A 57671-nucleotide genomic window follows, 5' to 3' on the forward strand; every position below is an offset into this window, starting at 1 on the left:
AATTTACTGTTTTTCATATCTATCCCAAATTTAAAAACTATATCTTTAAATGTTCCGGTTTTTGGGGAAGATTACACTTAGAGAACTCTAAATAATCATTTTCTTTCAAAACAATATTATGATTTTCAAAGTCGCCATGATACTTTATCAATAAATTTTTAAACTTTGCGTAAGGTAAATCTTCATCTTTTACCACAACAGAAAAATCTAATCCTTCATTTTCTATAATTTGTTCAAAGAAATTGTCATAATTAGTTGTAATAATATGTTGCGGATTTAATTTAAAAATCATTTCATGAAGATTATTATATTTTTCAGTACTGTCTTTATATAGCAGTTCTTTTACAATATCATAATATTCTTTCTCTCCTTTCTCATTGTAGAGTAATTGGGCTATTTTTAGTGCATCATCACCTCTTATTTCCTCATTTAAATTCTTCTTTATTCCTTCAAGCAAACTTCCCCAAAGAGGAAGTCCTGAATCAAGAGATATTCCTGAACCAGCAAATATTACCAATCTGTCAGTAACTATAGCTTCTTTTAAAATTGATATTTTATTTTTTATTTCACCATTCATCATTATAAATTATTCATTGTTTCTTCTATTTTTTAAAAGTACTCAAAATCAGTGATTTTTTTATTAAAAAAAATTTCTTAAAAAAATTATTCAAGAGCAAATCCCCTTATAAAAGCCCACATCTTTAGGAAAGGAAAACCTCTCCCCACCATTTATAAGAATATGAAATTTTGCAGGAACAATTAAATTCAAGTTGAAAGCTGAGTTTGTTTGTGCTGTATGATCTCAATTCTTTTGATATTATTCTAACTCAAAAATTAAAAAAATGAAAAATTATCGATTACAAGAAAAGAGTATCAGAAAAAATGGAATCTTACACATTAGAAATGAACTTTCTTTTTCCTTTTGAAATAATTATTCATTTCAGTCATTGATACAACAGAAAACAAATACGGCTCAACATCATAGTTAAGCCGTATTAATAAAAAAGTAATTATCCCGAATTACTTATATTTTATTTAGTAATAAGCTTTTCAAGCCTACTCATCATTTCATCCTTTTCTTTCAGCATCCTTTCATACAAAGCAATCTTTTCTTCATGAAGTTTGATGATTTCTACCATTGGATTGATGTTGTATGTACCACCGGAATTACCGATAAAAGCCTCATCATGAAATGTGTTCGAAATAATATTGATAGCCTGCTCTTCATCAAAGTTCTTAAAAGCTTCCACAGGAATTTTCAAAGCCTTAGAAATGGCTTCCAACAGATGATCTTCTACAATATCCTTCTGTTCCAACAGAGAAATTTTCTTTTGATTCCAGTCTTCGCCCAGGTCAAAAGCCAAAGCCTCCTGCTTGATGCCCAGCATTTCCCTGAAGCGTTTCACGTTTCTTCCCTGATGTATTTTCTGTTCCATAGCGGTGCGCAAAATTTTATAAGGCTTAAAAGATAAAGCCATTTTGTTAATTCGTCTGAATGAAGGGTAAAGTTAAAAAATTATCCTGTAAATATCCCTTCACCAAGATATTTTATTCCCTGAAAGTATAGCGTATTCAGGCATAAGACCGGAATTTAGTCCTTATATTTTAAATCCTATCCTTATGAAAAAGATAAAAATACTGATGGAAACCGGTTTCTGGGCGACCTATGAAATAGAAGACCCTTTTGAACTGATCCGTGTTTTCTTTACCTACTGTACGGTAGAAGGCTATAAAAACACACTCAATGAGATGATGCTGTATGTCTACAAAGCTGAGGTCTGTAAAAAAGACCGTCCGGGAGAGGTTTTTGATTTCCATACTGCTGTCAGGTCATTTATAAGAGCCGGTTATCTGCTGACCTTCAAGGCAAAAAAATGGAGAGTAAAGAAAGCTCCCGAAGAATGGCAGGTCATGAGCCAGGCTTCCCTGACGAAAGAAGAATATGAAAATCCGTTTCTGGTATTTGCAAAAGCATTTGAATGCAAAACGCCGGAAGCGTATGATTTTTTCCTGAATGAGATTGTTCATGTATCACTTTCTCCTTATAGGGAAGAATTTAATTATGACCTGTTCACTCCATACATTTACTTAGTCAAAATGCTGGATGCTGCGCAGGTGATGAGTGAAAGAGGGGTAAAAAAGATCAGGAAAAAAGTACCGCGTAACTCCGGATAATATATTCCTTTCCGGGATAGAATATCCATTACTCCTTTGTCAGATATAACACGTCGAGTTCTGGCGTGAGCGGGGATTAGCTTTGCTCTTAGAAATATTAAACAAAATACTAAATTCTAAAAACAAAGCTTATGGAAGAATTTGATGACGAATTTGATGATTTATCACAATTTAAAACACTCACTTTTGAAGAGGTAAACCAGGGAGTTCAACGGAACAATGCTTTTGCCGACACCATGATCAGCAAAGATGACTCTCCTGATTACAGAAGCCCGTTTCATGATTACACAAACACACCTTTGGGATATTCTTATCTGACTGACCATCCTGTATCTTCAGTTTTTCCTTCTACAGGATTGGATGAAAAAGGGGAAAAAGGATATGAATATTATGCAGAAGTGCTGCCTTGTGAAACAGGCTCACAGGTATATGGAAGTTATCAGGCTAATGCAAGGAAGAAACAGGCTTTATTCCTGTTTTATGAGAAGCCTGATCCTAACAAATCAAATTTTTCCGGTGACTTCTATATTGCCAAGATGGGAGATTATTTTGTACAGCTCTTCAAGAGGTTTCCTGAACCACTACCCTCATCTGTTGGTGGTAAGTTCTTCAGGAATATTACCTCAATGGAAGATGAAGCGGCTTATCTCGCACAGTTGGCTTATACTTTTGAGAAGGATAACATAGATGCTGCTCTTGTTCATCAGGCTTTAATGAGAGAGTATCAGTTTTATACAGGAGACAGGAAATTTGAAGAGATGATAGGAAATATGTACTCTGTTCCGGCTGATGCCATTGGCTGGTGTGCTGAAAAGTTAGAAGCCTTTAAGCCCACAGAGAAAAATTACAATCCTAAAGCTAAAGATTACTCTCCATTAGTCCCTATTATAGGAGCTGTTAACTTAAACAAGGCTGCACAATTCTTTGAAGACCTGGGAGACAACCCTTTTGTTCAGGGAGCAGAGGCTGCCTTTTCTAAAGTATGGACATTGGTAAAACAGACTGCACGCAAAGTTAAAAATGCTTCTATAGACCATCTGCCTGATGCTTTTAAGAAGCTGATTCATAAAATTACAGGTGTTATCAATGATATTAAATCCTTTCTTACCAATGTAACAGATGATCTTAGTGAAATGGCTAAACAGGGCATAGAAATCCTTAAGCTGGCCAATGCCTTTTATTGCGGCATTAACAGCGGATTGATCAGCCTTATACAGTGTTTACTTTATATTTTAGAATTTCTCTTGCAGCCTATCACTACGTTCTCCTATCAGCAGTATCTTGAAAGAAGAGATTTGATGGAAAAGGCAGAAGATGTGCTGGATTGGGTATCTGAGAATGTCCCAAAATTCTTACAGGGAGTCAAAGACCTTTTTAAAGCCGGCGGAAGTATCTCTCAGTCTGATATGGAAGGGATATTTGATAAGATGAAGGAATATTTTGGTGATATTTCAAGATATACAGTAGCTTTCTATGTGGGTATTGTTGCTTTTGAACTATTGATTAATATTCTGCTTTTAATCTTTACAGAGGGTGCAGGGAATATTGTAAAGGGAGCTACTTATGTACAGAAGGCAGCAAGTTTACTAAAGGTTCTGGCAAGGGAAACAGTTTCTGTAGCAACACTGGGAATTACAGATTTACTGGCTTTTCTTTCAAGATTTATTATTAGATTTGGGAAGGCTTGTGCTAAAGGTTTTGCTGGCTTTGCCAGATTCATTGAAGAATTATTGCAGGGTGCTAAGAATGGAGCTAAAGCAGAAGAATTTGCTGATGAAATTCATGATTTGGAGGAAGTAATAATAAGAGGCAGAAAACTTCAGAAAGGTGGCGGTGATGCAACCAAATCCTTTGCTGAGAATGCAGGAATTAAAATAGAAAAATGGATAAATGAAGCTAAAATCTTTGGACAATCTACAGATTACACCTGTGCTTCAACCTCTTTAAGAATGGTATTGGATGATAAAGGAATTGTTAAAAGCGAAGAATATCTTGCAAAAGCTCTTAATACAGATAAGAATGGTGCTTCTATTTTAGATATTCCAGATGCATTATATAACAGCTACTTAGATGAAGTAGTTTCTATTGCTGAAGGGGACATTAAATTCACTAAGCTATTAGAAAAATTAGAAGACGGAGATAAAGCAATTGTAAGTTTAAGAACAGATGAGTTTAAAGGTCATGCTGTAGTATTGGAAAAAGTGGAAGGTGGAAAGGTATTTTTACGAGACCCTTTGCCTATGAATCAAGGAGCTTCTTATTCTATGAAGATAGAAGACTTTGAGAAGATATTTAATGACAAAGCAGTAATTATAAAAAAATAAAGTGATGACAGAACAAGGAAATATACAATACAATACAAAAGGAGAGAAACCTTTAGAAGGGTATCAGATTGTTAGGGTAAGAAATGTCGCCCACTCAAAAGAAGTACTAAACAATTTTAAGAATGCAGTTTTAACAATCTTAAAAAACAAGAACTTAAGTGATGAAGACCCTAAATGGGAGCAGCTATTACCACAAGGTATAGTAAACAAGATAAGGCAATTGGATGATAATGATAAGAAATATGATGAATTATTAAAAAGCGTAAATATGTCTGTTTATAAATTCCAAAAAATAAGAGAGTGGGAATGGTACAGCTCCCTAGAAACAGAAAAAGGTTTTGATATTATTGTTAAAGGTAAGTTTAATGCTGGGCAATTCATCAACTTTATTCATTGTCAAAATGTTCCTTTAGATGATATCAGGATTATAGATGCGGATAAGCAAGAGTTTTATGAACTGAAAACGATCAGGGATTATACTTCCTATAAGATATTAAAATAGGCTTAAAATAAAAACTTTCTTACGAGAAATAACCATTTCTTTTCTCGGAATGGTTATTTTTTAGCTTACGGCATTTACAATATTCTTATAAGTGCCAGAATTGGATTCAAGAAACTAGGTGTTGAAATTTTAGCCAAAGCAGATGGCTATCTTCTAAAATGGAAAGGAAAACTTATTTTCAAAGGAGATTTTAAAGAAGTAAATGCTTTCTGGAATAAAATTCTGAAACCTAAAATAGGAACTGGAAACTGGAGGGATTTTAAAGTATCTTAAAGTCCTTTCCAGAAATATGGTTGCCCAAGAGCATAGTATGTCTTGTGCAGCAGCATGTATAAGACAGTTGGCTAAAGATAATGGTATTGAATGGACTGAAAAGGCTATTCGAGAGTTTAACAATCAAAACAAAATTTATCAAAATGTAGCTTAACTTATACTGGAATTTTTGTTTGCATATCCACAGAGGATATGGTGGGGATTGTTCGTTTAACGTTTAAAGATAAAGCTCCTGAAATAACCGGGTTTATGGTTCAGAATGATAGAGAAAAATATGATGATTCAAAAAACGACATTATATATTTTACAACCCAAGAAATAATGGATAAAATATTAGAAGAATTGGAGAAAGCAGAAAATTTTTAAAATTAGAAACCTTTCAGAAATGAGCGGTTTTTATGAAAAAAAATATTTTTCCTCTAATTTTGTGTAATTTCTTATAAGGTTATTCCTAATGAATAAGGAATATAGCCATATTCACAAAATAGGTTATAATTTTCTAATAAAACCATTTTTTAAGTAAGAGTAAAAAGGTGGTTTTTATATAATCATAATTTATAATAACAGCTAATAATGAAATATTTTATTTGTTTAATTCTAATCTTTGCAGTACATACTATCTCTTTTTCACAACATAAACAAACTGTAGAAAAAGACATAAAAGAAATCACTAATTTTTTAAAGAACGATAATTTAATTTCATTTTTTAAAAAACATCAAAGTTACAGGCAATTACTGGAGGACTATATGAAAAACGGTGATACATTGCGATATAAGAGAATGTCTGATAGCTCTGATTATAAGTATAATAATGCAATGTATGGCGATAATATTGTAAGAAATTTTCTCAATTGCAAAAAAATATTTACGGTTGATAACAAAAAAATTAAGATTGATTGGAAACATTCTTTTATTAAAGAAATTCTAATAGAAGAAAACAGAATCTCACAAAATGATCTTAATCAAGAAGTTTTTATTCCCGTAAAAGTTTTGGTTTCCAATACTCAAAACAATGACTTATTGATCATTAGTATTAGCTTAATGTATGCTAAATCTGGGCCTCTAATGTCATTTAGAATTCTGGAAGATATACATATTGGGTTTTCTTCCATAAAAGAGTATGTGAAATTTGAAAATGAAAAAATGACAAAACTGTTAACAGATGGAGTGCAGAACGCACATAGAAACGAACTGAAAAGAATAGACAATTCTGAATCCTTTCCGGATAAACAATACCAAAAAACGTATGTCTCGGAAAACAATAATGCCCATAAACTAATCCTGACTTTTGAGACAAAGGAAGATACTACATTTCTACGACTAGTAAATAGGATTATAAATGGTAATCTAAAACATCATAAATCATTTGGACAATGGGGAAACTGGGAAGGAATTATCATCTTTAATCCATATGGCAGTGAAACCACTTGGTATATGTATGAAGAGGAGGAAAAAATAAAATGCTTTTCTATTGATTCCTATATAACAGATATAGACAAACTGGAAATGATTACTTTTAATCAGTCTAATAACCATGAATGATAGAAGTATTGTTTATTAAAAGTGTTTATCACCAATTCAAATTTTATAATCTCCCGGCCCATTATTGCCATTTCCAACCATTTTAGCATCCGTTTCTTCGGGTCTCGTTCGATACTTGTTCGGTAGTTGTTCGGAAAAAACATCTTTTTTCCGAACAACTACCGAAGAGTTCCCGAAGGACTACCGAAGAAAGGTGCAACATGCCCTGTCAAAACCCGTCAAAACCTGCCAAAACCGGTCATAGTTGGCAAGGGTGTTTTAAAGTGAGGAATTCTGCGGTATATTTATCCTGTATTCTTCAAGGTGGTAGAAAATTCCTCTGTAAAAAAGGTTCTTAAGCGGATCTTAAAATGAACAAATAATGAATGTAAATATATCCTTCGTCCTGCATCTTTTATAAGGTACTTCTGATCCAGGCCTAATAGCTATTTATCGGTGCGTTCCAACCCGTTCTCGTATTTCTGCATCTCTATCTATAGAAGGTATGGTCAAACAAAAAAATTACCCTATGAAAACATTATATATACAATTTTTGCTTTTTGTTTCTTCAATATGCATAGCGCAGGTTCCTGTTATAGAAACGGCAGACGGAAAAGGGGGATACGAAAAAAATAATCAGGTGGTTCTTCAGAAACTGAGCATCGAGACAAAGATTATAGGAAATCTTTCCACCCATGTTGTAACGATGGTCTTTAAAAACAATTCAAACCGGCTCAGGGAAGGGCGGATGACCTTTCCGCTTCCTGAAGGGGTGAATGCAAGCGGGTATGCACTGGATATTAACGGGAAACTGCGACAGGCGGTTCCTGTGGAAAAAGAAAAAGCAAAAGAAGTGTATGAGACGATTAAAAAGAGAAATATTGATCCGGGTATTCTGGAAAAGGTTGAAGGAAATAATTTCCGGACCACTATTTACCCGATCGGCGCCAACGGAGGCGAAAGAACCGTTCAGATTACCTATAACAGCGAACTGAAAAAATCAGGGAATGGCTACCTGTATTTTATGCCGTTACATTATCCATCGGAGATTCCTGAATTCACCATCAAAACCACTGTTTTTCAGAATGCTTCGGTACCTCAGCTGGAAGAGAGGCCGAACGGCAGTTTTAATTTTGTACAAAACGGAAAGATCTGGGTAGCGGAAACCCGTAAAGTCAATTATAAGCCCGGAAGTAATTTGAAAATACATTTTCCTCAAAATAATGCCGGACACAGCCTGTTGATACAGAAAGCTTCCGGCGACTCATCTTATTTCCTGGCCAGTCTGGACATCAGTCCATCGGAACGTCCGAAAAAGCTTCCCGGTGAACTGGCCATCGTGTGGGATTGTTCCTTAAGCGGAATAAAACGTGACCATGCCAGAGAATGGGCCTTGCTGGAAGCCTATTTTAAAACCCATAAAAAACTTACGGTAAACACGTATTTCCTCAACAATACGTTTGAAGGCGGAAAAAGTTTTGCTATAAATCATGGAGACTGGAGCGGTTTAAAATCGTATTTAGCACAGGTGACCTATGACGGCGGAACGGACTTCGGATCATTGCAACCCGTAAAAGGAGATGAAATCCTGTTTTTTACTGACGGGCTGGCTTCTTTCGGAGATCTCAGGCTGAACTGGAAACAGCGTGTTTACACCGTGGCCTCTTCGGATCATGTGAATTTTAACCAGTTGAAATTCATAAGCAATAAAACAGGTGGTGAATTTTTGAACCTCATTGAAAATGATCCTAACCAGGAAGTCAGGAAATTGCTGTTCCAGCCACTGAAATTTTTAGGCATTGAAAATAATACTTCCGTTGATGAGGTATATCCTTCACTGAAGCAGACTGTTTCAAACGATTTTGTCCTGACGGGAATTTTAAAAGGAAACAAAACAACGGTTAAGCTGGAATTCGGCTATGGCAATGAAGTCACAGAAACCCGGACGATTAATCCGGATGTAAACGAACAATCTGTGCACGACTGGGAAATCTCTAAATTCTGGGCGCAGAAAAAACTGAACGAGCTGGAAATCTTTGAGCAGCAGAATAAGGATGAAATCAAAAGTTTAAGCCGGCAGTTTGGTTTGGTGAGCAACAGCATGAGCCTGATGGTGCTGGAAAACGTAGAAGATTATGTACGGTATGATATTGCCCCGCCCGCAGACTTAAAGCCACAGTTCGATGCCATGGTGAAGAATAACCGTGCGGCCAAAGATGAAAGAGTAAAAGATCTCCTTGAGGATGCTGAAGACATGACTGAAAAGTTAAAGGCATGGTGGGCAAAAGAGTATCAGCAAAAGCCGAAACGGTATCCTGAACCCAAATCCTATTCTTCAGAAAATGATACGGTAAGGACACTTGATGTCCGGGAAATCGTGGTTACGGGAGTTTCAGGAGTTCAAAGAAGAGATGGAAGTTCGGAAGCCCATGTGGAACGGCAGAATGAGATAGAAGAAGTCGTAATGAATGAGAGGGCTGCAAAAATGGTAAGAATAGAGGCGGTGACTTCTGGTTACGTGGCTGCTACTTCGGAATCCGCAAGGCAAAACCCGCAGATCAGTGTGCGTGGGATGGCTTCCATTGCTTCCTCGAATACAGTTCAGTCATTGCAGGGAAGAGCTGCCGGACTGAAAATCAGCAGCCGTAATACAGCCGAAATGCCTTCTGAAGTTATGAATTCCGGCAGGAGCATGGTGGTGGATGTGGTTTCTCATGAAGAATATATGAAATTCTTTAACGGGATCAGCAATCCGCAAATTCTGTATCAGGCCTATCTCAAAAACAGGAAAGCCTACGAAAATCTTCCGCAGTATTATTTCGATGTTGCCCGGCTGCTGTTTAAAAACAAGGATAAGCAGGCAGGGATGAAGGTACTCAGTTCCATTGCCGATCTTGACCTCGAAAATGAAGAATTGTATAAGTTGTTAGCTTATAATTTGAAGCAGGCCGGAGCTTATGATAAAGAATTGCTGGTTACCGGGAAAGTTCTTGAATGGAGGCCTTTCGATGCTCAGAGCTACCGGGATTATGCCCTGGCTCTGGAAGATAACGGAAAGTATCAGGAAGCTTTGGATCATCTGTATAAGGTATTGACCCAGTCTTATACCAGGGAGCTGGCAGACCGTGATCAGGGGATTGAAGAAATTATTATTATGGAAATCAACCAGCTGATCAGCAGGTACGGAAATCAGCTGGACCTGAAAAAGATCAGTCCGAAAATCATTGCCGATCTTCCGGTTAATATCAGGGTGGTGATCAACTGGAATAAGGATGATACGGATATTGATCTCTGGGTAACGGATCCCAACCATGAACGCTGCTATTATTCTCACAAAGAAACAGAAATCGGAGGAAGGCTGAGTGATGATTTTACCAGAGGCTTCGGGCCGGAGCAGTTCCTGCTGAAAAAAGCCGTCAAAGGAAAATATAAAATCCAGACGAATTTCTTTGGGGAAAGGCAGGCCGGTATTGCAGGGCCGACCGCCATTATGGCCGAGGTGTATATCGGCTATGCTACAGGAAAACAGGAAAGGAAAATTGTAGTATTCCAAAATCAGAAAGAAGATAGAAAAACAGGAGATGACGGCATCCTGATCGGTGAGTTTGAATTTTAATACCGATCGTACAGAACGGTTCCGTTTCAGGTGCTGTGTTTTGATCCATATGTACAGCTGATCATCTCACATCCTGTGATTTTCAATAAATGAAGATGATAATACCATATCTAAGGAGCTTCTTTATATAACGGTTGAGCTATCATAAATAAGACCTTTTGAGCGCTTCCGGCAATCCAAGCGCTCCTTTTTACGTATTTTGCTGTTGATAACAATTTATCAGATGACCATTTAAACTTTAAAACTACTCATACAACTCTGAATCCTCAATACGGCTATTTCTATATATTGGTAAAATGAAAGCAATGAAGACCGAAGATAATTATGAAGCAGCCAATAAGTGTGATGCGGTAAAAATCGAAAACCGCTGTTTCTGTATATTAATATCTATATTTGCTGCTCAGATTATTTTTAATTGATTCACGATAACCATAACTTATTTTTATGAGAAAAATTTTATTCTTTTTGGGTCTTTGTATTTCTCTGTATATTTTTGGACAGGAAAATTTATTGGATACTTCTTACGGAACCAATAACGGATTTACTTCCCATACCTTTTACAGCCCAAGTGGGCAGCCGGCGGGCGGTTTCCAGATTCATGCAACGGTAAAGCTTGCTGATGGAAAAATTTTGGCTATTGGTCCAAGCTTTTTTGTCCGTTTTACAGCCAATGGGGTTTTAGATACAAGTTTTCAGGGAATGGGGTATAAATATTTCTATCCGGACCGTGCCTATGATAAAATAGAACCGGCAAACGATGGAAATTATATCGTCATGAGTGCCGGAGGACTTTTAGAAAAGATTGACGCAGATGGAAATCCTGTCAGCAGTTTCACCACACTCAGCCAGTTAACAACTTTTGTTGATTTTTTTGTAGATCCTTCAGGAAAAACTTATCTTTTAAGAAGAAGCAATTACAATTATACAATTATAAGGTTGCTTCCCAATGGAGCCCAGGATATGACCTTCGGAACCAATGGGCAGATTGCTTTAGGATCAACTTACAGGTATACAAGAATAAAGGTAAATGCTGATAACGAAATTTTTATAGGAGGAAAGCATGAGATTTTTGTTAATAACAGGAAGATTTTAATGACGAAACTGGATTCTAACGGGAATATTGATCCTTCTTTTGGGACCGGCGGGCATTTTATGTATCAGGGTGGGGAATACGTTGGGGATGCAACCTACTTCGAATTTCTTGATGACGGAAAAATTTTAGGATTTACATCCGGAAGCCTTTGTTATGGCAATAACTGTTTTGGACTTATCATGTACCGTCTTTTACCTAACGGGACTTTAGATACCTCCTTTAAAAATACAGGAATTGCCACCATGCCCATACAGTCAAATTCAACTCCTTCAAAATTACAGCGTTTGGAGGATAATACTTTTATGCTTTCAGGGACAGGCATAAGAACCTTTTATGCTCTTAAAATGGATTCTGACGGTAATCTTGATCCTTCTTTTGGTTTAAACGGTAAACTTATCACTCCGGTATTTGGTACAGTTGATGGAACTCCTGTTTATAACCAAGGCTTTGAGATATATGGAAATTCTCTGGTTTTTATCGGAATCTATGGGATCTGGTATAATTGGCAGCAAAGATATATAGGAACGCTCCGCAAATATTTTTTCAATACCGGCAGTTTGGCTGTTAAAGAAACTGAACATCAGAAAATGAGAATATATCCCAACCCCGTTAAGGAAACGTTATATATTCAGTCGGGTGAAATCGTATTGGGCTATGAGATTTATGATATGAGCGGAAAAAAAATAGACCGAAAAAATCAGATTTTTATTCACTCTGTTGATGTAAGTGATTTAAATGCAGGAGTGTATCTTTTAAAATTACAGACAGGAAAAGGAACAGTGACTTCCCGGTTTTTAAAGAAATAGCTTCTTTAAACTGAGTTTCTTTAATGTATTGGAGAGCTCCTGATGCGATATAAATGGGGAACAGTAAGCCAAATTCAAAATATTTCCAGCATGCCATTAGAGAGCATTTTCTTTTTATCTTTGCTCTATTGAAAAAATAACAGTATGAGTATTCACATCAGTGCCGGCAAAGGAGAGATTGCCAAAGTGGTATTGCAGCCGGGAGATCCGCTCCGTGCACAGTTTATTGCCGAAAAATACCTGGACAATGCAGAATTGGTCAGCAAGACAAGAGGGATTTTTTATTATACAGGCTTTTATAAAGGGAAAGAAATTACGGTAGGAGCCAGCGGCATGGGCTTTCCGAGCATCGGGATTTATTCTTTTGAATTATTTACCGAATATGAAGTCGATACCATTATAAGAATCGGAACCTGCGGGGCTTACAGTACCGATCTTAAGCTTTTTGATATTCTGAATGTTGAAAATGCGGCGAGTGAAAGCACATATGCGAAATATGCATGGGAAATTGAGGAAGAAATACTTTCCCACCAGGGAACTATTTTCGATACCCTGAACCGGACGGCTGAAGAGCTTTCGTTAACCGCAAAAGCCATCAATGTCCACAGCAGCGATATATTCTACCGCAAAGACCCTAGTATCCCTGCGATTGCTACTAAGTACAACTGTCCTGCTGTGGAAATGGAAGCTTTCGGATTATTTGCCAATGCACAGCATTTGGGGAAAAATGCGGCTACTCTTCTTACTGTAACGGATATTATCCCCACCCACGAGAAAATTTCCGCAGATGAAAGGGAAAGAGCCCTTAAGCCTATGATGGAGCTGGCGCTGGAATCGGCCATTAAAGGACTGTAAAAATTATTATAATCTGTTTCGATATACAAAAAGAGCTTGGCAGATATGCTGAGCTCTTTTTATATATTGAAAAATTTCCTGGTTGTTTTTGTGGTTTCATCTGCCACTTCAGAAATACTGATTTTTTTTATACGGGCAATAGCCTGTGCCACATAGGGTAGAAACGCAGGTTCATTTCTGCGGTGTTGTACCCGTGGCCTATTTTTCGGCAGCATAAACGGTGCGTCAGTCTCGATCATCATACGGTCGAGCGGAACATACCGGATTACTTCTTCCAGATGGCTGAACCGGTTTTGATCACTTACCGCTCCCGTGAATCCCAGGTAAAAACCTTTATCCAGGTAGATTTTTGCTTCATTCAGCGTTCCGGTAAAGCAGTGGACAACCGCTTTCAGAATTGTAACGATACTCATCAGTAATATCATTAAACCTTTTGAAAGCAGATCTTTCATGCAGGAAAAGCGGCTTGTTGACTTCAATCGACAATTCGAGCTGTGCACGGTAACACGTTTCCTGAACAGGCCTCGGTGAAAAATCGCGGTCAAAATCCAGTCCGCATTCCCCCACAGAAACCACATGGTTCTGTTGCAGCAATGTTCTGAGCTCCTGAATGCTCTGACCCGTAAAAGACTTCGCGTCGTGAGGATGAATGCCTGCTGTGGAATATAAAATTCCAGGATACTCTTCTGCAATCCCTGCAGATTCCCTGCTTCCATGTACGCTTGTACCGGTAAGGATCATCTGATCCACACCTTGATCCAGGGCACGGTTGATAATTTCTTCATGTTCTTTGTGAAACTGTCTATTCGTTAAGTTGATACCGATGTCAATCAGTGTATTCATTTTTTGATGTTTGATGAATTAAAAAATATCTTGTCACATGCGCCCGGCTTATTGAGCTTTTAAACGATTTCTCGGAATAAAAACTCCTGTACTCAGAATCTATTCTTCCGTTAACTTCCCTTGTGATTTTAGCCCGGATTAATTTCCTTCTATTTTTTCTTTGTTTAAAGAATCTGACAGTTTCACTAAGCTGATCTTCGATTTCAGACTTTTCCGTTCTTCTCCATTTTTTATTGCCGTACTTTTTCATATAGGGTGGAATCTTACCCCATTCATAACTTCTGAAAGTCCCTTTATTGTATATGTTTTTCATTGTTTTATTTCAATGGGAATTTAGTCTAAAACCTGGACAATATTTAACAAAAAATTAATCAATCCGTTTGTTTTATGTTATTCAGATCCAAAGTGGCTGCCCGATACAGCAATTATTTATTAATAAAAACTTCTAGAAAGCCGATCAGCTCCGTGCCGCCGTGACTCCACCGGATGCCGTGACCTTCCTTTTCCCGTACCTCAAAAACGAGTCCATGCTTGTAATGAAAGAATACATTCCACCAGGTCTTATGATCGAGGATGTAATGGATTTTTTCCGCCACTTTCTGCAGCTTTTGCTCATTGTTTCCTTGTATATCGCCCCAAAACGGGCTATCTGTTCTACCCGCATGTTTTTCCCAAGCCCGTTGTGCTGTGGTGATTTCTTGGTTAAAAGGCTTTTCGCAGGCTTCGATCAGGACGGACCGAAGCGGAGGAATTGCATTTTCATCCCGGATGCTTGCGGGTGTTAGCCGTTGTCCCAAAATATTCAGCCAGTGTTCGAAGGGAAGTTGCTCCAGCTGCTGTGCTTTATATTGATCAGTATTTTGGCTTTCAAGAATAGGGATGAATGCCGTAAAGTTGCTGTTCCGGTCAACCGGTATTTCCTCATTAAAGAATGGGCGGTCCCAGTTTAAGGTCTGGTTTTTAAACTTCTGAATGTTGTCAGTGAGGGATTGCAGGTGTTCATCATAGAGTAGGGCTTTATATTTTTCCTTCCATTCCTCAGTGCATAACGAAATACAGCGCTTAAATAATTCCATGATTGCCTGTTTTTGATCGGATTATTGATATTCTGTTTGACAAAATTAAAAATCCGGTGCTATTTATAATCAATCCTTACCGAAAAGTTTTGTTCTCAGAGAAATAATTTTATTTTTGTTCTATGCCGGAAAACAAAAGCCCGTTTTTAGATACTTTATTTCTGCTTCGTAAAGAAGGATGTCTTACCATTTTCACCCATATCAAGGAAATTTCAGCGCAGGAAGAGCAAAAAGTTGCGGATTATTTTGAATCTGAATTTGACAGGGAACGGCTGGAATTTTTGTCGGATCAGATTGATTACGACAGGGAAGCAGCCGTCTGGGCTGCAAAAGTTTTGTATCATAGTGCACAGCTCTATCTGGTGAGAAAAAATACGGCAAAGGATTTATCTCAGTTCATTCCTCAATATAAAGGAAAAAGAAATGTTCCTTCCCTATTATCCGCAGACTTATCATTAAGGTTTTTACCGCAGATCATGGCGGTACTGCAGAATGCCGATCCGGAAGATCCTTTAATCAGGCTATTGGAAAATATTTTAATGGAATTCCATTATTCGGCAATTGGTTTTGATATAAACCTGGAAAGAGTCAATTGGGAAGAAGAGCTGAAAGACGCAACCTACCGGAAATTATATCTTGAACGGATAGTAGAAAAAAAAGATGATAAACTGGCTGAGATTCCTTATATCAATCGTTTGCTGATAGCGGAATTCGGTCTGCATAAAGATATGTTCTGGAGGGAATTAAAAGAAGTTAATCATTAATCCTGATGTCCTGATACGATAAATGGACAGTAAAGAAAACAAAAACTATAAATACAGAAGAGAATGACTCATCATATTGATAAATTAAACAAGGTCCTGTCATATGTCAAAGATACTTACGTTGGAAAGAATGACGTGGTAGACCTCCTGGGAATCTGTCTGCTGGCCAGGGAAAATGCTTTTTTATACGGGCCTCCCGGAACAGCAAAATCAGCCATTGTAAGAACGTTATCCCGATCCGTAGCAGACGGAAAAAACTTTGAGTACCTTCTGACACGCTTTACCGAACCCAATGAAATTTTCGGCCCGTTCGATATCAGAAAGCTGAAGGAAGGCGAGCTTCTCACCAATACGGAAGGCATGATGCCGGAAGCCTCAATGGTTTTCCTGGATGAGATTTTCAACGCAAATTCTGCCATTCTGAATTCCCTTCTGATGGCTCTGAACGAGAAAGTCTTTAAAAGAGGAAAAGAAACCAGGCACCTGCCGGCACTGATGTTTGTAGGAGCCAGCAACATCCTTCCGGAAGATGAAGCGCTGAATGCCCTGTTCGACCGTTTCCTGATCCGTATTAATGTAGATTATGTACATCCTGAACTTCTTCAGCAGGTGCTGCTGGCCGGAAGAAAACTGGAAAACAATACCGAATCTGACGTACCTGAAATTCTTTCATCCGAGATCAGGGAACTTCAGAACCTGTGTAAAACCGTCGATTTAAAACCGGTTTATGAAGTCTATCTGAATACCATCATCAATCTGAGAAATACAGGAATTGCCATTTCCGACCGTAGAGCCGTGAAGTTGCAGAACCTGATCGCAGCGAGTGCATTGATCTGCGGAAGGAATGAAGCGATTCTGTCAGATTTATGGATACTGAAACACATCTGGGATACTGAAGAACAGATTGAAATCCTGGAAGGGATCATCAACAGGACCATTGAAAAAGACGATAACCCGGCATCCCATCCCCAGGCATTACGGAACAAGGCTCCAAACCCGGAAGAGGTGATGAAAGATGTGAAAATCCTGGTCGGAAAATGGGAAAGTACAACGCTGAGTTTTGAAGAACAGAATGTGATCAAGGATAAACTGAGATATCTCCAGACCCGCTGTGACTGGATCAGAAATCCTGAACAGAAACAATATATTCAACAGGAAATAGAAAGTTTATGGCAAAAGATCCTTCACAGCGCCTAAAAGAATTTTGGGCAGAGCTTCCGCGTAAAGATGAAGACTTTTTAGGATCCGTGCGCGACTGGAAGAATATCCGGCTGGCAACGGATGATAACGTGATCTGGCTGAAAGGCTTCACGGATGAACAGGCAGCTTCAACTGAAATACAGCAATTGCCGGATTTGTTGCTATACGAATTAAGAGAAGGGCTTTTATTTCGCAGAAATGCTTTGGTTCCAAGTAAAAAAGTAAGAACAGCCTTGCTCTGGAATCCTATTGATAAGGCCTTGCGTTTAACACTTCCTCCGTCAAACCAAAATTTTTTCGGGATTGATGAACATGTTGGAATTAAATTAAAACCCAGTGAAGAAGAGCAGCCTGCCATTGCTTTATTATGCTCCATAGCCGATATTAAAGAGATGATTGTGGCTTTGCCAAAATTTAAACTGGAAAAACTGGACTGGATTGTTATTAATGATAAAGCGCTGTTTCTGGGAAGTCCTGTGCTGAGTTTCCCGGGAAAAACCTATTGGACGAAAGACAACCATCTTTTGCCGGCAGGTTTTGATTTTGAGTTTAAAAATTTAAGTTCTGTACTGCAGAAGAAATATAATGCAAGCCAGGATCAATGGCTTTTATGGAGTGAAAAAGGAAATGTTTTGCCCCTTAATAAAAATGATTTCCGGAAATTATCTGTAAGCTCATTCCGCCTGACTGAAAAATCACAATCATGGAAGTGAAAAACTATTTCCAATCCTATGAACATTATTTCTGGGAATGGGTGACTGATGAAGATGTCCCGGATCCTTCAGGCTATGATGAAAGCAACCTTGTTTCAATCCCAAATGTTGGAGCTATTGCGTACCGGCATTATATCGTGGAAGTGTTGAAAGAACTGAAAGATCAGGGTTTGCCTCCGTTCGGCTCTTTGCTTTTGGTGCTATATGCCCTTCAGGATGGCTACCTGAATATGGATGGTCTTTTCTACCATTTAAACAGGCAGATGAGAAATCCTGTAGGAGAAGAGATCAGAAATGATATAGAATCTGCCATTAATTTTTTAGAGAATTTGAATAGCGTAGGAGATTCTTTTAAAAGGGGACAGAATAAAATCCTTCTTTTAAGATCTGTTTTTAAAGATAGTCACAATCTGATTTCTTTTGAAGCTTCGCATCTCATGATTAAAAGGTTTGAGAAAAGACCCTATTTGATATCAGAAGCTGCCGTTCAAAATCATCTCAACAGATCGGTCGTGAGCAAAGATTTTAAAATTCTTGCTTTACTCCATAAGAAATTTCCAACGACTGATGCAATCATCGATTCCATAAAAGATAATGCTGATCTTCCTGAGCTTGAAGATGGAATGGTGGAAGAACCGAATATTACCGAAACCGGTAAAGATTTTATTCAGGAATTGATAGAAGAGCCCAAAACATTCCAGGTCGGAAGCTTAATTAAAAGAATCTGGAGCGGCCTGAAAATTCCGATGCGGCATCTTTCTCCCGGAGAGCAGCAGATCGGAGGGATTTCTGATATGACCAACAAAGGCGATTTCCATAGGATGCTTTTGTCAGAATTTGCCAATGAAGATGAGGTATTTATGAACCGTGTTGCAAATAACGAAACGTTATACATGCAACGGGAAATTCCGCCTGAAGAAAATATTTTTGAAAGAATTATCTTAATCGATACTTCCCTGAAAAACTGGGGAACCCCGAAAGTATTGGCTTTTGCCTCAGCCATAGCCGTCATCAAGCATCCGAAGGCAAATTCGGAATGCAAAGTGTTTACTTTGGGACAAACCATGGTGCCGGTTTCTTTGGATACAACGGAGCAGGTCATCGAAAACCTGCATCAGGTGAGCCCGGTTCTGGAAGTTTCCGAGACACTTGAAAAGTTCTTTAATGATGAACATATAGGAAAAGACTTGGAGGTTTTTTTCATTACGCATCAGGAAAATGTAGCTCACGGGAATCTTCAGAAAGTGATTCATGAAAACCGTGACCGGCTGAAATTCCTGGTGACAACTTCCTCAGATGGCGAACTGAATTTTTTCAGACATCAAAAGGGAACAAGAAAGCACATTCAGAAAATTCTTCTTCCGCTCAAAGAGCTGTGGGCAAACCCTCCAAAACAGAAATCAGGAAGTTTTGTGTATGGCAACGGCATTAAAGCTTTGGTCCCTGTCAATTACCCAATATTGTTTCCGACACCGAAAGACCGGATCGCCGTATTTTTATACGAAGGGGAGTTTTATATGTTAAGCAATAAAAAGCAACTGCTGAGAACCTATTTATCAGATAACTATTACAACAAAAATATTTACCAGAATTCCAGTATCGAAAGAGGCTGTGAAGTATTGATGGAAGATATTTCAGTGAGAACGAGAGGGTATTTTGCCCTGGCCAGGAATAAATCCGGAAACTATGTTCTGGCTCAGTATCAGCCGGATAGGAAAATACTGTCCAGGCTGAACCTCAATACGAAAGAATATTCCGAACTTAACCTGACCGGACAAAATATTCCCTTAGGATTTACGCTGATGTATTTTGATAAAAATTTCTATCTGCATAATGAAAATGCCCTTCTTATTTTTAAAATCAGTATAGAAGGGAGTATTTCTATGGAGCAGGTCAGTAATAAGCATGAAATTTCTAAAAGCGATCTCAGGAGCAAATCTGAAATGCAAAGATTAAGGTATAGAGGGATAAAAATTTTAAACAATTTTACCGGTATCGGGATTAATGCATCGGATGAACTGGTTATAGCTAAATGGGCTTTAATGAGAAAAGATGAACATGTGTATAAATTTGATAGGAATACGCAGAATATTACGGTCTGGGCGGGTCAGAATAAAAACAGATTCACTTTTGAAGATGGCAGTGAGATCATAACAGATCATCGCGGAATGGTGACTTTTATAAGCAGCAATAAAAATATTCCTACCTTTTATCTGCCGTCTACCTATTACGGCTATCTGGCATTGGCGACTGAAAAAGAATTCGGCGGCTCGGAATATTACCTGCCTAAAGAAACAAAACTGAAAGTCAGGGAGATGGACGATATGTATTCTGATTATATGGAAGCCTATATCAAACATATTTTGGAGTATGGAACTTAGAATTACGCCTTTCCCAAAGAATAAATATCCTAAAAAAGGACTTTTAATCAAAGGGCCTTCGTCTTTGACATGGCTTCATGAAATGGAAATTTTAGGGATCGATTTAAATGAAGTTCAGTCATTTCCGATTCCGTCAAATGAACCCAATGTTTTGTACGGATGCTTTTTGATCTTTAAAAATATTGCCCCTTCTGAAATTGGGAAAAACACTTATTTGCAATGTGTTGATGATCGGCTTTTTATTCCTGAAAACACCACTTTTTATCCGAAGATAAATCCTGAAGACTGGCAGAATATAACTGCAGAATATCTCATTATGCATCCTGATTTCGGATTGGTGAAATTAAATGAAGAAATCGATTGGATTTCATTAATCAAAGATCCGGAACCGTCGGCAGATAAGGTACGTAAACCCTTGAATGGCGTAAGGATTCCTCAGAACATTGAGAGCTACGCTGTAGAAATGGATGATGATAAAGTCCTGGAATCCCTCCAGAAGCCACAGGCTGAAGAAGAATGGATGAAAAATCTTCCTTTTGACCTGAAAAAAGTAATGGCCGGAAATAAGAAGGAAATTGAAAAGTATTTGAAATATATTGAAAAATATCCTGACCGGGCAGTAGAATTAGGAGTTCCGTTAGATATTATGGGAACATCAAGAGGCAACGGTTTTGGGAAGTTTAATTTCTTAGAAAAAATAAGGCTAGGAAAATTATTTGGAGGTAATGGCGGGGGACGTTTTTTTTACCCCGGAAAATACGGATGGGTCCTGTGGTCGATATTCATTATTGTAGCTGTGGTGTGGTTTTCCCTGTATCGTATTATTGAATCTTCTCCGTCTCAGGAGATAAATTCTTCCGGTAAAATTTCAGAGATTGATGAAAGTATGACTTACCCTATAGTGGCCTATCAGTCAGGGGTTACGGATATAGACCTGAAGATTGATTCCATGTATGGACGGAAACGCCGGGAATTGTTGAATGAACATTTAAGGGCGAAAAGCTGGTATCGGAATTCTGATGATGCAGACAGTTACAAAGAATATCTGAAAAACGGAGGCCGGCCTATTGAAAAAATTTCTGAAGAAATAGATTTTACCGCCAGGAAAATCAGGAATTCCGAAGATTCACTTAAAAGAGCCTATGCTAAAAAAATTGTGAAATACGTAGCCCAGACTAAAGAAAAGTATAAGAAAAAAATTACAGATTCACTGAGTAAAATAAGCTCCGGGAAGCCTGCCGATAAAGGGATCGTGGCAAAGAAATGGAAGAAGAAGCAGGTCCTGATTGAAGATTCTCTGGGACGGCTCTATGGCACGAAAGAATATCCGGAACCTCCTGTCATTTCTGATCAGGCTAAAAAGACCCAGACATTTGAAAAGGCAGGTCACGATAAAGAACACCCTATTCTGGAAATCGTTTTTTTAATTATTCTGATGACGGGAATTGTCGGGCTGTACTCATTTATCATAAGAAAAAAACCTTTGAATATCGGAGGTAATAATGTTTCCGGCCGGGTTAAGATCATGCTGGTTGTTATTCTAACAGGCATGCTGGTGTACCTGTTTTATCCGCTTATTGAAATGTTCGGCTATAACTGGTTTGTATGGGTTCTTATTATCGGTGTTGCATTTCTTCTTTATCGTTTGTTCAGTGAAGATAAAACCATTTTAAAATCAGAGAAAGATGAATAAGCAGAAGTTTATAGAGAAATTCATAGCGGCATTTTTCCTGTTGGTGATCCTTAAAATCATTGGAATTATTGCCCAACTGTTTCACGAGGGGTTCTGGAGCGTCATGGGAACTCTCGCCATTTTCCTGATTATCGCCGTAGTCATTTTTATGGTTCTTAAAAATCTTGAGAATAAAGAAAAAGAAAGAAACTCATCTGGTTACAAAGGCGGGTCCGGCAGTGAAAATTTTTATGTAGAATCATCGCTTTTCGACCGGATCCGGAATACATATGAAGAGCTTGCCCAAAAATATATTGCCGAAAAAGACTATAAAAAAGCAGCGAAGGTGTACATAAATCTTCTTCAGGATCATTACCGCGGTGCCAAAACCCTGGAGAAAGGTGGGTTTTATAATGAGGCAGCCGTTATTTACCTGAAAAAATTAAAAAATAAATCTGAAGCAGCGCAATGTTATGAAAAAGCCAGGCAGTACAGAAAAGCAATTGATCTGTATAAAGAACTTGAGCAGAAGGAAAAAGTCGGCGATCTGTACAGGGAAATTAACGATGTAAAAAGTGCAAATACTTATTATCAGATGGTGGTAGATGATTACGTACATAACCATCAGATGGTAAAAGGTTCTTTGATCTACCGTAAGAAAATGGAAATGCCGGATGAAGCACAGAAAATTTTGTTGAAAGGCTGGGAAGAAGATCGTGATGCATTCAATTGTCTGAATAATTATTTTGCCAATGTTACAGATGTTAAGAAGCTCGGACGGGAAATCCGGAATCTATATCAGAAGACTTCTTCAGAACAGAAAATCATCTACCTTGAAGCCATGAAGCATGAATTCAGGAAAAGTTCTGACCTCCGGGAAACCACCAGGAATATCGCTTATGAGATCATAGCTGATAAGATAAATACCCATTCAGAAATCGTCAATGAACTGAAACATTTTAATCCTCAGGATGAAGTGATCTTAAAGGATATTTCGAGATATAAAACCGGAAGGAACAGGATGTTCAGGAATTGATGTCTGACAGATGACACAAAAAGACAGAAACTGATTAACCCCTCGGCTGAAGCTTTCGAAACTACAGGATTTTATGATCCCGGTCAATAAAAATTTTAAAATACTGAACAAAACATTTATCTTTGCCCCAATAAAATTATGACAATACAAAGAGCACATATCAATGTAAATCTATGCGAAAGCCCTTCGGTAAAGGGATTATTCGGATATGACTGGATGATATGGAATGAGGCGAAATGTGCTTGCTTTGAAAATTATTTACAATAAAACCTGTAAAATTTAATCAAAACATAGTAAAAACGCCTCGGTAGACGGGGCGTTTTTGTGTTTTTAAGGCAGAAATTATTTAGAATGAAAAAAAATAAACAGAAAAGTGAAAATTATTTAACCAACAATGAACAATTAATACGGAAATAAAGCGTGATCAATAACCCAATGAGAGACAGTCATTTAGGTAATTAAGACATCTGCAGAATACTGCGGACGGAAATTCCTTATCCTAAATATTGAATTTAATTAATTGATTTTCAAATAGTTAATTGAAAAATAAATTTGTGAATTAAAAAAAATCATCTTTACTTTGCAACCGAAAATTAAAAGCAACACGTTTTTAATCATTCAAAACTTTTTTAAACAACATGAATATAATGAAACAATTGCATAACATATCTAATCAGTTTTCAGGACTACACGGACAGGAGCCGAAAGGATATACATGTATTCTTGATAGTGAATGTGTGGAAAAAAGGTGCTTATATAAATGGGTCAGCTAACGAACTGACACGTCAAAAAATATAAAGCGCCTCCCAAAAAGAGGCGCTTTTTTTATGGTTTCTTTAGCTTATTTGGTAAAGCACCGGTCTGTGGAACCGGAGAACAGGGTTCGATCCCCGGAGAAACCCCAATATAATCTCATAGCTCAATGGGTTAGAGCACCGGTCTTTTAAACCGGGGGTTGAAAGTTCAAATCTTTCTGGGATTACAAAGATTCACGGAAAATTCGGCTCCGGCTGTCTCCCGGAAAAGAATATGGAAGTGAATCTGCAAAACTGGAAAGATAACGGTGGTTGTTTACCCGCCTTGGACGCGGGAGGTCATAGGTTCGAATCCTGTTTTCCAGACAGTTGCTCCATTCGTCTAACGGTTTAGGACGGCTGCCTTTCGAGCAGCAGATAAGAGTTCGATTCTCTTATGGAGTGCAAAATGTGGCTTGAATATAGAGCGCCTGACTCATAATCAGGTGCCCCATATTAAAATTAAAAAAGATTTCGTAGCTCAATGGCAGAGCACTGGTCTGTTAAACCAGAAGTTGAAAGTTTAAGTCTTTCCGGAATCGCAAAAACTAAATGTTAATTGTTTCAGACGAGAAAAAGAAAAGGCCTGCCAAGCGCAGACGATCTTTAAACCAAGAAAACACAGAATATATAGGCAGGTTTTTTCTTATACTCGGGAAACAGCAATAAAAGGAAAGACCTAATATAATTTTAGGTAAAATAAAGTCTGTCCAGCGCAGAAGTTCTTATATCAAATAAAAATTAAGACAGGCTTTTTTTCTTTTAAAAAAATCAGGTTAAAGTCAGTTGGTAAGATTACGCATTACCACTTGCTTATTACCCAAAAACTGATGGTTCGCCGAAGTGGAAGATTCGGGGCGGTCTGCAAAACCGTTGCGTAAGCTGAGTGGGTTTGACTCCCATAACCATCTCAAATAACTGAAATGAGATCAGTTCCGGAGAAAAGTAAAAGTTTGTCGAGCGTAGAAGTTCTTACATTAAACTAAAAATTAAAGACAGGCTTTGTTTTTCTTCACAAATTCAGGTTAAAAGTAAGTGGGTTAAATTACTCATTACCCATTGCTTATCAACCATAAAAAATGAAGTACGCCGAAGTTGGAGCGTCGGGGAGACTGGCATGGGGAACGATTCCTTAAAAATATAAACTACAGAGGTAAAATCTGTTGTTTCATTGCTGAGCAGGTTCGAAATGCAAAGCATTCGTGAATAAATATAAGACAGAAGGATGATGAACAATCCTACTGCTTCCACCAAAACCGCTGATAATGTAACGGCAGCATGCAGGAAATGTACTCTTGTTGTTCAGGTTCGATTCCTGGTCAGTTGGTTAATGGCTCTATTCGTCTAACGGTAAGGACGTCTGCCTTTCGAGCAGAAAGCAAGGGTTGGATTCGCTTATAGAGTACAGGACGTAGGTTATTATAAAAAGTAAAAAGTAAAAAGTAAAAAGTGAAAAGAAATTGAATAGGTTTCAAAATCTGCGGGAATGGCGGAACTGGCAGACGCACCTGATTTAGGCTCAGGACAGTAAGGGTTCGACTCCCTTTTCCCGTACACAATATAATTGATAGGTAATGTGCAATGAGTAATAGTTACGGTGCAGATATTAAACATGATTTTAATAGTACCCATTACCATAAATTCGGAAGAGTGGTGTAGAAGGTCTGCACGTTAGTCTGAAAAACTAAAGGTACAGGTTCAATCCTGTCTGTTCCACAGAACATGAGTAATAACTAACGCTCAAAACTCATAGTTTGTAACTCATAACTCAAAAACTGATTCATAGTGTAATTGGTCAGCACACAAGACTTTGACTCTTGTTGTTCAGGTTCAAGTCCTGATGAATCAACAAAAAAATAGAAATTTAGAAACCGGAGGTTAGACCTTAAAAAAATAACCGCAAGTAAAAATCAGGTATCAATGATTATGTATCAATTATAAAAAATAGACAACTTAAATATGTAGAAAAAATGGAAACGCAACAACAAATATGGCAGAATATGAACGGGAAAATTTTCCGAGACCCTATCACACAGCTGGTAGAAGAAGCCATCATCCGCGAACAGGCCCATGGGCACCGGCTCAAAGTATGTGTGGGATCAGATTCCCATGTCTATGGTGACGCTATTAATTATGCAACGGCGGTCGTGTTTATCCGCGAGGGAAAAGGAGCGTTTACCTTTATCAGAAAAGAAAGAGAATTCCAGCGTATCAGTATCAAAGAGCGAATGTTGAACGAGGTAAACAAATCCGTAGAGATTGCTTACGCCATTTGCTCTATTCTGGAAAATTATGATGTGGAAATGGAGGTGCACGCCGACATTAATACCGACCCGGATTTCAAATCCAACGTCGCATTGAAAGACGCCATGGGCTATATTCTGGGAATGGGTTATGTGTTTAAAGCAAAACCTTACGCATTCGCAAGTTCAAATTGTGCTGATATGATGGTGTGATCTTAAAATTAATAAAAAACCTTAAAAACTAATAAACATGTATTTTTTAATTCAGGCTAACGTATATCTGGATCCCGATCATTATAAAATTTTTGATGCTTTGGAAGAATTAAATATCGATTACAGTGTAATTAATATTCCTCCGACCGCAGAAAAGATCGACTTCAAAACAGACAGAAAAGATGTTTTTGTGTACGGTTCGGTGACGATTGCAAGATTGGCAAAACAAAATACCGATTGGTGTCCCGGTTCTTTTTACGGAGGTAATCATTTGTATGAAGTGTATTCCAGATATTATGGTGAAAACCTTCTCAATCACAACGTTTCCGTTCATAAAATTTCGGAAAAACTGATCTGGGAAAAGGGTGAATTAAAATTCATTAAACCTTACAACGAAGCGAAAATTTTTACAGGAAAGGTTTTCAGCGAAATAGAATGGAACGATTTTGTTTTTGAAGCATTGGAAAATCAATCCAATAGAATTACAGAAGATTCATTGGTGCAGGTTTCTGAAGCAAAACGGACAATCAAAGAAGCAAGACTTTGGATTGTTGGCGGACAAATTATCGATGCAGGATATTATAAATTTAATGATCATGCTCCTTTCGAGGAAAAAGTTTCAGAAGACGGACTGAATTTTGCGAATAAAATGATTCAGCTTTTCAATCTTGAAGAAGCCTTTGTAATGGATATTTGTTTAACCGATGAAGGCTGGAAAATGGTTGAAATAAATTGCATCAACAGTTCGGGATTTTATCCGAATACGAACGTGAAAAGTATTATTAAAGCTTTGAATATTTACTTTTCAAATTAAAAAGATTAAAGCAATGAAAATAACAAAAAGATTATTGTTTCTGGATGATATAAGATATCCGATTGAGGCTTATCAGTATACCAAACAGGAGATTTTCCTCAGAAAAGATTGGAATATCGTTCGGAATTACGATCAGTTTATCAGCAGGATTCTGGAAAAAGGACTTCCGGAAATGATTTCTTTTGACCACGACCTTGCTGATGAACATTATTGGGAACCAGGTTCTCAGGAATTCGTTGAAAAAACAGGCTACGATTGTGCAAAATGGCTGGTAGAATATTGTATGGATAACGACGCATCCTTACCAAAATTTTATTGCCACTCCATGAATCCTGTTGGAAAGGCAAATATTGAAAGCCTTTTAAAGAACTTTAAAAAATTGTAATGAACATTTTCAGATATATTAAGGATATAAAAACGCATTTGAAACTCAGTTTTGATGAAGTTGACAGATGGTTTGGTAAAGATAAAGTAACATTGAATTATCTACCTTCAAACGGAGGTTGGACGGTTCACCAGATTTTAGAACATATTTATCTCACGAACTTTTATTTGTTGATTCTCATTGAAAAAGGTTCAAAAAAAGCCATGCGGAATTATCTTGATCTTGATTTAAATCTGGAAATAGAAAATTACAGTTTCGAACAAGAAAGATTTGAAAATGTAGGCGATTATGGTGCTTTTAAATGGATCAGACCTGAACACATGGAGCCGAAAGGAGAATTGAAATTAAATGAGATCAGAAGTTTAATCTCTCAGCAATATCATCAGTGTTTAAAATATTTAGAACTGATGAAAAACGGTGAAGGTCTTCTGTGTAAAACAACAATGACGGTGAATGAACTGGGAAAAATCAATGTATATGAATATATTTATTTCCTTTCACTTCATGCCCAAAGACATGTTACTCAAATGAAGAATAATGAATTAGAAACTATTAAAAATTAAAAAATGAAACCCAATATATTTTTTACAGCAGACCATCATTTTGGTCATGAAAATATTATAAAATTCTCCGAAAGACCTTTTCAGTCTTTAGAACACATGAATGAAGAACTCATCAAAAGATGGAATGAAAGAATAGGAGATAAAGATATCGTCTACCATCTGGGCGACGTGAGTTTAGGAAAACCGGATATCACGAAAGGAATTTTGAATCGGTTGAATGGTAAAATTCATTTAATAAAAGGTAATCACGAATATTCAGCACTCAGAGTCCCGGACAGATTTGAATGGATTAAGGACTATCACGAACTATCTATTGAAGATGAAGAAGCCACTGCAGGCAAACAGAAAATCATTCTTTTTCATTACGCCATGAGAACATGGAACGCATCGCATCATGGGGTCTGGCAGCTCTACGGGCATTCACACGGCACTTTGTCGGATGACGAAATGGCTCTGAGCATCGATGTCGGAGTAGATTGCCACAATTTTTACCCGGTTTCTTACGAAGAAGTTAAAGAATTGATGAAAAAGAAAAAATGGACACCCCCGTTTGCGCCGAGAAATTAAATTAAGTAATAATCATTAGTAATGGATAATTTTAGAATCTATTGATCAATTATCATGTATTTAAAAAATTATGAAAACAACAAACGAAATATTAATCGTCGATCTGGAAGCCACCTGTTGGGAATATGACAGGATCCCGGCAGGCCAGAAAACCGATATTATAGAAATAGGAATTTGCAAATTAAACAGAATCACTAAAGCCATTTCAGGGAAGCAAAGCATTTACGTCATTCCTGAAAGGTCTAAAATAAGTAAGTTTTGCACGGGGCTTACCGGCATTACTCCGCAACTGATCGAAGAAAAAGGAATCTATTTTGAAGAAGCCTGTGAAAAGATCAGGAGTGAATACCATTCATCGCAGCTTACCTGGGCAGGTTTTGGAGATTTTGATAAAGAGCAGATAATGCAGCAATGCGATTACCTGGGCATTGAAAATCCTTTTTCAGAACAATATCTGAACATTATGCATCAGTTCAAAGCCTATAACGGATTGTATAAATGATGGGCCTGAAACGCGCCCTGAAATCCCTGAACATGGAATTTGAAGGAAACCATCACAGCGGGGCAGACGATGCGTACAATGCTGCGAAAATTCTAAGAGAGATTTTGCGGTAATTATTAACAATAAACAATTAAAAAAAGTGAAAACAACAAACCCTATATTAATCATAGACCTCGAAGCTACTTGCTGGGACAGCCGGCCGCCGCGAGGACAGGAAAGTGAAATCATAGAAATCGGGGTATGTATTATGGATGCAAAAACCGGTACGATTTCACAAAATTAGGGAATTTTGGTAAAACCTCAATACTCAAAAGTGAGTCCGTTCTGTACGGAACTGACTTCCATTACACAACAGATGCTTGATGATGAAGGAATTTTATTGGAGGATGCTTTGGATATCCTGAGAGCGGAATACGATTCCGAGAATCTTACCTGGGCAAGCTACGGAAACTATGACCTGAATATGCTGCAGAACCAGGCCAGAAGGTTCAATGTGGATTATCCTTTGAGCGATGACCATATTAATGTCAAAACTCTATTCGGGCAGATGCATCCGACCGTTCGTAAAAGTGTCGGAATGGCAAGAGCTTTGGACGAGCTGAATCTCAAGCTTGAAGGCACCACAGAGGCGTGGATGATGCCAGGAATATTGCGAAGATTTTGTACTGGTGTTTGCAGCAGCAATAATTTAGCATTCTAAAGATCTAACAGAGTTAGTCTCACAACTTAATGATGTGGGTTGAGAATCGACTGTACGAAAATCATTCTCTGACAGGAGGTCGATAAAAATCATAAAAAAAGTCCGTTTTCACTAGTTGTGAGACGGACTCTTTGTAAGAAATATAGATTTAATTGAAATATTCAATAACAGTATAATTTCCGTCGTAATACTTTTCCAACAGTTCTTTTAGATAATATTTATGTTGTACGCCCGTTAAAACTACAATTTTTTTACCTTTATTTTCAGTTGCTTTTTTGATGATATTAATTGCCATGGAATTGTTTCTGAGATCCCAGAAATTACACCACAATTGATAACCGTCACGATAAGAAATTTTTTCTCCATTTGGCTTAGTAACAAATTTTTTTGAAAATAAATCTTCAGAATTAGAGATTTTGGGTAGCTCGTGATGCTGGATAGATTGTCTGTATCTGTTAACCGTTTCAAAGGCTAGTGAATTTAAGCTTTTAATATCAGTTTTAGCAAAATCAGATAATGTTTTATTGGCATTTATATATTTTTCGTAGATAATTTTATTTGTAGAGCTCAAAGCATTTTTTTGATACAGACTGTCCATCATTTTAATGGTAAGATTATCAGTAGGAACCATTCCGTTATCTTTTCTATATTGATTTCGTCCTTCAAACTCAAATGGAAGATTAAGCGTCTTTGGATATTTTTTCAGATACATTAATGTTGCAGTCTGTTCATTCGATTCAGGACGTATTTCTTTTGTATAATCGGCTATTTGTTTGCTGTCATTTTCCTGAAGTAGAATTTCGGGTTTAATGCTATCCAGTATTTCATAAAGCATTTGAGGGTTCAGGATAGGCGATGAATCGTGAACAACTCCGATGATATAAATTTTAGTCTTTTCAGTCGTTTGAGAATAGGTAATTATGGAAACTAAAAGACAAAATAATAAAGCTAGATATTTCATAAATTTAATTTAAAACAAGTATTAGTTTTTGGAAAGCAAATCTATGAATAAGTTCGGATTAACCAAGGTCGTTTACAGCTAAAAAATGATTTGTATGATTTTTTAATTCTGTTTTCTTTCCAGCCATTCATCATAAGAAAGTACACCCAACTCCGGTTGTCCGTTACCTTCCAGAACCGAGATAAATTCCAGCTGATTCCCGTCAGGATCATTAAAATAAATGGCCAGAGCCGGCATCCAGGCAAAAACCATAGGTTGAACCGTTCCGTTTTTTAAAAAATTGTAAGGTTTTAAATCTTTACTTTTTAAAAACGCTACCGAGTAATTCAAAATATCTTCTTTATCAGCCGTAAAAGCAAAATGCCGGGTCTGTAAATTTTCTTTCTGTTCCCACAAACCGAGCATGGCTTCTTTATGTTTTCCGATCCATAAAAAAGCAATCGGGCGGGTTTCGTCCCGGTGTGCTAATTTCAGTCCTAAAACTTTTGTATAAAACTCTATCGCTTTTTCCAAATCACTTACCTGAACATGGGTTTCATATAATCCTTTAATCATCGTCTAAAATTTAAGTAACAAAGCTAAAAAAGCATGTCGTGAAAATGCCATACTCCCGATTTCTTTATGAAAAATGAATAATAGACAGATTAATTTGCTCCTGATTATAAAAATTTTTAAAAAAAATAAAACTGTGCAAAATGATTGCGTAATTGCTTCATTACTTTGCATTAGAAATCAGAGAGGAAGTGATAATCCTCCAAAATATTTAATTAAAAACAGCGACCATGAAATTTAATTTTTTGAAAAAAGAGAATAAAGTAGTAACGAACTACGAAGGTGCAAAGGCTTACACAATGACGGCTGCAGAAGAACTGTACAGTGCTGTGGTTACAACAGGATTATCAAACACCTCTTATGAAAAAGGAAATGACCGGTTGGCGAGAATTCAATCTCTGATTCAGAAAAATGATCCTGAATTCGTTGCTAAGCTGGCGGTCTACGCAAGAAATGACATGTACCTGCGTTCGATTCCATTGGTTTTAACGACTGAATTGGCTAAACAAACTTCAGGTACCGACCTGGTGAGCAAAACCGTTGACGGCGTTATTCAGAGAGCGGATGAAATCACAGAATTGCTGGCCTATTATCAATTGGCTAATGAAAGAACGGGTATTAAAAAACTGAACAGGCTGTCAAAACAGATCCAGAAAGGTTTGGTGAAATCTTTTAATAAATTTGATGAATACCAGTTCGCAAAATATAACAGGAAAGCTGAGGTTACGTTAAAAGATGCTTTGTTTCTGGTTCATCCGAAAGCAAAAGATGAAAACCAGCAGGCTATTTTCAACAAAATCGTTAACGGTTCGTTGGAAACTCCTTACACCTGGGAAGTTGAGCTTTCCGTGCTCGGTCAGACAAAATTTACCGATGAGACAGAAAGAAAATCAGCATTCAGAAACAAATGGGAAGAATTAATTTTCAGCAATAAACTGGGCTATATGGCCACCTTAAGAAACCTGAGGAATATTCTGGAAGCCCGTGTTTCTTCAGATGCCATAGAGAAGGTGTGCAGCTATCTTTCCAATGAAAAAGCAGTGAGGAACTCAAAACAATTGCCATTCAGGTTTTTATCGGCGTATAGGGAATTGAAAACCATCGATTCGCCTTACATGCCGTCAGTTTTGGAAGCATTGGAAGATGCCGTGGCACTAAGTGCACAAAATATTAAAGGCTTCGGTTTCGGTACTTCGGTAGTAATTGCGGCAGACGTTTCCGGCTCGATGCAGAAACCGGTTTCTCCAAAATCCAAAGTGCTGTTGTACGATATCGGTTTGCTGATGTCAATGATTTTGCAGTCACAATGCAAAAATGTGATTACCGGTATATTTGGAGACCGTTGGAAAAGAGTTCCGATGCCGAAAAACGGTATTTTAAGAAACGTAGATGGATTTTATAAAAGAGAAGGGGAAGCAGGATATGCCACAAATGGTCATCTTGTGCTTGAAGATTTGATTAATAAACAACAAATTGTAGATAAAATCATGCTGTTTACCGATACGCAGATGTGGGACACCGGCGGTTTTACCAATGCTTTTGCAAACTCATGGAACCGATACAAAAAGATCAGCCCGAATGCAAAATTGTATATTTTTGACCTGGCCGGTTACGGAAAGCAACCGCTGGATATCAGGAAAAATGATGTATACCTCATCGCGGGCTGGTCCGATAAAATTTTCGATGTCCTGAATGCTTGGGAAGACAGGAAATCTGCAGTGGAAATGATCAATAAAGTAGTGCTGTAAAAGGCACTGCTCTAATAATGATAAATTATAAGTGATAAATGATGAATGATTTTATGCTGAATTATTACTGTAATTTAGGAGCTTAATCCCGCTTTCCGCTGTATCTTTTTCACCAGTGCTTTTTTCCAAGCCATTCCAGAAAAAGGATGCCGCTGCAATCGGGGCTAAGAAAAGTAAAGTGATTATGATGATAAAACTTTTTAACGTTATTGAAATAAATCCGTTTATATATTCTCAGGAAAATTATGAGATTCCGGAATTATCAGATTTCCTAAATTCTAAGGAACGGGATGATAGATGGCAGAAAGCTGTATCTACTTTAGGTCTTAATGTAAAACTCATCAGGGAAGATTCTTATTTCGTAGATATTGAAACGATTAATGATGAAAACCTGAAGATTATTTTAAAAATAGTTTTCAATAATGATACTAATATTGAGGAAGATAATTATTTAAAGATGTTTAATGGAGGAATTGTTTTAAAGAAAGACCATGAATTCCTTCTTGAACCCCAATGTTGTGCAGATCTTGAAGATATTAAGAACTGGGAATATATTTTTGAAAATAGTGTATTGGATTGGTCACAGTTATGGATTGGGCATCCATATGTTTATTATAGGAAATTTGAAGAAAAAATTGAATTTTCAGATTATACGGATCGCATGTTGAGTGAATTAGATAATATAGAATGTGTTTTTGAAATTGATCAGTCGGATTTAAAAATTGAGATAGATAAAATGAAAGTGCAGCAGGTGAAATTCAAAAATAGAGTCAGAGATCTTTTAAAAGAAATATAATTTTAAGTTTTAGGTTATTTTTAGCTGAAGTTTGATTCTGTAAAATCGCAGATTTCCAAGTCTTTAACTTTTGGTTCTTTTCCTTCAAGGCAGAACGAATAAAAAAATAATTTCAACTGCGTAAAAAGAATGCGCACTGAAGTAATAATTTTACTTCAATAAAAACAATAACAATAAAAACTTTAAAAAAGTAAGTGTCGTAAAATAGGGTTACTTCTGGGGACAGCAATACAGGTTCAAATCCTGTTTCTTATTTGAGAATGGTGTAATGGGATCACTCTGTCGATAAGTCTCTGTTTGTTTTTACTTTACTTTAAGAATTATCCGATGCCGTAACAAAAGAGTTCCTTCGACTTTCATTGAACCAAAACTCTTTTTAAAAATTGCTCGGTTTTAAAATTATTAAAAAAATCAAGTGTCGTTTTAGAATCATACTTCGATTATTAATCATTGGGTCGCAGGTTCGATTCCTGCCTTCTCTGTCGTAAACGGGAAGTAGCTCAGCCGGTAGAGCAAATGCACCGAAGATTCTATAATTTTTACCTTGATTATATTAAAGAGTGTCGTAGAGAAAACTTACTTCGGTACATCTTATGATTTTGGTTCAACTCCAAAGTAAACCTGAAAATGGTTTATATGGGTTTTTTCGTTTTTTACCTCTTTAAAAATAAAACAAGTGCCGTAGAATAGTGTTACTTCGCTCATTACGACGGTGTCGCGGGTTCGAGTCCCGCCTCTTCCACAGACAAAACACAAATGTAAAAGGAAGAGTAGCTCAGCTGGTTAGAGCACGACTACGCTTTTTGACTGTTGCCTTGTTTAAAAATAAAGTGCCGTAAGGAAAAGATACTTCGTCCCTTTGGGGAGGAATCATGAAGCCGGTAATTCCGGCAAGATGATCCGGTTCGACTCCGGCCTGACGTGCCCCGCTTTTCTTTTCCTGGCTGTCGCCTTTTTTAAAATGAGTCCGTCTCACAACTAGTGAAAACGGACTTTTTTTATAATTTTTATCGACCTCCTGTCAGAGAATGATTTTTGTACAGTCGATTCTCAACCCACATCATTGAGTTGCGAGACTAACTCATCCCTTTTGTTGTACAAGTATTATTTGCCGGCCTGTTATATAAAATTTGTGCAAAGAAAATAAGTACCTACCTTTGATGCGTCATGAAAAATACCTTAAGCTTATTCGATTTTTCGAAAAAAATAAATTATAAGAACGAGTTGCTGGCCGGTTTTACCGTAGCCATGACAATGATTCCGGAATCGCTTTCGTTTGCCATACTCGCGGGGCTTTCTCCTCTGACCGGCTTGTATGCAGCTTTTATGATGGGCCTGGTGACTGCGGTTCTGGGCGGGAGGCCCGGGATGGTTTCCGGCGGAGCTGGGGCAACCATTGTGGTGCTGATCGCGCTTATAAAAACCCACGGTTTGGAATATCTTTTCGCAACCGTTGTGCTGGGAGGTGTTTTGCAGCTGATGGTCGGAGTATTCCGCTGGGGAAAATTTGTCCGGCTGATTCCGCAGCCTGTGATGTACGGTTTCCTGAACGGTCTCGCAGTTATTATCTTTATGGCCCAGGTTGAACAGTTTAAAATTACCGGTGCAGACGGTGCAGTGAGCTGGCTGCAGGGAAGTTCTTTATATGTAATGGCCGGATTGACGGCCTTCACTATTGCCATGGTATACTTCTTTCCTAAGATCACCAAAGCCATTCCTGCATCTTTAGTGGCGATTTTAGTGGTTTTTGGTATTGTTTCAGGATTCGGGATCAGTACAAAAACTGTTGCTGATATTGCCAGTATCAGCGGAACACTGCCGAAGTTTCATATCCCGCAAATTCCTTTTTCATTAGATACGCTACAAATTATTTTCCCGTATGCGCTGATCATGGCTGGAGTGGGGCTTATTGAATCGCTTCTGACTTTATCCATGGTTGATGAAATTACCAATTCCAAGGGCAATGCCAATAAAGAATCGGTAGCACAGGGGTTAGCCAACATAACCAACGGCTTCTTCGGTGGAATGGGAGGCTGCGCCATGGTTGCACAAACCCTAGTCAATCTGAATGCAGGCTCAAGAAGCAGGCTTTCCGGAATTATTGCTTCCATTACCATTCTGATTATTATTCTGGTTGGTGCTCCGTTCATTGAAAAAATTCCGATGGCTGCTTTGGTGGGTGTCATGATGATGGTGTCCATCAGTACGTTTCACTGGGTTTCGGTCAGGATTGTCAATAAAATGCCGAAATCCGATATTTTTGTCGGCATTACCGTAGCTTTGATTACGATTGTTCTTCATAATCTTGCCCTGGCCGTTCTGGTAGGTGTGATTATTTCAGCCTTGGTTTTTGCCTGGGACAATGCGAAAAGAATACGGGCCAGAAAACATATCGATGCGGACGGAATCAAATATTACGAAATCTACGGGCCTCTGTTCTTCGGTTCTGTAACAGCTTTCACGGATAAATTTGATCCGGTAAATGATCCGGAGATCGTGGTCATCGATTTCAAGGAAAGCCGGGTTGTTGATATGAGTGCTATCGATGCTTTAGATAAACTGTCAAAAAAGTATTCCCAGCTTGATAAAAAGATGCATTTAAGACATTTAAGCCAGGACTGTATACAAATGCTGAAAAATGCAGAAGCCGTTATTGACGTGAATATCCAAGATGATCCTACGTATAAAGTGATGCCTGAAAAATAAGTCAGACTAAACTGAACTGTAATATTAATTTTTCAATAGTACGAGGAACAAGATCGCGAAAATCATAAAAATATCTTAAAACGGGAAACTGCATTTACACATTGATTTAAAAATTCTATCTTTGAAAGAATGGATCAATTTTTGACTATAGAAAATGTAAAATCTTTTTCAGGAAAAAAGCTAAATAAAAAATTTTAACTAAACCATTTTGAAAACAGATATAGACATCCACAATCACTCACATTTCTCTTTTGATCTGTGGCTCACTTTAATAAAATCCCATCCTGAATTTAAGGCAAAACGAGTTGAGCTGTTCTCTTCTTTTTTTGATATTGATCAACCGATTGCTGAAGTTGCAAAAGCAGTAAAATATTACGATGATCTCTGCAATATCATTAATGAGGTAATCGGAGGCAATGTGGATACTTTTGAAATCTATTTGCTGATTTTGGGTTCGTTGAATGTGGACCTGAAACAGCTGGAGAAAAGTAAATTAAAGGAGTTTTACCAGAAAAGCGAAGATTTGTTTCTGGAATACAAACCGATTGTGATTTTTGAAAATTTACACCAGTTTTTTGAAGAAATCAAAGCCCGCGGAAAAACCATTAATATTCTAAGTAATACGGGATTTATTAAAGGCAGAACGATGAGGAAATTTCTGATTAATGAAAATCTCGACCAGTTTATTGATTTCCATGTATATTCTGATGAAGCCAATTGCTCAAAGCCCAATCCGCAGATATTTCAGGAGGTGAAATGTCTGATCAAAAACCAGGATCTGGATCTGCAGCAGGTTTTACACATTGGTGACAACCCGGTTGCTGATTATAAAGGCGCAAAAGATTTCGGCTTCCATGCACACTTACTTACACCCAAAATATAATATGAACAAAAGATACAGCTTACATCATATCCATTCGGCGGATGAGTTCACTTTTTCGCCCGAGGAATACAGCTATTTTAAATATGGTGACAAGACGTATGCAGAAAAATTTGCCAAAGAATTATTTGATGGCTTTATTTCTCAACACGCAGGCCTTTTAGATGGCGAAAAAGAAATTGTGGTTTTGCCGAGTCCTTATATGGCCATTCCGACTGCTTCCAATTTTCTGTGTTTTTATTTTAAAAAGCATCTTGATTTCTATCTGTTTAAAAAAGGAAGAAAATCAAGCACCTTATCAAAAATCAACAGGAATCATACGTATACGACTGATTATGGGAATCTGAGTTTTGAAGACCGTAAAAATTTAATATCCAATGACACATATTATCTGGATAAAGATTTTCTTCGGGGAAAACTTTGTATTTTTATAGATGATATTAAAATTACCGGCAGCCACGAGTATACTGTGAATAAAATTTTGGAACAGTATAATGTAGAAGGAGAATTTTTATTCATGTATTATGCTGAGCTGATGAATTTTGATCTCGATCCCAAAATTGAAAACTTCTTTAATTACTACGCTGTGAAAAGCGTAGAGCACATTGCAGAAGTTATGATAAAACCGGGTTTTCAGTTTAATACGCGGATTGTAAAATATATTTTGGGGCTGGAATCAGGTAAATTTGAGTATCTTTCGTCTAAAGTAACAAAGGAACAGATGGATCTCCTGCTGGAACTGGCGATCAGCAACAATTATCATTTAATAAAAGAATACGAAAACAATATAAACACTTTAACACAAACTGAATTATATTATGGCTATTAACTTGCAGAAAGGACAGAGAGAAAATATAAATGCCCCTAAATTCACAGTAGGATTAGGATGGGATATCAATAATACTTCCACAGGAACCGGCTTCGATTTAGACGCCTCTTTATTTTTACTGGGCGAAAATAAAAAACTCGTTTCCGATAATCACTTTATTTTTTACAACAACCTGGAATCGCCGGATAAAGCAGTGATTCATACCGGAGACAATTTAACAGGTGATGGGGCAGGAGATGACGAGCAGATTAAAATCGATTTAACCAAAATTGATGCTGCGGTAAAAGAAATTACCATTGTCGTAACCATTCACGAAGCAGATGCCAGAAGACAGAATTTCGGACAGGTAAGAAACTCTTTCATCAGAATTTTCAATACGGATACCAATGAAGAAATTTTGAAATATGAATTGGATGAAGATTTCTCCATTGAAACCGCTGTGGAATTCGGAAGGATCTACAACAGAAACGGTGAGTGGAAATTTGAAGCGGTAGGAAGCGGACAAAGAGAAGGCCTTGACAAATTTGTATCAATGTATCAATAATTTACTATGGATAATCAACCTAACCAACCTATCGATCCTCTTCAGTCGATTGAACCGCTTAAGACATTCGAGCCCGCATCGCAGCCACAACAGCCTGCACCGGCTCCTCAGGGAGCTGCACCGGTAGTGGTAGACCGGGATGGGAATGTCAACTTATCTCAATTACAGGTAGAAGAGCGTAAAAAATATGAAGTTCTTGCCGATTCCATTGATGAGACCAATCCCGGATCCATCGTTAATTTCGGATCTGAGCTTCAGAGAACACTCTCTAATCAGAGTGACAGCTTCCTGGGGAATGTAAGAAGATCCAATTCCGGAGAAGTGGGAGAGCTGATCAATAATTTATTGGTAGAGCTTAATTACGTAGACGTAGAAGAACTCAACCAGAATAAATTCAAAAGCTTTCTAAGCAAGCTGCCCTTCATGAAAACGCTGATGACGCAGGTGGAGAATTTATTTGCGAAGTATGATAAGATCATCAACAATATCGACCAGATCGCGTATAAAGTCAACGCAGGAATTATTACCTCTACAAAGGATAATGCCGTACTGCAGACCATCTTCGAGAGTAATGTGAATGCGATTAAACAGATTGAGGAACTGGTTATTGCCGGTAACCTGAGAATGGAAAAAGCTTCGGCTGAACTTGCTACAATGGAAGCGGCCCCGCAGAATTACCAGGATTATGAAATTGCGGATAAAAGAGACTTTATCGCAAGGTTAGACCGCAGATTGGCAGATCTTAAAGTGGTACGCCTTATCATGATGCAGTCGCTTCCGCAGATCAGACTGGTACAGAACAACAACGTTTCAATTGCGGAAAAAGCACAGACGATCTTAACCACTACATTACCGCTTTGGAAAAATCAGCTTTCTTTAGCTGTTGCCATGTACAGACAGCAGCAAAGTATTGAAATCCAACAGAAAGTATCTTCAACTACGGAAGATATATTGAAAAAGAATGCAGAACGCTTAGGCCAGAATTCAATCAATGTAGCGAGAGCCAATGAACAGACTGTAGTTTCTGTAGAAACTTTGAGAGAAACTACATCGAAACTGATCAGTACGCTGAATGAGGTAAAACAGATCCAGAAACAGGGTGCGGAAGGCAGAAGAAAGCTGGATCAGGACCTGATGACGCTTGAACATGAACTGAAAGCAAACGTAAGAGGATAATAATACCCTGAAAGGTGGATGATGAAGCTGTAAACATACTGTCCCAAAGCAAAAGAAGATTAACGAAACTTAAGCTTCTGGCTAATTTTTTTGAAAATGCGGATATCATTTCGGTTTATATTAAAACCGATGTTATCCATCATCTTTTTCAGGAAAATAAAGCCCTTGACTACAGTAAGCTTGAGTTGTTCCACCTGCAGTATACCGACAGCCTCATTGAGCTTCTGACAAAGATTAAAAGACAGAAAGAAAACGAGATGCTGGCAGTTATCAATGAGATTGATGTCAACAATAAATATATCTCGGGTTTTGAAGAAAAACAGGCGGATGGTTTTGAAACAGACCGGAGAATGTACAGCGGTATATTTTCCAATCAGTTGAAAAGTTTGTATAAAGATCTTACGGAAGATAAATTCAGGCTGAACTGGGAAAATGTACTGTATTTCTACAAAAAATACGCCTCGGAATTCTACAGAACAGGGGGGGGTGAAGAATTGCTGAAATCAGGATCGTTTCCCGCTTATCAGCATATGGAATACCAGATCGAAAGGAAATTACTGGGCAGGCTGAATATCCAGAACTTTAAAGTCCGTTTTGTCTGTGGCTATAATATCTCGGGGAATGAATATGAATTGTTCAAACTCTTTCAGTCCGATGATTATTTTATTTTTGATATCGAAGGCAAAAAAATATACCTGATCGATCCTAAGAAGATGGAAAAGCTGGATATTGCACCTAATGAATCGAACCAGGAAACGCTTGTTCATCAGCTCAGAAAGAAAAATGAAAAACTGGAGGAAACCATCAGTGAGAGAAAAAAAATACTTCCGGACCAGGTGATTGGTGTTTTGCAGGATTATCTGAAGAATCTGGAGAATGTGGACATCATGAATAAAATATTCGACATCAATGAAGAAACCAATATTCTTCGTGCTATGCTGAATTTAAATTTAAATAATTAATTAAACCCAACAGGAGAACCGTTACCTGTATACAGCTTACGGTTTTGCAAATATTAAACATACAAATATGGCGATTAACTTACAGAAAGGTCAGAGAATCAACCTGACAAAAGAAAACGGAACGGCGCTTACGCAGGCTTGTGTAGGAATCAACTGGGGAGCAATAGAGAAAAAAAGCTTTTTCGGAGGAACTTCAAAAGAAGCGGTGGATCTTGACGGAAGCTGTATTTTATATGATTCAAACAAAAATGCAACGGAAGTAATCTACTTCGGAAACTTAAAATCTAAAAATGGATCTGTAAAACACAGTGGAGATGACCTTACCGGCGATGTAAATGGTAATGACGGCCTGGATAACGAAGTAATCACTGTAGATTTCAGTAATCTGGATTCTAATGTAGAGCATGTTGCATTAGTTCTGAACAGTTATAAAGGTCAGGATTTCGGGACAATTCCATTTGCTTCGATCAGAATTTATGAAGGAACGCCGACCAATGTCAGAGAGGTTTTTGCCAAATATGATATTGCCAATGATGTTTCTTTCAAAGGGCACGTAGCAATGGTGATGGGCGTTTTCTATAAGAGAAACAATGAATGGAAATTCAATGCAATCGGAGATCCTACCAAAGACAGGAAACTGCAGGAAACCATTGAAACGGTAAAGCAAAAATATTTGTAAAATAAACAGTAAAAAAAATTAAAGAATGGATATTAAGTCCATCTTGATTATTTTTTACTGAAAGTTTTAAATTATAATACTTAGCAATACTTGTACCCTGTACAGCTATTGCTTTTATCATATAATAAGCACATTAAAAAGTGGGACAAAATACGAGCATTTTAGATCTTCATCCCGGTCTGGTTTGGGGATTTGCGATAACGGTGGTTATCATGTTACTCCTTGACTTGGGAGTTTTCAACAAAAAAAGTCACGAAGTTTCTTCCAAAGAAGCTACCATCTGGTCAATTGTCTGGATCTCGCTGTCAATGGTGTTTTCAGGAGTCGTTTACTGGGTGTATAATTCAGATTTGGGTCCGGGAAGTCATGCATTGGCGGTAGAGAAATTCACTCAGTACCAGGCGGCTTACTGGATTGAGAAAGCACTCTCGGTGGATAATCTCTTTGTATTTATCCTGGTTTTCGGATTCTTTAAAGTTCCGAAATACCTTCACCATAAAGTTTTGTTCTGGGGAATCATCGGAGCACTGATTTTCAGGGCGGTATTTATTTTTGCAGGAGTCGGTTTAATCAATCTAACCTATCTTCCTGAAATGAATATTTTCGGACATCCTGTCAAGATTAATATTGTAATGGCTTTATTTGGTCTCTTTCTTGTCTATGCGGGAATAAAGTCCTGGGGAGGTGGTGACGATGATGATGATGAAGACTACAGCAATACGGCAGGCGCAAGATTAATCAAGAGGTTCTGGAAAGTTTCCGATAATTACGTAGGAGATAAATTCTTTACGGTTCAGAACGGAATCAAAATGGCAACACCGCTTTTGGTAGTAGTGGCAGTTATTGAATTTACCGATGTACTTTTTGCGGTAGATTCCATTCCGGCGATTTTTGCAATCTCCAATGATCCGTTTATCCTGTACACCTCTAATATCTTTGCGATTTTAGGATTAAGATCCCTGTACTTCCTGCTGGCGAACTTTATTCATATGTTCAGCAAGCTTCCTTACGGTTTGGCGGTGATCTTAACATTCATCGGTGTAAAAATGCTGATCGCTCCCTGGATTCATATTCCGTCACCGGTTTCATTAGGAATTGTAGGCGGGGTTTTGGTGATCTCCGTTATTTTATCAGTGATGTTCCCGGATAAAAATAAGGATGAAGATCAGGAAAAACCTGAAGATTAAATATAAAAAGGCTTTACATATTGTAAGGCCTTTTTTATGTGCGTTTGAAATTAACATCGACTAAGCTCGGCAGAATCTACTGTTTATTATTGGTATTTCAGCAGCTTATTAATCTTAGTCCGGGTCTGCATTGATACTTTATAGGCTTGATTCCTTAGTCTCTGGATCTTTCCGACGGGCTGAAAGAGAGGTTTGCTTTCAAAAGGATTAAACGATAACATTTCATTTTCACAGGCTTTTGGATCCAAAAGGCTATTCTTGTCAATTTTTACTTCACCGATTTTTACATAAGGCGATTTTTTCCATTCTACGTTCAGCTGATTGACCGGCTGGTGGTCTAAATCGTAGCAGATCTGCACCAAAACATCCGCTTTAAAATCATAAGCTGCTAAATACCCTTCGAGAGCATCTTTTACTTTTATTTTTTTTCCGAAATTCCGGTCTACGGACTGAGGTTTTAGTTTAATCTTTATCATGCAGTCACCTAAACGGTATACACCGACAGAATGAAAGTCAAAGGACAGGAAAAAATCATTTCTTTTGTTCCAGAGCGTAATGATATGTTTTAAAAATGAAGCGGTAAAAGTAGACGGAATTACTTTTAAAATCTGTAGCAACAGAGAAAAAGAGCTCCATTTTTTAACAAAAAACCGGTTGACGGAAGTAAATAATTTCAAGAAGGTACTTACCGAATTAATAGGGAATAAAGGAAAATTCACCAAAGGATAATTGGCGATAAGGTCTCCATTTTCATCTTTTATTTTAACAGCAAATCCATAAGCCGGAATATCTTTCTTGCCTCTGGTAATTTTAAGATGGGCATTGGAAAAACGTACTGTCAGATCATAAGCGGGCTGATCAAAAAATGGTTTAAGTTCTTCGGGAATATTCTGTGCAATTAAAAGCTTACCCGTTGCCACAGCATATGTTTTAGCATGGGCATTCCGCGTAGCGTAATTGACATCGCTGGTCGTTGATGACTGTTCTACAAAATCTGAAATGCTTTTCTTATTGATTTCAAGAAGTTTCTCTTCATCTGCAGTCAGGCTATCGTATTTCTTATGATATTTAAGTGGAATTGGCATTTAGTTTTTAAGTCCAATTATAACGCCAAGTTCCCGTAACCGTGTTAATACAGCATTAATAATATTTGAATTTTTATCAGCTGGACATTCTAAATGATATATTGGAGGTGTAATGCTTTGGCAAAGAGTGTTTTATGAAAGTAGGAAAAATGCCGGATTGAAAAACTTTCATTCTCTGCATTTATACTTCCCGCTTCAAAATCCTATCTTTGTAAAAAAATATCAATTATGGGCGTAGCAGATATGTTATTTAAACGTAAAAAAGAGCAGGCCGAAAAAAACCTGCAGGACGGTAAAGAATACATGGAAGAATATGGCAAAAGAGAAAGCGTGGTTCAGTTACCAAGCGGATTGCAGTATGAGATCATTACAGAAGGCAACGGCGAAAAGCCTGGCCCCAGGTCTACGGTAAAATGCCATTATCATGGAACGACCATTGCCGGGAAAATCTTTGACAGCTCCGTAAAAAGAGGAACTCCGGCTTCTTTCCCTTTAAATAAAGTCATTAAGGGATGGACAGAAGCACTTCAGCTGATGTCTGTAGGAAGCAAGTGGAGATTGATCATTCCTCCGCATCTTGCGTATGGAGATCAGCAGATCAGCAAAGAAATAGGACCTAACAGTACACTGGTTTTTGAAGTGGAACTGCTGGATATTAAATAATCTGATTCTTAACATAGCATAGAAATTACCTGTTTTTCGGGTAATTTTTTTTTATTATATTGGTATTGTTTTCCAGTACGTTCTGAGCCATCAATAGACCAATATGTACTAAATATAACGGAATGAAAAAAATATTTTACATTTTTGCTTTTGCAGCATTGTTGTCTTCCTGTGTTTCCAGAAAAAATCAGGCGATTAAAGAAAATATATCCACCTTAAAAGACAGTTACTGTAAAGCACCGTTTAAATATAATTACGGGAATAAATTTCCTTCTTATAATTCAGATTCAATTATTGCAGCCAATAAAGAATTAAAAGGTAATTTTTCTGATCAGAGTATTCTGATTTTAAATGCCCTTGATAACTTGGATGAAGTGCAAGAGATCATGCAGCTTAAAAAAGATACATCTTTAGGCTCCCAGGTAAAAATCTTACAACTGAAAAGTAAAATTAACAGTAAAATCACCATTGCTTTAACAGAATTGGATGCGGTTGCGGCAGAATTCGACTGTGAGGGAGAACGCGTAGCACAGATTGGGAATTATGTTGATAATCTTAATACTTCCCGGAATAATAAGCTTGTTTTATATTCCGTTGTGGTAGGAGCGGCAGCATCAATAGCCGGCGGTATCGTGAAAAATGATGCATGGGACAGAGCGATCAGTATCGGAGGTGGTGCCCTGGGGGCAGGATTCGGTTTAGCTACCCTGAATCCGAAGGGGAAAAAAGTAGAGTTCATCCATCACAGAAACCTGTTGCGGGATATCTGGAACGAAAAACTACAGTCACCAAATTTTCCGCCTTTTATCTGGTATATGTATACCGAAAAAAGATTTTCCAATAAAGAGGAACATTCGCTGATCCGCAGCATGAAAGAAAGATGGCTCCATTACCAGTTTGATGATGATCAGGAAGCGGCAGACCGGTCGGTTATTTTCAGCGACGGCGGATATTACCGATCAGATGATCTGCATAACAGGGAGGCCATGCTGAACCAGATGCAGTCGGCAACAAGGACGATTAATCAGAATATTAATTACCTGCTGTTGGATCTGGATAAACTGGTTTTATAGTATGATGAAAAATTATAAAAGTCTGAAATAACTTTTATTTCCTGGCTTTTTTGTAGAATGAAAATATTTTGAATCTGTAAATTGCGTCTGTTATTTTTACCCATGTCAGAATTAAGAAAAATAAGAGAAGAACAGAATCTAACCCAGGAAGAATTAGCTGGAAAATCAGGACTTTCTGTAAGAACGATTCAACGGATTGAAAGCGGAATATCTCCCAAAGGATATACCCTGAAAGCATTGGCTTCAGGGCTCGGCATTGCTGAAAAAGATTTATTAACCCCTGACTTTCCTGAAGAAGAACCTGCCGCTCAAGAACCTGTATCTGTACAGCAAGAAGCAGAGATGATACATTACAGCATGGTTAAAATAATTAATCTTTCTTCGATTCCCTTCGCCTGGTTTCCGGTGGCTAATTTTATTTTGCCTGTATCGATCATGCTGTTCACCAAACAGAAATCTTCAATTGTAAAGCAGATTATTTCTGTCCAGATATTGGCGGCTGTTATGGCAACGGTAATATTTATGATTGTTGTTTTGATGAAGCTCGGCTCAGGCTCTGTTCTGATCACCATGATTCTTCTGACACTGGCCAACCTGTATATTATTTTGAGAAATGCCTATGAAATTGATAAAAGTCAACAGCTGTATTATAATCTGAATTTCAGTGTGATATAAATATGACAGGTAACTGTCGGGTTTTTGTCGGGCTGTTTTTTTAGCTGAAATCAAAGAATTCCGAATCTTTGTCAAAAAAATTAAATGACAAAATGTTTTCGCTCCGGCATTCTTATTTTCTTTATGTTCATCGGAAGCCTGCAGGCTCAGATTGATAAAAACTCACCACTGTTTTTAGAACTTAAAAAGCAGGACAGCATCTTTTTTGAACGCGGGTTCAATCAATGTGATTTGGCCTATCTTGAGAAATCAACAGATAATGATCTGAAATTCTATCATGATAAAGGGGGATTCCAGAATAAAAAATTGTTTCTGGAAAGAACAAAGCAGAATATATGCTCCAACCCTGATCAAAAACCGCTCCGCAAAGTTATTGAAAGCAGCCTGGAAGTTTTTCCCTTGTATGATAACGGGAATTTATACGGCGCAATACAATCGGGAGAACATCGTTTTTATATTCGTGAAAAAAATAAAGAAGACAAGTTAGGCGGCGAGGCCAAATTCACTACAGTCTGGACAAAAAAGGAGGGAAACTGGATCATGAGTGAGGTTCTCAGTTATGATCATCATGAACCCGGTAAAGAAAAAATAACGGATAATCTGGAGCAGCTGATGAAAGATAATAAGATCCCGACTTTAGGTTTAGGCGTTATTGAAGATGGAAAGCTGACCCAGATCAAAGTATACGGAACGCTGGATGGCGAAAAGCCTGCTCCTTACAACAGCTTGTTTAATGTAGCTTCTTTGACAAAACCTGTAACGGCAATAACCGTTTTACGCCTGGTAAGTCTGGGAAAATGGAATCTTGATGAACCGCTTTACCATTACTGGACCGATCCGGATATTGCAAAAGATCCAAGGCATAAAAAATTAACTTCCAGATTGGTGTTAAGCCACCAGACAGGTTTCACGAACTGGCGCTGGCAGAATAAAGATAATAAGCTGAATTTTGAATTCAATCCGGGAACCCGTTATCAGTATTCAGGGGAAGGTTTTGGATATCTTCGGAAAGCCGTTGAAAACAAATTCCATAAAAGCCTGGAAGAACTGGCAAAAGAGTTTGTTTTTAAGCCATTGAATATGAATGACACCCATTATATCTGGCAGGAAAAATTTATGGCAAGAACGGTGATCGGTTATGATAATAATGGTAATCCTTATGATGTTGTGATAAATAAAACGCCAAATGCAGCCGATGACCTGACAACTACGGTAGAAGATTACAGCAATTTCCTGGTTGCTGTGATGAATAATGATGTACTGTCGCCCGCTGTATTTGAAGCGATGAAAACCAGACAGGTTCAATCCAAGAAGAACAAATAATTTCGGACTGGGCTTTGAAATTTATGATCTCGGCAATAATGAAATTGTCCTTTCCCATGGCGGATCAGATAAAGGAGTGAATACCATTGCTTTCATATTACCAAAAACAAAGCAGGGTTTGGTCATTTTTACGAATGTTGATCATGGCTATATGATGTATGAACCGCTGATCAACTATTATTTCGGAGAAGCCGGCAGAAAAATTGTAGAAATAGAAACAAAGTAATTGCACGGAATTAATTACAGTTAAATTTTAACTGTAATTAATTTTGTTACAATTAAAAAATGATCTATCTTTGTCATCTATTACAATGAATAACACAAGATTTGCGACGGCAGTACATATTATGACTTTATTGGCAGACAGCCCGCAGAACTGGCTTACGTCAGATTGGATCGCCGGAAGCATTAATATCAATCCGGCCATGGTCCGTAAAGAACTCAGCATTTTGAGGGAAGCAGGTTTGGTCGTGAGCAGGCAGGGCAAAGAAGGCGGAAGCCAATTGGCCAGAAATGCAGAAGACATTTCCATTTCCGAAATTTATTCTGCCGTAAAAAACACGGAAGTATTAGGTAAAAAAAATCAGAACCCGAATCCGGTTTGTACCATCGGAAGGGATATCAACAATCATTTAAATAACTTATTCGTTGAAACAGACGATTTGGTTTTAAAATTTTTAGGAAATAAATCATTGAAAGAATTCAGTGACCAGTTCAATTAAAATTTTTTAGACATAAATGTAACAATATATATTACAATTTAATTAAATATAAAAGTATGAAAAAAGTAGCAGTAATTGGGGCAACGGGATTTGTTGGCACCCATGTAGTGAATGAATTGGTTAACAGAGGATATGCTGTAGAAGCATTAGCAAGGGATATTTCCAAAGTTCAGGAAAATGAAAATGTAACGGCAAAAAGCATTGATATTAATAAAGTGGATGAATTGGCAGGAGCTTTAAAAGGAAATGATGCGGTAATCAATACCTTTAATGCAGGCTGGACCAATCCTAACCTTTATAATGATTTTCTGAACGGTTCTAAGAATATTGAAAAAGCCGTGGAGCAGTCTGGTGTAAAAAGATTCATTACGGTAGGCGGTGCCGGGAGCCTTTTTATCGACGGACAACAACTGGTTGATGGTCCTGATTTTCCTGCAGACATCAAACCCGGGGCAACAGCGGCAAGAGATTATCTGAATGTTATCAAAGAAAACACCACATTGGACTGGACCTTCTTCAGCCCGGCTATTGAAATGCATCCGGGAACAGCTGGCGTAAGAACAGGAAATTACAGAACAGCTCTGGAAAACCCTGTATTTGATGAGAACGGAAGAAGTGTGCTTTCTGTAGAAGACGTTGCCGTAGTTCTTGCCGATGAACTGGAACAGAATAACCATATCCGGGAGCGTTTTACAGCTGCTTACTAACTTTCTTATTTGCCTAAAAATTTCGGCGGCACCTTTGGTGCCGCCGAAATTTTTATAGTAATGAACTTTTAAAGATTCATAAATAACTTAGGATTCACAGGTGTATTGTTTTTGTGCACCTCATAATGAAGGTGAGGGCCTGTGGAACGTCCCGAATTTCCTGATTTGGCAATCACCTGACCTACTTTTATCTTATCATTCACTTTAGCGACCAATTGAGATAAATGTCCGTATAATGTAGCCAGGCCATTTCCGTGTGATACGATAACACAGTTTCCATAACCGCCTTTCTGTCCTGAAAAGATAACAGTCCCGGCAGCAGTAGCCACTACATCAGACCCGAATGGAACGGCTATATCCAGTCCCTTATGAAACTGCATCTGATCAGCTTCTGCAGGGGCATTGTCTTTTTCTGCAGGTTTCGTTGCGGAAGCCATTGCTTTTGTAGGAGCATTCGTTACCGGAGCGGCAGCCACCGGAGCTGCTTTTGGGGTTACCATTACTTTTACCTGTCTTTTCTCACCATAGCTGTCAGTTACTTCAATGATCCTTTCCACAGGTTCAGGTTTCACTTCCGGAACGGCGGCAGCGGTTGCAGGTTTTGATGTGCTTCCCGTCATAGATTTTACAGAAGCAAAAACGGTCTTGAAAGGAATAGGGTTTTTTCTGATCCCGAAGTTGGATGAAATATATCCTTCGGTAGGCATTCCTAAAGGGACCTGCATCAGTTTCTTCTGAAGATCATTCAGATACTGGCTGTAGCGGTTAGCCTGTTTAGCCAGGTAAACGGAATTTGAGATGCTGTCTTTATTTAGAATCGTGAGCTTTTCACTCGGAATGTCTTTTGATTTCAGGAAGGAATTGAGTTCTGTAACAGTTTGATCTACCAAAGTAAGATCTGTTTTCATTTTTAGGTAATCGACACTGTCTTTTTCTGTGTTGATTTTGACAAGATTCACTTCATAATTTTTGTCATCCTTGTCAGCATACAGTTTGGCTATGAACATGCCCTGTGCAAAAACTACTGATAAAAGTCCTCCCAGAAGGATATTCAGATTTCTTTTGCTGCTTAGAAATTTTTTCATTTTTCTATCTCTTAGTATAATTACAAAACGGTTTTAAGGGTGCAAATTTAATTAAAAATAAACTTTAGAGCATATTTTTAACAACACTTTAAATATTTCTGTAATTAACGGATAATTAAACATTTAATTGTGCTGATATGTTAAGTTTATGCGAAACTGTATTTATCATATACGGAAATAGCTTCTTCCGTCTTTGTTTTAATATATTTGCAGTTCACATTTTCTATTATGGCTAAAAAGAAAACGGATACAGAATCCAATCCTAAAAAAAACAGGAATGATGTTGCAGTAGGTGTTGTCGGAAGCGGAAGTTTTGCAACGGCGATTGTAAAAATGCTTGTTGAAAACTGCAGGGTAGTACATTGGTGTGTAAGGAACGAATATGTAAAAGGAGCGATTGAACAGAGAGGCCATAATCCTACCTATCTTACGGCAGTTAATTTTAACCTTAAAAATTTAAAGCTGACCACAGATATCAATGAACTGGTTTCTGCTTGTGATATTATTGTACTGGCTACCCCTTCAATTTATCTTTCCGATACAATGGATAAAATGACCTGTGGCTATAAAGACAAGATTTTTGTTTCTGCCATTAAAGGGATTATTCCTAAAGTAAATGATGTGGTGGCCCACTATCTGAGAGATGAGTTCAAGATCGGTTTCAGAAACCAGGCCGTCATTGCCGGGCCCTGCCACGCAGAGGAAGTTGCCATGGAGAGGCTCTCATACCTTACGGTAGCCACTGTAGAAGAGGAAACTTCCCAGAAATTAGTTGATATATTCAATTCTGATTTTATTAAGATGCATTCCAGCAAAGACATCTTAGGAAATGAATACAGCGCAATTCTTAAAAATATTTTTGCGATCGGAGCCGGGATTGCCAGTGGCCTGGGCTACGGGGACAACTTCACGGCAGTTTTCGTTTCAAATGCGATCCGCGAAATGGAAATGTTCCTCGAAGCGATCTATGAAGCACCAAGAGATGTAAATGAAAGTGCCTATTTGGGGGATTTGCTCGTAACGGCCTATTCCTTATTCTCAAGAAACAGAAACCTTGGTAACCTCATCGGGAAAGGATATACGGTGAAATCTGCAATTCAGTCTATGAACATGGTCGCAGAAGGATACTATGCCGCGGATTCCATTTATAAAACATCGAAAGAAAAAGGATTGGCGCTTCCGATTATAGATACGATCTACGGAATTTTATATGAAGGGAAAAATGCAGAAAAACAATTCAAAAAACTGACGGCAAAACTGGACTGATGACTCCATAATAAGTTTTGTTTTTTAACAGACAGTCAATATAAAATACCATTGTTAAAATTTTTACACAAGTCTTTGTTTCAAGAACTTTTTACGAAATTTGATACTATAAAATTTATATTATGTCACAATCGCTTACAAGCAGAACGCCGAAACCAAAATACGACGTTGTTCTCATCGGTGGCGGAATTATGAGTGCCACTTTAGCTACTTTACTGCACGAGTTCAATCCGGATCTGGATATTGCTATATTTGAAAGGCTGGGCAGGTTTGCCAAGGAAAGTACTGCCGCCTGGAATAACGCAGGGACAGGCCACTCAGCATTCTGTGAACTTAATTATACTCCCGAGAAACCTGACGGCACTATCGATATTTCAAAAGCGGAAAGTATAGCAGAACAGTTTGAAATCTCAAAACAGTTCTGGTCTTATCTGATTACAAAAGGATATATACAGGAACCTTCAGATTTTATTAATTCCTGTCCGCATATGAGCCTGGTATTCGGTGAAAAAGATGCTGAATACTTAAAAAAACGTCATGAAAAAATGTCGGGATCAACGCTGTTCAAAGAAATGCAGTTTTCTACGGATCATGAAAAGTTAAGAGAATGGATTCCTTTGGTGATGAGCAAAAGAAACCCTTCAGAGATTATGGCCGCTACAAAAATGGATTTGGGAACCGATGTCAACTTCGGAACCCTCACCAGGAAAATGGGGAGGCATCTGCTGGAAGATTCAAATGTTGAGGTTTTCCTATATCATGAAGTCAAAGATATTGATCCGAAAGAAGACGGAGCCTGGGAAATGAAAGTGAAAGACAGGATCAACAATCACAAACAGCAAGTGGAGGCTGATTTTGTATTCATCGGTGCGGGAGGATATGCGTTGCCGTTACTGGAAAGCTCCGATATCAAAGAAAGTGAAGGCTACGGGGGATTTCCGGTTTCCGGAGAATGGCTGGTGACTCATAATCAGGAACTGGTGGAAAAGCATCAGGCAAAAGTTTATACCCAGGCTTCTGTGGATGCTCCGCCGATGTCTGTTCCCCATTTGGATTTGAGAATTATTGACGGTCAGAAAGCTTTGCTTTTCGGTCCTTTCGCCGGGTTTTCAACAAAATTTCTGAAAGAAGGGAGCTATCTCGATCTGCCGGAAAGTGTTAATACGAAAAATCTGAGATCTCTTTTCGGAGCATGGTGGCATAATATCCCGCTGACCAAATATCTGGTTCAGCAGGTAGCAATGACCAAATCCCAGAGAATACAGCATTTAAGAGAATTTATTAAAGATGCCAAAGCAGAGGACTGGGAATTGAAAGTGGCCGGACAAAGAGTCCAGATCATTAAAAAAGATGAAAAAGTCGGTGGTAAGCTCGAATTCGGTACTGAAGTGGTGGTCAATAAATCAGGAACGATTGCTTCTCTTTTAGGTGCCTCTCCGGGTGCTTCTACAGCGGTATATGCCATGCTGAATGTCCTTGAAAAATGTTTTCCTGAAAAGCTCCATGGAGAATGGAAAGAAAAATTGTTGGAAATGATTCCTTCCTACGGACAGAAGCTTTCCGGAAACCCTGAGCTTACAGAAAAAATGAGAAATTATACAAAAGAAAAATTAAAACTTGAATACTAAACACCAGTAATAAGCGTGGGTAATAAGTAATTATTTTACAGATTACTTATTACCCATTGCTTATTATTTATATTTAAAATGTCTGATACTCTCGTAAAACCGGTCATCGTAAAAGAACTTCTGGAATCCCTTAAGGCAAAAGTGGAAGAGGAAAAGCAGGTCATTGTTCACTGCTGTTTCCCGGCATCACCATTTTTAGGAAACCTGATCAGGATCTGGCAGTCGACCTACCTTTTTGATAGCCAGTCAGCGCACAAGAGCCGGCTTATCCATACGGAAAATATTACTGTTTATCCCAACTGGACTCCCGTTCCTTTTATGAGAGATTTTTGGTTTACTCTTGTTTTTTCCGGGCTTCCGAAAGACTGTAAAAGCTTCGACCTGAAAGAGGTAATCCCGGAAGAAGGAGGATTTTTTGTGCCATCCATCAAACGGAATTCATCAGATATTTATCGTGTGAAAATTTCGGAATCTTAAGCTCATTTAGATTTAGCTGGAAAATATAACCGCTTGCAAATGATGTTTATTACCGTATAAAAATATAAAGAAAATCTGCTGAATCTTAGAGCATCTATTCAAAAACAAAATGTAAATCAGCTGTAAAAATTTAAATTGTACTTTTAAGCAAGCTCTCAGTAAATATTCTAATCCTTAAATTCAGCAAGCTCAATTTAAAAAACCAAAATATGAAAATTAAAATTCTGTCTCTTTTAATAATGATCATTTTCTTTGGAAACCTGTCGGCACAGGAAACTAAGAAACACATTTACAAAGGTAAAATTGATAAATACCCGGTAACTTTATATCTCGTAGAAGAAATCTCAGGATGCCCAAGCACTCATTACAGTGGCATGTACAAATACGACAATGCCAGTCAGTGGCTGTATCTCGAAATTTCAGATGATGAAGACAATAAGCTGGTCATGGTAGAAGGTGGAATCACCGGAATTATCAGTGTAAAAAGAAATGGTGAACATCTTACGGGGTATTGGATTTCACCGGACGGAAATAAAAAATTGAATGTAAACCTTAAAAAAGCTCCGGTTAACAGTAAAATACTTAAGCCTTATGAAGACCGATACGACCAGGTAAATTATGAAATGAATGATTGTTAATAAAACATTCCGTGATTTAAAAATTTGAGGTTCATACTGTTAATCATTAAGTTAATAAATTCAATTCATGAAAAATTACCTGTTTATCTTTTTACTGTTTCCGCTGATCATTTTTTCTCAAAAGATTTCCAGGGAAGAATCGGAAATAAAGAAATTCCAGAAAGCTCTGAATGCAGAATATCTGAATCCGAAAGAAACGCCTTTGCGTGGAGATCATTTTACCAATTTTAAAGCGCATCCTTTCTTTCCTGTTGATTTGAAATACAGGGTCACTGCGAAATTTGTGAGAACTGAGAATGCACAGCCTTTCGATCTTCCTACTTCTTCCGGAAAGACAAAACCTTACAGGGAATATGGCAAAGCTACATTTGATTTAGATGGGAAATCGTATACTTTAACCCTGTATCAAAGCCTGGATTTAATCAAACAGGCAAAATATAAAAATGACCTCTTCCTGCCTTTCCGCGATGCAACCAATGAAAAAGAAACGTACGGCGGAGGAAAATACCTGGATCTTACGATCCCCAAAGGCAATACCATTGTTCTGGATTTTAATAAATCCTATCATCCGTATTGTGCCTATAATGCTTACGATTACAATTGTCCGGTTGTCCCTGAAGAAAACAGACTGCCTGTAGAAATCCGAGCCGGTGTTATGTATGAAGATATTTATCATTAAGGAATGGTGAGTCTGAAATTTTTCGAAGAAAAAGATTTTCCCGGTGTGAATTATACTCTGGATGAAACCCAGATGGGATATACGTCTACGGCAGAATTTGCATTAAAAAGAATTTTTGAAAGAAATACCGGTTTGGAATTTCCCGTATCCATTTTCTATGACGAAAAACCATCGGGATTTTTTACATTAGATTTTGGGGCAGATCGTTTTGATTTAACAGACAATCCCAATTCTGTATTGTTACGCTCTTTGTCAGTGAATCCGGGATTACAGGAAAAAGGCATCGGGAAATCTGCGATGCTGCAGATTGACGGTCTTATCAGGGGAAATTTTAAAAGCTGTAATGAAATTGTCCTTGCTGTGAATCAGAACAATATTTCGGCGTATGAATTATACCTTACCGTTGGATATCAGTATGAAGGAAAAACTAAGATCGGCAGAAATGGCCCTCAATACATCATGTATAAAAAGATTTAAGAAATTTTTAATGCATATTTTCATCTTTGGCGTGATCCTTTCTGCTGATTTCAGGTAATATCAAATCAAAGTATACAACATGGAAATCTCTCTTAAAAATCAGGTGGCTGTCGTTACAGGAGCCTCCAGCGGAATCGGTTCCGGTATCGCAAAATCTCTGGCTTCAGCAGGCGCAACTGTAATTGTTAACCATTCCTCAGAACATTCGACTGAAGAAGCAAAATCCGTTTTAAAAGAAATTACCGATGCAGGCGGAAAAGGAATTACCTATCAGTGTGACGTTTCCAAAGAAGATCAGGTAATAAAAATGTTTCAGGATACCGTCTCACAATTCGGTACTGTTGATATTCTTATAAATAACGCGGGTGTTCAGAAAGATGCTAAATTTACCGATATGACCCTTGATCAGTGGAATACTGTAATTGGCATCAATCTTACCGGCCAGTTTCTCTGTGCCAGAGAGGCTATCAAAGAATTCCTTCGCCGTGGTATCGATCCTTCACGCTCCGTAGCCTGTGGAAAAATTATCCACATCAGTTCGGTTCACGAGATTATTCCTTGGGCCGGGCATGCAAATTATGCTGCGAGTAAAGGGGCAATCAGGATGCTGATGCAGACTTTGGCTCAGGAATACGGGGCCGACAAAATCCGTGTTAATTCCATTTGTCCCGGCGCCATTCAGACTCCGATCAATAAAAATGCCTGGAGTACTCCTGAAGCATTAAATTCACTGATGGACCTGGTTCCTTATAACAGGATCGGGCAGCCTCAGGATATCGGCAACCTTGCTGTCTTTCTGGCGAGTGATATGGCAGATTATATTACGGGAGCCAGTATTTTCGTTGATGGCGGAATGACAACTTTTGAAAGCTTTTCTACGGGAGGATAGTTTTGGACGCACATTTCCGGCTTTCACTACTCGTTTTTTTGTGCTCTGGCATTTTCCACAGTTTACAAAAAGAGCTCAGACAGGCCGTTCAATCCGGGGCGCAGGTGAGGACGATTACAGAAGGATATTGGCGGCTCATCATTTGTTTTCCCTACTATTAGGATTAGAATCCGATTCATGTACACCGTAAAATACATTTAAAAATTTATGAAAGAAAAAGACAGGTTATCAGATGTTTCATGGAAAAAATGGGGACCTTACGTAAGCAATAGGGAATGGGGGCTTGTGCGTGAAGATTATAGTGAAAACGGTGATGCCTGGAACTATACCAACCACGATACGGCAGAGGCGAAAGCCTACCGTTGGGGCGAGGAAGGAATTTGCGGAATCTGCGATGACCTTCAGAGACTGGTTTTTTCTGTCGGGTTCTGGAATAAAAAGGATAAAATGGTGAAAGAAAGGTTTTTCGGGCTCTCCAACAGGCAGGGGAATCATGGAGAAGATGTAAAAGAATATTTTTACTACCTGGATTCTACTCCGACCCATTCTTATATGAAGATGTTGTACAAATATCCTCAACAGACCTTTCCTTATGACGATTTAATAAAAACCAATGCATCAAGGACGAAACAGGATCCGGAATACGAATTAATCGACACCGGGATTTTCGATAGGAATGAATATTTTGATATCTTCATAGAATATGCAAAAGAAAGCCAGGACGATCTTCTTGTAAAACTGACGATCATTAATAAATCAGAACAGCTGGCACCGCTGGTCATTCTGCCGACCATTTGGTTCAGGAATACATGGAATTGGGGATATAATGACTATAAACCACGGATGAATTCCGAAGAACCGAATAAGATCAGCGTCAGTCATAAGGATTTGAGTATTAAAAATATTTATGCAGACCAATCCGTAAAAGTTCTTTTTTGTGACAATGAAACCCATAATGAGCGTATTTACCAATGTTCCAATACGGCAAGATATACCAAAGACGGGATTAATGACTTTATCATTAATGGTAATGATGCGTCCGTAAACTTGGAGAATAAAGGTACGAAAGCCTCATTTCTGATAGATGAAGCTTTTCAGCCGAAACAGGTAAAAACGTTTGAGTTCAGGATTTCTGATAAAGATTTAGAAAAGCCATTTGAAGATTTCGATGTTATTTTTGAAGCGAGAAAAAAAGAGGCTGATGAATTTTATGAAAATATCCAGGAGGGGATAGAAACAGATGATGAAAAGCTGGTTCAGCGCCAGGCTTTCGCAGGAATGCTTTGGAACAAAATGTTTTACCATTACAATGTTGAAAAATGGCTGAAAGGTGATCCCGCAGAAATACCTCCGCCAAAATCGCGTGAAAAGATCCGTAATTTTGAGTGGAAACATCTTAATAATGAACATATTATTTCTATGCCGGACAAATGGGAATATCCATGGTATGCTACATGGGATCTGGCGTTTCATGCAATCAGTTTCTCGCTTATTGATCCGGATTTTGCAAAACATCAGCTGAAACTTTTTCTTTTTGAATGGTATATGCATCCGAACGGACAGCTTCCTGCTTATGAATGGGATTTGAGCGATGTAAACCCTCCCGTACATGCCTGGGCTGTTTTTAGGGTGT

General features: G+C 38.0%; 57 protein-coding genes, 9 tRNA genes and 1 pseudogene (1 of these 67 running past the window's edge). 57 read left to right on the top strand and 10 right to left on the bottom strand.

Annotated elements, in window-relative coordinates; genetic code table 11:
* Positions 1-37: 37 nt before the first annotated feature.
* Together MKJ01_RS07780 and MKJ01_RS07785 are read right to left on the bottom strand one after the other, a co-directional pair.
* Positions 38-580, bottom strand: a complete 543-nt coding sequence (locus MKJ01_RS07780; RefSeq protein WP_241613173.1) for an SIR2 family protein — start codon at positions 578-580, stop codon at positions 38-40.
* Between the two features lie 451 nt (positions 581-1031).
* Positions 1032-1436, bottom strand: a complete 405-nt coding sequence (locus tag MKJ01_RS07785; protein WP_241613174.1) for a helix-turn-helix transcriptional regulator — start codon at positions 1434-1436, stop codon at positions 1032-1034.
* Between the two features lie 184 nt (positions 1437-1620).
* On the opposite strand from MKJ01_RS07785, the gene MKJ01_RS07790 reads away from it, so the two are divergent.
* The 8 genes from MKJ01_RS07790 to deoD all read left to right on the top strand — a co-directional run bounded on the left by MKJ01_RS07790 (position 1621) and on the right by deoD (position 13165).
* Entirely contained in the window at positions 1621-2175 is a 555-nt protein-coding gene (locus tag MKJ01_RS07790) for a hypothetical protein (RefSeq protein ID WP_241613175.1), read from the top strand.
* Positions 2176-2306: 131 nt separating this feature from the next.
* Positions 2307-4499 carry a cysteine peptidase family C39 domain-containing protein gene (locus tag MKJ01_RS07795; protein WP_241613176.1) on the top strand — a complete coding sequence of 731 codons (2193 nt, stop codon included), beginning with the start codon at positions 2307-2309 and terminating at the stop codon, positions 4497-4499.
* 4 nt (positions 4500-4503) lie between these two features.
* The gene (locus MKJ01_RS07800) at positions 4504-5001 is read left to right on the top strand and encodes a hypothetical protein (protein ID WP_241613178.1); all 498 of its coding nucleotides are present in this window, start codon (positions 4504-4506) and stop codon (positions 4999-5001) included.
* 465 nt (positions 5002-5466) lie between these two features.
* Positions 5467-5640: a hypothetical protein gene (locus tag MKJ01_RS07805; RefSeq protein WP_241613180.1), complete on the top strand. Its 174-nt coding sequence runs from the start codon at positions 5467-5469 to the stop codon at positions 5638-5640.
* A 207-nt stretch (positions 5641-5847) separates the two neighbouring features.
* Positions 5848-6816: a hypothetical protein gene (locus MKJ01_RS07810; protein WP_241613181.1), complete on the top strand. Its 969-nt coding sequence runs from the start codon at positions 5848-5850 to the stop codon at positions 6814-6816.
* Positions 6817-7324: 508 nt separating this feature from the next.
* Positions 7325-10411: a VIT domain-containing protein gene (locus MKJ01_RS07815; RefSeq protein ID WP_241613183.1), complete on the top strand. Its 3087-nt coding sequence runs from the start codon at positions 7325-7327 to the stop codon at positions 10409-10411.
* A 444-nt stretch (positions 10412-10855) separates the two neighbouring features.
* Positions 10856-12310: a T9SS type A sorting domain-containing protein gene (locus MKJ01_RS07820; RefSeq protein ID WP_241613185.1), complete on the top strand. Its 1455-nt coding sequence runs from the start codon at positions 10856-10858 to the stop codon at positions 12308-12310.
* Positions 12311-12454: 144 nt separating this feature from the next.
* Positions 12455-13165 carry a purine-nucleoside phosphorylase gene (gene deoD, locus MKJ01_RS07825; RefSeq protein ID WP_241613187.1) on the top strand — a complete coding sequence of 237 codons (711 nt, stop codon included), beginning with the start codon at positions 12455-12457 and terminating at the stop codon, positions 13163-13165.
* Between the two features lie 59 nt (positions 13166-13224).
* On the opposite strand, the pseudogene MKJ01_RS07830 reads toward deoD, so the two are convergent.
* From MKJ01_RS07830 to MKJ01_RS07840, 3 genes and pseudogenes are all read right to left on the bottom strand, one after another.
* Positions 13225-14008 (bottom strand): annotated as a pseudogene (locus MKJ01_RS07830) (TatD family hydrolase).
* Positions 13992-14321 carry a hypothetical protein gene (locus tag MKJ01_RS07835; RefSeq protein WP_241613193.1) on the bottom strand — a complete coding sequence of 110 codons (330 nt, stop codon included), beginning with the start codon at positions 14319-14321 and terminating at the stop codon, positions 13992-13994. The pseudogene MKJ01_RS07830 and the gene MKJ01_RS07835 overlap by 17 nt, the downstream one beginning before the upstream one ends.
* A 112-nt stretch (positions 14322-14433) precedes the next feature.
* Positions 14434-15084: a hypothetical protein gene (locus MKJ01_RS07840; protein ID WP_241613196.1), complete on the bottom strand. Its 651-nt coding sequence runs from the start codon at positions 15082-15084 to the stop codon at positions 14434-14436.
* 122 nt (positions 15085-15206) lie between these two features.
* Here MKJ01_RS07840 and MKJ01_RS07845 point away from each other — a divergent pair, with 122 nt between their 5' ends.
* From MKJ01_RS07845 to MKJ01_RS07950, 24 genes are all read left to right on the top strand, one after another.
* Positions 15207-15848, top strand: a complete 642-nt coding sequence (locus MKJ01_RS07845; protein ID WP_241613198.1) for a hypothetical protein — start codon at positions 15207-15209, stop codon at positions 15846-15848.
* Between the two features lie 63 nt (positions 15849-15911).
* Positions 15912-17045 carry an AAA family ATPase gene (locus MKJ01_RS07850; RefSeq protein ID WP_241613199.1) on the top strand — a complete coding sequence of 378 codons (1134 nt, stop codon included), beginning with the start codon at positions 15912-15914 and terminating at the stop codon, positions 17043-17045.
* A complete protein-coding gene (locus MKJ01_RS07855) occupies positions 17018-17761 on the top strand; it encodes a hypothetical protein (protein ID WP_241613200.1) in 744 nt (247 codons plus the stop codon). The genes MKJ01_RS07850 and MKJ01_RS07855 overlap by 28 nt, the downstream gene beginning before the upstream one ends.
* A complete protein-coding gene (locus MKJ01_RS07860; protein WP_241613201.1) occupies positions 17752-20142 on the top strand; it encodes a hypothetical protein in 2391 nt (796 codons plus the stop codon). The genes MKJ01_RS07855 and MKJ01_RS07860 overlap by 10 nt, the downstream gene beginning before the upstream one ends.
* Positions 20132-21835 (top strand): hypothetical protein, encoded by a 1704-nt coding sequence (locus MKJ01_RS07865; protein WP_241613202.1) that lies wholly within the window; start codon positions 20132-20134, stop codon positions 21833-21835. The genes MKJ01_RS07860 and MKJ01_RS07865 overlap by 11 nt, the downstream gene beginning before the upstream one ends.
* The gene (locus MKJ01_RS07870) at positions 21828-22850 is read left to right on the top strand and encodes a soluble NSF attachment family protein (RefSeq protein WP_241613203.1); all 1023 of its coding nucleotides are present in this window, start codon (positions 21828-21830) and stop codon (positions 22848-22850) included. Before MKJ01_RS07865 ends, MKJ01_RS07870 begins: the two co-directional genes overlap by 8 nt.
* An 829-nt stretch (positions 22851-23679) precedes the next feature.
* Positions 23680-23752: transfer RNA gene (locus MKJ01_RS07875), tRNA-His, on the top strand.
* A 6-nt stretch (positions 23753-23758) separates the two neighbouring features.
* Positions 23759-23832: transfer RNA gene (locus tag MKJ01_RS07880), tRNA-Lys, on the top strand.
* A gap of 67 nt (positions 23833-23899) precedes the next feature.
* Positions 23900-23971: transfer RNA gene (locus tag MKJ01_RS07885), tRNA-Pro, on the top strand.
* A 5-nt stretch (positions 23972-23976) separates the two neighbouring features.
* Positions 23977-24049 (top strand) — tRNA-Glu (locus MKJ01_RS07890).
* Positions 24050-24114: 65 nt separating this feature from the next.
* A tRNA-Asn gene (locus MKJ01_RS07895) sits at positions 24115-24186 on the top strand.
* Between the two features lie 683 nt (positions 24187-24869).
* Positions 24870-24992: a hypothetical protein gene (locus MKJ01_RS18820; RefSeq protein ID WP_302850479.1), complete on the top strand. Its 123-nt coding sequence runs from the start codon at positions 24870-24872 to the stop codon at positions 24990-24992.
* A tRNA-Glu gene (locus MKJ01_RS07900) sits at positions 24978-25049 on the top strand. The genes MKJ01_RS18820 and MKJ01_RS07900 overlap by 15 nt, the downstream gene beginning before the upstream one ends.
* Positions 25050-25124: 75 nt before the next feature.
* Positions 25125-25198 (top strand) — tRNA-Leu (locus tag MKJ01_RS07905).
* 90 nt (positions 25199-25288) lie between these two features.
* Positions 25289-25360, top strand: a tRNA-Phe gene (locus MKJ01_RS07910).
* A gap of 60 nt (positions 25361-25420) precedes the next feature.
* Positions 25421-25493: transfer RNA gene (locus MKJ01_RS07915), tRNA-Gln, on the top strand.
* A 121-nt stretch (positions 25494-25614) separates the two neighbouring features.
* Positions 25615-26100 carry a ribonuclease H-like YkuK family protein gene (locus MKJ01_RS07920; RefSeq protein ID WP_241613204.1) on the top strand — a complete coding sequence of 162 codons (486 nt, stop codon included), beginning with the start codon at positions 25615-25617 and terminating at the stop codon, positions 26098-26100.
* 37 nt (positions 26101-26137) lie between these two features.
* Complete coding sequence (locus tag MKJ01_RS07925; RefSeq protein WP_241613205.1) at positions 26138-26914, top strand: ATP-grasp domain-containing protein; 777 nt, start codon at positions 26138-26140, stop codon at positions 26912-26914.
* A gap of 13 nt (positions 26915-26927) precedes the next feature.
* Positions 26928-27299 carry a cyclic-phosphate processing receiver domain-containing protein gene (locus MKJ01_RS07930; RefSeq protein ID WP_241613206.1) on the top strand — a complete coding sequence of 124 codons (372 nt, stop codon included), beginning with the start codon at positions 26928-26930 and terminating at the stop codon, positions 27297-27299.
* Positions 27299-27862, top strand: a complete 564-nt coding sequence (locus MKJ01_RS07935; RefSeq protein ID WP_241613208.1) for a DinB family protein — start codon at positions 27299-27301, stop codon at positions 27860-27862. The genes MKJ01_RS07930 and MKJ01_RS07935 overlap by 1 nt, the downstream gene beginning before the upstream one ends.
* A 3-nt stretch (positions 27863-27865) precedes the next feature.
* On the top strand, positions 27866-28429 hold the full coding sequence (locus MKJ01_RS07940) for a metallophosphoesterase family protein (protein WP_241613210.1): 564 nt from the start codon (positions 27866-27868) through the stop codon (positions 28427-28429).
* 70 nt (positions 28430-28499) lie between these two features.
* Entirely contained in the window at positions 28500-28931 is a 432-nt protein-coding gene (locus MKJ01_RS07945; protein WP_241613212.1) for a 3'-5' exonuclease, read from the top strand.
* A gap of 139 nt (positions 28932-29070) precedes the next feature.
* Positions 29071-29214: a hypothetical protein gene (locus MKJ01_RS18940; protein ID WP_241613214.1), complete on the top strand. Its 144-nt coding sequence runs from the start codon at positions 29071-29073 to the stop codon at positions 29212-29214.
* 6 nt (positions 29215-29220) lie between these two features.
* Positions 29221-29631, top strand: a complete 411-nt coding sequence (locus tag MKJ01_RS07950) for a 3'-5' exonuclease (RefSeq protein WP_241613216.1) — start codon at positions 29221-29223, stop codon at positions 29629-29631.
* A gap of 148 nt (positions 29632-29779) precedes the next feature.
* On the opposite strand, the gene MKJ01_RS07955 is transcribed toward MKJ01_RS07950, so the two are convergent.
* Positions 29780-30592: a hypothetical protein gene (locus MKJ01_RS07955; RefSeq protein ID WP_241613218.1), complete on the bottom strand. Its 813-nt coding sequence runs from the start codon at positions 30590-30592 to the stop codon at positions 29780-29782.
* Positions 30593-30694: 102 nt separating this feature from the next.
* Positions 30695-31147, bottom strand: a complete 453-nt coding sequence (locus MKJ01_RS07960) for a VOC family protein (RefSeq protein ID WP_241613220.1) — start codon at positions 31145-31147, stop codon at positions 30695-30697.
* Between the two features lie 227 nt (positions 31148-31374).
* Between MKJ01_RS07960 and MKJ01_RS07965 the strand changes: the two genes are divergently transcribed.
* Both MKJ01_RS07965 and MKJ01_RS07970 read left to right on the top strand, forming a co-directional pair.
* Positions 31375-32892 carry a TROVE domain-containing protein gene (locus MKJ01_RS07965; protein WP_241613222.1) on the top strand — a complete coding sequence of 506 codons (1518 nt, stop codon included), beginning with the start codon at positions 31375-31377 and terminating at the stop codon, positions 32890-32892.
* 184 nt (positions 32893-33076) lie between these two features.
* Positions 33077-33688 (top strand): hypothetical protein, encoded by a 612-nt coding sequence (locus MKJ01_RS07970; protein WP_241613224.1) that lies wholly within the window; start codon positions 33077-33079, stop codon positions 33686-33688.
* A gap of 775 nt (positions 33689-34463) precedes the next feature.
* On the opposite strand, the gene MKJ01_RS07975 is transcribed toward MKJ01_RS07970, so the two are convergent.
* Positions 34464-34664: a hypothetical protein gene (locus tag MKJ01_RS07975; protein ID WP_241613226.1), complete on the bottom strand. Its 201-nt coding sequence runs from the start codon at positions 34662-34664 to the stop codon at positions 34464-34466.
* Between the two features lie 191 nt (positions 34665-34855).
* On the opposite strand from MKJ01_RS07975, the gene MKJ01_RS07980 reads away from it, so the two are divergent.
* The 8 genes from MKJ01_RS07980 to MKJ01_RS08015 all read left to right on the top strand — a co-directional run bounded on the left by MKJ01_RS07980 (position 34856) and on the right by MKJ01_RS08015 (position 42651).
* On the top strand, positions 34856-36394 hold the full coding sequence (locus MKJ01_RS07980) for a SulP family inorganic anion transporter (protein ID WP_241613229.1): 1539 nt from the start codon (positions 34856-34858) through the stop codon (positions 36392-36394).
* Between the two features lie 208 nt (positions 36395-36602).
* Positions 36603-37277, top strand: coding sequence for an HAD family hydrolase (locus MKJ01_RS07985; RefSeq protein ID WP_241613231.1), 675 nt, complete (start codon positions 36603-36605; stop codon positions 37275-37277).
* Between the two features lies 1 nt (position 37278).
* Entirely contained in the window at positions 37279-38103 is an 825-nt protein-coding gene (locus MKJ01_RS07990) for a phosphoribosyltransferase family protein (protein ID WP_241613233.1), read from the top strand.
* Positions 38093-38647: a TerD family protein gene (locus tag MKJ01_RS07995; RefSeq protein ID WP_241613235.1), complete on the top strand. Its 555-nt coding sequence runs from the start codon at positions 38093-38095 to the stop codon at positions 38645-38647. The genes MKJ01_RS07990 and MKJ01_RS07995 overlap by 11 nt, the downstream gene beginning before the upstream one ends.
* 6 nt (positions 38648-38653) lie before the next feature.
* Positions 38654-39823: a toxic anion resistance protein gene (locus tag MKJ01_RS08000; protein WP_241613237.1), complete on the top strand. Its 1170-nt coding sequence runs from the start codon at positions 38654-38656 to the stop codon at positions 39821-39823.
* A gap of 14 nt (positions 39824-39837) precedes the next feature.
* Positions 39838-40785, top strand: a complete 948-nt coding sequence (locus tag MKJ01_RS08005) for a hypothetical protein (protein WP_241613239.1) — start codon at positions 39838-39840, stop codon at positions 40783-40785.
* A 67-nt stretch (positions 40786-40852) separates the two neighbouring features.
* Positions 40853-41464 carry a TerD family protein gene (locus MKJ01_RS08010; protein ID WP_241613241.1) on the top strand — a complete coding sequence of 204 codons (612 nt, stop codon included), beginning with the start codon at positions 40853-40855 and terminating at the stop codon, positions 41462-41464.
* A 140-nt stretch (positions 41465-41604) separates the two neighbouring features.
* A complete protein-coding gene (locus tag MKJ01_RS08015) occupies positions 41605-42651 on the top strand; it encodes a TerC/Alx family metal homeostasis membrane protein (protein ID WP_241613242.1) in 1047 nt (348 codons plus the stop codon).
* A gap of 86 nt (positions 42652-42737) precedes the next feature.
* Here the strand turns inward: MKJ01_RS08015 and MKJ01_RS08020 are convergent, their stop codons facing one another.
* The gene (locus MKJ01_RS08020; RefSeq protein ID WP_241613243.1) at positions 42738-43736 is read right to left on the bottom strand and encodes a hypothetical protein; all 999 of its coding nucleotides are present in this window, start codon (positions 43734-43736) and stop codon (positions 42738-42740) included.
* A 228-nt stretch (positions 43737-43964) separates the two neighbouring features.
* Between MKJ01_RS08020 and MKJ01_RS08025 the strand changes: the two genes are divergently transcribed.
* From MKJ01_RS08025 to MKJ01_RS08050, 7 genes are all read left to right on the top strand, one after another.
* Positions 43965-44399 (top strand): FKBP-type peptidyl-prolyl cis-trans isomerase, encoded by a 435-nt coding sequence (locus MKJ01_RS08025; RefSeq protein WP_241613244.1) that lies wholly within the window; start codon positions 43965-43967, stop codon positions 44397-44399.
* A 122-nt stretch (positions 44400-44521) separates the two neighbouring features.
* Complete coding sequence (locus MKJ01_RS08030; RefSeq protein ID WP_241613245.1) at positions 44522-45472, top strand: hypothetical protein; 951 nt, start codon at positions 44522-44524, stop codon at positions 45470-45472.
* Between the two features lie 102 nt (positions 45473-45574).
* Positions 45575-46147, top strand: a complete 573-nt coding sequence (locus MKJ01_RS08035) for a helix-turn-helix domain-containing protein (protein WP_241613246.1) — start codon at positions 45575-45577, stop codon at positions 46145-46147.
* A gap of 84 nt (positions 46148-46231) precedes the next feature.
* Complete coding sequence (locus tag MKJ01_RS08040; protein ID WP_368366345.1) at positions 46232-47470, top strand: serine hydrolase; 1239 nt, start codon at positions 46232-46234, stop codon at positions 47468-47470.
* Positions 47471-47546: 76 nt separating this feature from the next.
* Positions 47547-47696, top strand: coding sequence for a hypothetical protein (locus MKJ01_RS18945; RefSeq protein WP_368366346.1), 150 nt, complete (start codon positions 47547-47549; stop codon positions 47694-47696).
* 85 nt (positions 47697-47781) lie between these two features.
* Positions 47782-48192 carry an Rrf2 family transcriptional regulator gene (locus MKJ01_RS08045; RefSeq protein ID WP_241613247.1) on the top strand — a complete coding sequence of 137 codons (411 nt, stop codon included), beginning with the start codon at positions 47782-47784 and terminating at the stop codon, positions 48190-48192.
* Between the two features lie 56 nt (positions 48193-48248).
* On the top strand, positions 48249-48899 hold the full coding sequence (locus MKJ01_RS08050) for an NAD(P)-dependent oxidoreductase (protein ID WP_241613248.1): 651 nt from the start codon (positions 48249-48251) through the stop codon (positions 48897-48899).
* 68 nt (positions 48900-48967) lie between these two features.
* Here the strand turns inward: MKJ01_RS08050 and MKJ01_RS08055 are convergent, their stop codons facing one another.
* On the bottom strand, positions 48968-49984 hold the full coding sequence (locus MKJ01_RS08055; RefSeq protein ID WP_241613250.1) for a M23 family metallopeptidase: 1017 nt from the start codon (positions 49982-49984) through the stop codon (positions 48968-48970).
* A 228-nt stretch (positions 49985-50212) separates the two neighbouring features.
* On the opposite strand from MKJ01_RS08055, the gene MKJ01_RS08060 reads away from it, so the two are divergent.
* From MKJ01_RS08060 to MKJ01_RS08095, 8 genes are all read left to right on the top strand, one after another.
* A complete protein-coding gene (locus tag MKJ01_RS08060) occupies positions 50213-51250 on the top strand; it encodes an NAD(P)H-dependent glycerol-3-phosphate dehydrogenase (protein WP_241613251.1) in 1038 nt (345 codons plus the stop codon).
* A gap of 122 nt (positions 51251-51372) precedes the next feature.
* Positions 51373-52878 carry a malate dehydrogenase (quinone) gene (mqo, locus tag MKJ01_RS08065; RefSeq protein ID WP_241613253.1) on the top strand — a complete coding sequence of 502 codons (1506 nt, stop codon included), beginning with the start codon at positions 51373-51375 and terminating at the stop codon, positions 52876-52878.
* A gap of 78 nt (positions 52879-52956) precedes the next feature.
* On the top strand, positions 52957-53355 hold the full coding sequence (locus MKJ01_RS08070; RefSeq protein WP_241613256.1) for a hypothetical protein: 399 nt from the start codon (positions 52957-52959) through the stop codon (positions 53353-53355).
* A 209-nt stretch (positions 53356-53564) separates the two neighbouring features.
* On the top strand, positions 53565-53993 hold the full coding sequence (locus tag MKJ01_RS08075) for a hypothetical protein (protein WP_241613258.1): 429 nt from the start codon (positions 53565-53567) through the stop codon (positions 53991-53993).
* Between the two features lie 67 nt (positions 53994-54060).
* Positions 54061-54672: a DUF1684 domain-containing protein gene (locus MKJ01_RS08080; protein ID WP_241613260.1), complete on the top strand. Its 612-nt coding sequence runs from the start codon at positions 54061-54063 to the stop codon at positions 54670-54672.
* A 3-nt stretch (positions 54673-54675) separates the two neighbouring features.
* A complete protein-coding gene (locus MKJ01_RS08085) occupies positions 54676-55149 on the top strand; it encodes an N-acetyltransferase (protein WP_241613262.1) in 474 nt (157 codons plus the stop codon).
* Between the two features lie 79 nt (positions 55150-55228).
* Positions 55229-56038: a glucose 1-dehydrogenase gene (locus tag MKJ01_RS08090; RefSeq protein ID WP_241613264.1), complete on the top strand. Its 810-nt coding sequence runs from the start codon at positions 55229-55231 to the stop codon at positions 56036-56038.
* 207 nt (positions 56039-56245) lie between these two features.
* On the top strand, positions 56246-57671 hold the 5' portion of the coding sequence (locus MKJ01_RS08095) for a glucosidase (RefSeq protein WP_241613267.1). 1250 nt of this gene lie beyond the right edge of the window; the window shows 1426 of its 2676 coding nt (coding positions 1-1426); its start codon is at positions 56246-56248; its stop codon lies beyond the right edge, outside the window.

It is taken from the genome of Chryseobacterium sp. SSA4.19, assembly GCF_022601875.1.
Lineage (GTDB): Bacteria > Bacteroidota > Bacteroidia > Flavobacteriales > Weeksellaceae > Chryseobacterium.

Coding starts and splice junctions, on each gene's coding strand:
- MKJ01_RS07860 (WP_241613201.1), top strand. CDS start 17,752: ATGGAAGTGAAAAACTATTTCCAATCCTATGAACATTATTTCTGGGAA.
- MKJ01_RS08020 (WP_241613243.1), bottom strand. CDS start 43,736: ATGCCAATTCCACTTAAATATCATAAGAAATACGATAGCCTGACTGCA.
- MKJ01_RS07810 (WP_241613181.1), top strand. CDS start 5,848: ATGAAATATTTTATTTGTTTAATTCTAATCTTTGCAGTACATACTATC.
- MKJ01_RS08045 (WP_241613247.1), top strand. CDS start 47,782: ATGAATAACACAAGATTTGCGACGGCAGTACATATTATGACTTTATTG.
- MKJ01_RS08090 (WP_241613264.1), top strand. CDS start 55,229: ATGGAAATCTCTCTTAAAAATCAGGTGGCTGTCGTTACAGGAGCCTCC.
- MKJ01_RS08000 (WP_241613237.1), top strand. CDS start 38,654: ATGGATAATCAACCTAACCAACCTATCGATCCTCTTCAGTCGATTGAA.
- MKJ01_RS08040 (WP_368366345.1), top strand. CDS start 46,232: ATGACAAAATGTTTTCGCTCCGGCATTCTTATTTTCTTTATGTTCATC.
- MKJ01_RS07855 (WP_241613200.1), top strand. CDS start 17,018: ATGGCAAAAGATCCTTCACAGCGCCTAAAAGAATTTTGGGCAGAGCTT.
- MKJ01_RS08085 (WP_241613262.1), top strand. CDS start 54,676: ATGGTGAGTCTGAAATTTTTCGAAGAAAAAGATTTTCCCGGTGTGAAT.
- MKJ01_RS07815 (WP_241613183.1), top strand. CDS start 7,325: ATGAAAACATTATATATACAATTTTTGCTTTTTGTTTCTTCAATATGC.
- MKJ01_RS07805 (WP_241613180.1), top strand. CDS start 5,467: ATGGTGGGGATTGTTCGTTTAACGTTTAAAGATAAAGCTCCTGAAATA.
- MKJ01_RS08030 (WP_241613245.1), top strand. CDS start 44,522: ATGAAAAAAATATTTTACATTTTTGCTTTTGCAGCATTGTTGTCTTCC.
- MKJ01_RS07845 (WP_241613198.1), top strand. CDS start 15,207: ATGCCGGAAAACAAAAGCCCGTTTTTAGATACTTTATTTCTGCTTCGT.
- MKJ01_RS18820 (WP_302850479.1), top strand. CDS start 24,870: ATGATGAACAATCCTACTGCTTCCACCAAAACCGCTGATAATGTAACG.
- MKJ01_RS07930 (WP_241613206.1), top strand. CDS start 26,928: ATGAAAATAACAAAAAGATTATTGTTTCTGGATGATATAAGATATCCG.
- mqo (WP_241613253.1), top strand. CDS start 51,373: ATGTCACAATCGCTTACAAGCAGAACGCCGAAACCAAAATACGACGTT.
- MKJ01_RS08050 (WP_241613248.1), top strand. CDS start 48,249: ATGAAAAAAGTAGCAGTAATTGGGGCAACGGGATTTGTTGGCACCCAT.
- MKJ01_RS08060 (WP_241613251.1), top strand. CDS start 50,213: ATGGCTAAAAAGAAAACGGATACAGAATCCAATCCTAAAAAAAACAGG.
- MKJ01_RS07965 (WP_241613222.1), top strand. CDS start 31,375: ATGAAATTTAATTTTTTGAAAAAAGAGAATAAAGTAGTAACGAACTAC.
- MKJ01_RS07940 (WP_241613210.1), top strand. CDS start 27,866: ATGAAACCCAATATATTTTTTACAGCAGACCATCATTTTGGTCATGAA.
- MKJ01_RS07780 (WP_241613173.1), bottom strand. CDS start 580: ATGATGAATGGTGAAATAAAAAATAAAATATCAATTTTAAAAGAAGCT.
- MKJ01_RS07945 (WP_241613212.1), top strand. CDS start 28,500: ATGAAAACAACAAACGAAATATTAATCGTCGATCTGGAAGCCACCTGT.
- MKJ01_RS07920 (WP_241613204.1), top strand. CDS start 25,615: ATGGAAACGCAACAACAAATATGGCAGAATATGAACGGGAAAATTTTC.
- MKJ01_RS08070 (WP_241613256.1), top strand. CDS start 52,957: ATGTCTGATACTCTCGTAAAACCGGTCATCGTAAAAGAACTTCTGGAA.
- MKJ01_RS08035 (WP_241613246.1), top strand. CDS start 45,575: ATGTCAGAATTAAGAAAAATAAGAGAAGAACAGAATCTAACCCAGGAA.
- MKJ01_RS07850 (WP_241613199.1), top strand. CDS start 15,912: ATGACTCATCATATTGATAAATTAAACAAGGTCCTGTCATATGTCAAA.
- MKJ01_RS07785 (WP_241613174.1), bottom strand. CDS start 1,436: ATGGAACAGAAAATACATCAGGGAAGAAACGTGAAACGCTTCAGGGAA.
- MKJ01_RS07835 (WP_241613193.1), bottom strand. CDS start 14,321: ATGAAAAACATATACAATAAAGGGACTTTCAGAAGTTATGAATGGGGT.
- MKJ01_RS07990 (WP_241613233.1), top strand. CDS start 37,279: ATGAACAAAAGATACAGCTTACATCATATCCATTCGGCGGATGAGTTC.
- MKJ01_RS08010 (WP_241613241.1), top strand. CDS start 40,853: ATGGCGATTAACTTACAGAAAGGTCAGAGAATCAACCTGACAAAAGAA.
- MKJ01_RS07870 (WP_241613203.1), top strand. CDS start 21,828: ATGAATAAGCAGAAGTTTATAGAGAAATTCATAGCGGCATTTTTCCTG.
- MKJ01_RS07935 (WP_241613208.1), top strand. CDS start 27,299: ATGAACATTTTCAGATATATTAAGGATATAAAAACGCATTTGAAACTC.
- MKJ01_RS07960 (WP_241613220.1), bottom strand. CDS start 31,147: ATGATTAAAGGATTATATGAAACCCATGTTCAGGTAAGTGATTTGGAA.
- MKJ01_RS08080 (WP_241613260.1), top strand. CDS start 54,061: ATGAAAAATTACCTGTTTATCTTTTTACTGTTTCCGCTGATCATTTTT.
- MKJ01_RS07795 (WP_241613176.1), top strand. CDS start 2,307: ATGGAAGAATTTGATGACGAATTTGATGATTTATCACAATTTAAAACA.
- MKJ01_RS08075 (WP_241613258.1), top strand. CDS start 53,565: ATGAAAATTAAAATTCTGTCTCTTTTAATAATGATCATTTTCTTTGGA.
- MKJ01_RS07955 (WP_241613218.1), bottom strand. CDS start 30,592: ATGAAATATCTAGCTTTATTATTTTGTCTTTTAGTTTCCATAATTACC.
- MKJ01_RS07925 (WP_241613205.1), top strand. CDS start 26,138: ATGTATTTTTTAATTCAGGCTAACGTATATCTGGATCCCGATCATTAT.
- MKJ01_RS07865 (WP_241613202.1), top strand. CDS start 20,132: ATGGAACTTAGAATTACGCCTTTCCCAAAGAATAAATATCCTAAAAAA.
- MKJ01_RS07820 (WP_241613185.1), top strand. CDS start 10,856: ATGAGAAAAATTTTATTCTTTTTGGGTCTTTGTATTTCTCTGTATATT.
- MKJ01_RS07790 (WP_241613175.1), top strand. CDS start 1,621: ATGAAAAAGATAAAAATACTGATGGAAACCGGTTTCTGGGCGACCTAT.
- MKJ01_RS08055 (WP_241613250.1), bottom strand. CDS start 49,984: ATGAAAAAATTTCTAAGCAGCAAAAGAAATCTGAATATCCTTCTGGGA.
- MKJ01_RS07980 (WP_241613229.1), top strand. CDS start 34,856: ATGAAAAATACCTTAAGCTTATTCGATTTTTCGAAAAAAATAAATTAT.
- MKJ01_RS07800 (WP_241613178.1), top strand. CDS start 4,504: ATGACAGAACAAGGAAATATACAATACAATACAAAAGGAGAGAAACCT.
- MKJ01_RS07995 (WP_241613235.1), top strand. CDS start 38,093: ATGGCTATTAACTTGCAGAAAGGACAGAGAGAAAATATAAATGCCCCT.
- MKJ01_RS08025 (WP_241613244.1), top strand. CDS start 43,965: ATGGGCGTAGCAGATATGTTATTTAAACGTAAAAAAGAGCAGGCCGAA.
- deoD (WP_241613187.1), top strand. CDS start 12,455: ATGAGTATTCACATCAGTGCCGGCAAAGGAGAGATTGCCAAAGTGGTA.
- MKJ01_RS07840 (WP_241613196.1), bottom strand. CDS start 15,084: ATGGAATTATTTAAGCGCTGTATTTCGTTATGCACTGAGGAATGGAAG.
- MKJ01_RS07970 (WP_241613224.1), top strand. CDS start 33,077: ATGATGATAAAACTTTTTAACGTTATTGAAATAAATCCGTTTATATAT.